General features: G+C 61.3%; 45 protein-coding genes. 17 read left to right on the top strand and 28 right to left on the bottom strand.

Annotation, left to right across the window (positions count from 1 at the left end; all coding sequences use genetic code 11):
• From KTAU_RS08400 to KTAU_RS08385, 4 genes are all read left to right on the top strand, one after another.
• On the top strand, positions 1-1,149 hold a 1,149-nt coding region (locus KTAU_RS08400; protein ID WP_170293156.1), incomplete at its 5' end, for a hypothetical protein.
• Between the two features lie 27 nt (positions 1,150-1,176).
• Positions 1,177-2,064, top strand: coding sequence for a class I SAM-dependent methyltransferase (locus tag KTAU_RS08395; protein WP_151727957.1), 888 nt, complete (start codon positions 1,177-1,179; stop codon positions 2,062-2,064).
• 30 nt (positions 2,065-2,094) lie between these two features.
• On the top strand, positions 2,095-2,982 hold the full coding sequence (locus KTAU_RS08390) for a class I SAM-dependent methyltransferase (protein WP_151727956.1): 888 nt from the start codon (positions 2,095-2,097) through the stop codon (positions 2,980-2,982).
• A gap of 24 nt (positions 2,983-3,006) precedes the next feature.
• Positions 3,007-3,891 (top strand): class I SAM-dependent methyltransferase, encoded by an 885-nt coding sequence (locus KTAU_RS08385; protein ID WP_151727955.1) that lies wholly within the window; start codon positions 3,007-3,009, stop codon positions 3,889-3,891.
• Between the two features lie 135 nt (positions 3,892-4,026).
• Here KTAU_RS08385 and KTAU_RS08380 read toward each other — a convergent pair whose 3' ends face one another.
• Positions 4,027-4,356, bottom strand: a complete 330-nt coding sequence (locus KTAU_RS08380; protein ID WP_151727954.1) for a hypothetical protein — start codon at positions 4,354-4,356, stop codon at positions 4,027-4,029.
• Positions 4,357-4,598: 242 nt separating this feature from the next.
• On the opposite strand from KTAU_RS08380, the gene KTAU_RS08375 reads away from it, so the two are divergent.
• Positions 4,599-5,702: an aminopeptidase gene (locus KTAU_RS08375; RefSeq protein ID WP_151727953.1), complete on the top strand. Its 1,104-nt coding sequence runs from the start codon at positions 4,599-4,601 to the stop codon at positions 5,700-5,702.
• A 123-nt stretch (positions 5,703-5,825) separates the two neighbouring features.
• Here KTAU_RS08375 and KTAU_RS08370 read toward each other — a convergent pair whose 3' ends face one another.
• From KTAU_RS08370 to KTAU_RS08360, 3 genes are all read right to left on the bottom strand, one after another.
• Positions 5,826-6,809 carry an NAD-dependent epimerase/dehydratase family protein gene (locus tag KTAU_RS08370; RefSeq protein WP_151727952.1) on the bottom strand — a complete coding sequence of 328 codons (984 nt, stop codon included), beginning with the start codon at positions 6,807-6,809 and terminating at the stop codon, positions 5,826-5,828.
• A gap of 141 nt (positions 6,810-6,950) precedes the next feature.
• On the bottom strand, positions 6,951-7,973 hold the full coding sequence (locus tag KTAU_RS08365; RefSeq protein WP_151727951.1) for a hypothetical protein: 1,023 nt from the start codon (positions 7,971-7,973) through the stop codon (positions 6,951-6,953).
• Positions 7,974-8,008: 35 nt separating this feature from the next.
• Positions 8,009-8,593 carry a hypothetical protein gene (locus KTAU_RS08360; RefSeq protein ID WP_151727950.1) on the bottom strand — a complete coding sequence of 195 codons (585 nt, stop codon included), beginning with the start codon at positions 8,591-8,593 and terminating at the stop codon, positions 8,009-8,011.
• A 464-nt stretch (positions 8,594-9,057) separates the two neighbouring features.
• Here KTAU_RS08360 and KTAU_RS08355 point away from each other — a divergent pair, with 464 nt between their 5' ends.
• Positions 9,058-10,158: a patatin-like phospholipase family protein gene (locus KTAU_RS08355; RefSeq protein WP_151727949.1), complete on the top strand. Its 1,101-nt coding sequence runs from the start codon at positions 9,058-9,060 to the stop codon at positions 10,156-10,158.
• Positions 10,159-10,176: 18 nt separating this feature from the next.
• On the opposite strand, the gene KTAU_RS08350 is transcribed toward KTAU_RS08355, so the two are convergent.
• The gene (locus KTAU_RS08350; RefSeq protein ID WP_151727948.1) at positions 10,177-10,686 is read right to left on the bottom strand and encodes a 6-pyruvoyl trahydropterin synthase family protein; all 510 of its coding nucleotides are present in this window, start codon (positions 10,684-10,686) and stop codon (positions 10,177-10,179) included.
• A 499-nt stretch (positions 10,687-11,185) separates the two neighbouring features.
• Here KTAU_RS08350 and KTAU_RS08345 point away from each other — a divergent pair, with 499 nt between their 5' ends.
• The gene (locus tag KTAU_RS08345; protein WP_052889857.1) at positions 11,186-11,509 is read left to right on the top strand and encodes an SCP2 sterol-binding domain-containing protein; all 324 of its coding nucleotides are present in this window, start codon (positions 11,186-11,188) and stop codon (positions 11,507-11,509) included.
• 429 nt (positions 11,510-11,938) lie between these two features.
• The gene (locus KTAU_RS08340; protein ID WP_170293155.1) at positions 11,939-12,508 is read left to right on the top strand and encodes a helix-turn-helix domain-containing protein; all 570 of its coding nucleotides are present in this window, start codon (positions 11,939-11,941) and stop codon (positions 12,506-12,508) included.
• A gap of 109 nt (positions 12,509-12,617) precedes the next feature.
• Here KTAU_RS08340 and KTAU_RS08335 read toward each other — a convergent pair whose 3' ends face one another.
• A complete protein-coding gene (locus tag KTAU_RS08335; RefSeq protein WP_151727946.1) occupies positions 12,618-13,799 on the bottom strand; it encodes a DUF1786 domain-containing protein in 1,182 nt (393 codons plus the stop codon).
• A 207-nt stretch (positions 13,800-14,006) separates the two neighbouring features.
• Positions 14,007-14,348 (bottom strand): hypothetical protein, encoded by a 342-nt coding sequence (locus KTAU_RS08330; protein WP_151727945.1) that lies wholly within the window; start codon positions 14,346-14,348, stop codon positions 14,007-14,009.
• A 578-nt stretch (positions 14,349-14,926) separates the two neighbouring features.
• On the opposite strand from KTAU_RS08330, the gene KTAU_RS08325 reads away from it, so the two are divergent.
• From KTAU_RS08325 to KTAU_RS08315, 3 genes are all read left to right on the top strand, one after another.
• Positions 14,927-16,885, top strand: coding sequence for a glycoside hydrolase family 15 protein (locus KTAU_RS08325; protein WP_151727944.1), 1,959 nt, complete (start codon positions 14,927-14,929; stop codon positions 16,883-16,885).
• A gap of 179 nt (positions 16,886-17,064) precedes the next feature.
• Positions 17,065-18,042: a thioredoxin-disulfide reductase gene (gene trxB / locus KTAU_RS08320; RefSeq protein ID WP_151727943.1), complete on the top strand. Its 978-nt coding sequence runs from the start codon at positions 17,065-17,067 to the stop codon at positions 18,040-18,042.
• 118 nt (positions 18,043-18,160) lie between these two features.
• Positions 18,161-18,985 (top strand): endonuclease III domain-containing protein, encoded by an 825-nt coding sequence (locus tag KTAU_RS08315; RefSeq protein ID WP_228026364.1) that lies wholly within the window; start codon positions 18,161-18,163, stop codon positions 18,983-18,985.
• Positions 18,986-19,113: 128 nt separating this feature from the next.
• Here the strand turns inward: KTAU_RS08315 and KTAU_RS08310 are convergent, their stop codons facing one another.
• Positions 19,114-19,893 (bottom strand): hypothetical protein, encoded by a 780-nt coding sequence (locus KTAU_RS08310; protein WP_151727942.1) that lies wholly within the window; start codon positions 19,891-19,893, stop codon positions 19,114-19,116.
• Between the two features lie 424 nt (positions 19,894-20,317).
• Between KTAU_RS08310 and KTAU_RS08305 the strand changes: the two genes are divergently transcribed.
• Positions 20,318-21,382, top strand: coding sequence for an alpha/beta fold hydrolase (locus tag KTAU_RS08305; protein ID WP_151727941.1), 1,065 nt, complete (start codon positions 20,318-20,320; stop codon positions 21,380-21,382).
• 121 nt (positions 21,383-21,503) lie between these two features.
• Here KTAU_RS08305 and pepF read toward each other — a convergent pair whose 3' ends face one another.
• Positions 21,504-23,303 (bottom strand): oligoendopeptidase F, encoded by a 1,800-nt coding sequence (gene pepF, locus KTAU_RS08300; protein WP_151727940.1) that lies wholly within the window; start codon positions 23,301-23,303, stop codon positions 21,504-21,506.
• A gap of 465 nt (positions 23,304-23,768) precedes the next feature.
• Positions 23,769-25,436, bottom strand: a complete 1,668-nt coding sequence (gene ggt / locus KTAU_RS08295; RefSeq protein ID WP_151727939.1) for a gamma-glutamyltransferase — start codon at positions 25,434-25,436, stop codon at positions 23,769-23,771.
• Between the two features lie 231 nt (positions 25,437-25,667).
• On the opposite strand from ggt, the gene KTAU_RS08290 reads away from it, so the two are divergent.
• Positions 25,668-26,147, top strand: a complete 480-nt coding sequence (locus tag KTAU_RS08290) for a hypothetical protein (protein WP_151727938.1) — start codon at positions 25,668-25,670, stop codon at positions 26,145-26,147.
• A gap of 94 nt (positions 26,148-26,241) precedes the next feature.
• Here KTAU_RS08290 and KTAU_RS08285 read toward each other — a convergent pair whose 3' ends face one another.
• The gene (locus KTAU_RS08285; RefSeq protein WP_151727937.1) at positions 26,242-27,516 is read right to left on the bottom strand and encodes a mannose-1-phosphate guanylyltransferase; all 1,275 of its coding nucleotides are present in this window, start codon (positions 27,514-27,516) and stop codon (positions 26,242-26,244) included.
• A 402-nt stretch (positions 27,517-27,918) separates the two neighbouring features.
• On the opposite strand from KTAU_RS08285, the gene murJ reads away from it, so the two are divergent.
• Positions 27,919-30,255, top strand: coding sequence for a murein biosynthesis integral membrane protein MurJ (gene murJ, locus KTAU_RS08280; protein WP_151727936.1), 2,337 nt, complete (start codon positions 27,919-27,921; stop codon positions 30,253-30,255).
• Positions 30,256-30,462: 207 nt separating this feature from the next.
• Positions 30,463-31,551, top strand: coding sequence for a homoserine dehydrogenase (locus tag KTAU_RS08275; protein ID WP_151727935.1), 1,089 nt, complete (start codon positions 30,463-30,465; stop codon positions 31,549-31,551).
• A gap of 87 nt (positions 31,552-31,638) precedes the next feature.
• Here the strand turns inward: KTAU_RS08275 and KTAU_RS08270 are convergent, their stop codons facing one another.
• From KTAU_RS08270 to KTAU_RS21525, 8 genes are all read right to left on the bottom strand, one after another.
• Positions 31,639-33,102, bottom strand: a complete 1,464-nt coding sequence (locus KTAU_RS08270) for a serine/threonine protein kinase (protein ID WP_170293154.1) — start codon at positions 33,100-33,102, stop codon at positions 31,639-31,641.
• Between the two features lie 276 nt (positions 33,103-33,378).
• Positions 33,379-34,647: an LCP family protein gene (locus KTAU_RS08265; RefSeq protein ID WP_151727933.1), complete on the bottom strand. Its 1,269-nt coding sequence runs from the start codon at positions 34,645-34,647 to the stop codon at positions 33,379-33,381.
• A gap of 140 nt (positions 34,648-34,787) precedes the next feature.
• Entirely contained in the window at positions 34,788-35,555 is a 768-nt protein-coding gene (locus KTAU_RS08260) for an XdhC family protein (protein ID WP_151727932.1), read from the bottom strand.
• Between the two features lie 73 nt (positions 35,556-35,628).
• Positions 35,629-35,946, bottom strand: coding sequence for an XdhC family protein (locus KTAU_RS08255; protein ID WP_052889841.1), 318 nt, complete (start codon positions 35,944-35,946; stop codon positions 35,629-35,631).
• A 105-nt stretch (positions 35,947-36,051) separates the two neighbouring features.
• Positions 36,052-37,500 (bottom strand): vWA domain-containing protein, encoded by a 1,449-nt coding sequence (locus tag KTAU_RS08250; protein WP_228026363.1) that lies wholly within the window; start codon positions 37,498-37,500, stop codon positions 36,052-36,054.
• Positions 37,501-37,512: 12 nt separating this feature from the next.
• Positions 37,513-38,376, bottom strand: coding sequence for an AAA family ATPase (locus tag KTAU_RS08245; protein WP_151728215.1), 864 nt, complete (start codon positions 38,374-38,376; stop codon positions 37,513-37,515).
• Positions 38,377-38,960: 584 nt separating this feature from the next.
• The gene (locus KTAU_RS08240) at positions 38,961-39,863 is read right to left on the bottom strand and encodes a hypothetical protein (RefSeq protein ID WP_151727931.1); all 903 of its coding nucleotides are present in this window, start codon (positions 39,861-39,863) and stop codon (positions 38,961-38,963) included.
• 50 nt (positions 39,864-39,913) lie between these two features.
• Positions 39,914-40,075 carry a hypothetical protein gene (locus KTAU_RS21525; RefSeq protein ID WP_170293153.1) on the bottom strand — a complete coding sequence of 54 codons (162 nt, stop codon included), beginning with the start codon at positions 40,073-40,075 and terminating at the stop codon, positions 39,914-39,916.
• 623 nt (positions 40,076-40,698) lie between these two features.
• On the opposite strand from KTAU_RS21525, the gene KTAU_RS08235 reads away from it, so the two are divergent.
• Both KTAU_RS08235 and KTAU_RS08230 read left to right on the top strand, forming a co-directional pair.
• Positions 40,699-41,220: a zinc ribbon domain-containing protein gene (locus KTAU_RS08235; protein WP_170293152.1), complete on the top strand. Its 522-nt coding sequence runs from the start codon at positions 40,699-40,701 to the stop codon at positions 41,218-41,220.
• A 103-nt stretch (positions 41,221-41,323) separates the two neighbouring features.
• Positions 41,324-43,231, top strand: a complete 1,908-nt coding sequence (locus KTAU_RS08230) for an alpha/beta hydrolase (RefSeq protein WP_151727929.1) — start codon at positions 41,324-41,326, stop codon at positions 43,229-43,231.
• Positions 43,232-43,453: 222 nt separating this feature from the next.
• Here KTAU_RS08230 and aroF read toward each other — a convergent pair whose 3' ends face one another.
• The 9 genes from aroF to trpS form a co-directional block, all read right to left on the bottom strand.
• Complete coding sequence (aroF, locus tag KTAU_RS08225) at positions 43,454-44,530, bottom strand: 3-deoxy-7-phosphoheptulonate synthase (RefSeq protein ID WP_151727928.1); 1,077 nt, start codon at positions 44,528-44,530, stop codon at positions 43,454-43,456.
• 569 nt (positions 44,531-45,099) lie between these two features.
• Positions 45,100-45,477 (bottom strand): chorismate mutase, encoded by a 378-nt coding sequence (gene aroH / locus KTAU_RS08220; RefSeq protein WP_151727927.1) that lies wholly within the window; start codon positions 45,475-45,477, stop codon positions 45,100-45,102.
• A gap of 143 nt (positions 45,478-45,620) precedes the next feature.
• Complete coding sequence (gene trpA, locus KTAU_RS08215; protein WP_151727926.1) at positions 45,621-46,499, bottom strand: tryptophan synthase subunit alpha; 879 nt, start codon at positions 46,497-46,499, stop codon at positions 45,621-45,623.
• 23 nt (positions 46,500-46,522) lie between these two features.
• The gene (gene trpB, locus KTAU_RS08210) at positions 46,523-47,785 is read right to left on the bottom strand and encodes a tryptophan synthase subunit beta (protein ID WP_151727925.1); all 1,263 of its coding nucleotides are present in this window, start codon (positions 47,783-47,785) and stop codon (positions 46,523-46,525) included.
• Between the two features lie 69 nt (positions 47,786-47,854).
• Positions 47,855-49,321 (bottom strand): indole-3-glycerol phosphate synthase TrpC, encoded by a 1,467-nt coding sequence (gene trpC, locus KTAU_RS08205; RefSeq protein ID WP_151727924.1) that lies wholly within the window; start codon positions 49,319-49,321, stop codon positions 47,855-47,857.
• 64 nt (positions 49,322-49,385) lie between these two features.
• Positions 49,386-50,441 carry an anthranilate phosphoribosyltransferase gene (gene trpD / locus KTAU_RS08200; RefSeq protein WP_151727923.1) on the bottom strand — a complete coding sequence of 352 codons (1,056 nt, stop codon included), beginning with the start codon at positions 50,439-50,441 and terminating at the stop codon, positions 49,386-49,388.
• A 164-nt stretch (positions 50,442-50,605) separates the two neighbouring features.
• Complete coding sequence (locus KTAU_RS08195; protein ID WP_151727922.1) at positions 50,606-51,169, bottom strand: anthranilate synthase component II; 564 nt, start codon at positions 51,167-51,169, stop codon at positions 50,606-50,608.
• Between the two features lie 86 nt (positions 51,170-51,255).
• A complete protein-coding gene (gene trpE / locus KTAU_RS08190; protein WP_151727921.1) occupies positions 51,256-52,836 on the bottom strand; it encodes an anthranilate synthase component I in 1,581 nt (526 codons plus the stop codon).
• 76 nt (positions 52,837-52,912) lie between these two features.
• On the bottom strand, positions 52,913-53,956 hold the full coding sequence (gene trpS, locus KTAU_RS08185; RefSeq protein WP_151727920.1) for a tryptophan--tRNA ligase: 1,044 nt from the start codon (positions 53,954-53,956) through the stop codon (positions 52,913-52,915).
• Positions 53,957-54,486: the final 530 nt, after the last annotated feature.

Below are 54,486 nucleotides of genomic sequence, written 5' to 3'. Positions count from 1 at the left end.
ACGCTGCTGGCAGCGGAGCATGGGCGCCCGCTGCGACTGGATACGATCCGAATGATCTGCGAGTACTACGGCAAGACGGCGGCAGAGCTGGGGCTGGTCTGCCAGCAGAGAGGGAAGAGGAAGACAGCCCCGAAGGAGGACGAGATGCAGCGGCGAGAAGCGTTGACCCTGCTGGCGGGCGGCAGTGGGCTGGCGCTGCTGGCTGGCATGGGCAGCCTGAGCCTGACCAGGGAGGAAGCGCTCTCTATCGCTCAGACCCTGGTAGGTGCCCTGTGGAGGACGTCATGGTCAGAAGATGTCGAGACGGTGGCGCAAGCTACGGGGTGGGTGCTAGGGGTGCTGGAGAAGGCGCCAGGACTGCTGAAGGAGTCGAAGGAGGGGGCGCAACTGGCGGCGGAAGGGCATCTGATAGCGGCGATAGCGGCGCGGCATCTGGTGCAGCCGGAGGAGCGGCTGCGTCACTTGCAGCAAGCGGAGCAGTATGCTCGTCTGGCTAATGATGTGCTCTTGCAGAGAGCGCTGCCTTATTATCAAGGCTATAGCTACGTCTGGAATCTCGCCCCGGGGATGGGGGGCTATGAACCGCAGCCGGCGAAGGCGCTACTGTGTTTTCAGCGCGGGCTGACCGTCAAAGGCGAGCCTGCCAGCCAGACACAGGATGTAGGTCTGTTCATGGGGTTGGCAGAAACTTACAGCCTTCTAAGAGAGCCAAAGCAAGCAGTAAAAGCTCTGATGCAAGCAGAGAAAAGTTACGCGCGAGTGTCGCCGGGCGAAGATCCTGGCTACGCGCTTGCCGATGTAAATCCTCCTTATAGAGTGCCTCTAGCACGGGCGAGGGTGCTGTTGAACCTGGGGCGAGCGAACGAGGCGCTGTCGGCGTTGGAGGAGAGTCAGCGGCTCTACCAGGTCCACGGCCAAGGAGGGAGAGGGCTGGCCGATTTGCAGCCGAAGCGGATGGCGGTCGCGCTGGCGTTAGGGGATCAAGATCTCTTTGTGGAGGCGCTGCAGGCGAGTGTGGAGGGGGTGCAGAGGAGTGGGAGCCGGTACGGGAGGGCGGAAGTGAAGCAGTTGCTGAGGCAGGGGCAGGCGCGCTGGCCGCAGGTGAAGCAGCTAGAGGAGTGGGCGACGCAGATCGGGGTATCGGCATAGATAGTAAGCTGCTGAAAGAGAGGCGTTATGGCGTCTGAGAAGGAGCACGACGAGAACAGGAGGCCCAACCAGAACACCTATTTGATTGACTCTGAGAATGCCGGTGAGTTAGCGCGCCTGATGCTGCAGGATCGCATCCTCACCGCAGGCATGGGCGGCCTCTTCCCCGAGTTTCCTGAAGGGGCGCCGCTGCCCGCAGGGGGGCGCGTCCTCGACCTGGCCTGCGGCCCGGGAGGCTGGGCGTTGGAAGTGGCCTTTGCCTATCCCAACGTGGAAGTGATCGGCGTGGACATCAGCCAGGCGGTGATCGAATACGCCAACGCGCAAGCCTGGTCGCGCGGGCTGGAGAACGTCCACTTTCAGGTGATGAACATCATGCAGCCGCTGGCCTTCCCCGATGCCTCCTTCGATTTGATCAACGGGCGGCTGCTCTTTGGCTTCATGCTGCCGGGGGCCTGGCCAAGGCTGCTGGCTGAGTGCCGACGCCTGCTCAAGCCGGGTGGGGTGATCAGGCTGACGGAAACTGAGCTGACGCTGACGACCAGTCCGGCCTTAGAGCGCTATCAGGCCTTGCTCTGCGATGCACTCAAGAAAGCCGGCCAGAGCTTCTCAGCAGATGGGCGCCATGTTGGCCTCACGCCGGTGCTGCCGCGGTTAGTGCGTCAGGCGGGCTTTGCCAACGTGCGCCTGCGGGCCAGTGCCGTCGAGTGGTCGATGGGAACCGAGGCCCATTATCCGGTCTTCAAAGACTGGCTGATGGGCTTAGAACTTATGAGGCCCTTTGTGTTGAAGATGGAGAGCCTCGACAAGAGCGATTTAGAGCGCTTAGAGCAGCAGGCAGTGGCCGAGATGCAGCAGGAGGAGTTTTGTGGGCTGTACTCGCTGCTGACCGTCTGGGGATACAAGCCTCAGTAGAGAGAATCAACAAAGGAGGAGAGAGAAGAGATGGACCCTGCCGGGGATAGTCAAGAGAGAGCGCGCAACCAGAATACCTATGTGCTCAATTCCGAGGACGAAGCAGAATTAGCGCGGTTGATGCATCAAGACCAGATGCTCAACCGGCATATGGGGGGTCTCCTCCCCGAGTTTCCCGCAGGGCCACCTCTCCCAGAGGGGGGGCGTGTCCTCGACCTGGCCTGTGGCCCGGGAGGCTGGGCCTTAGAACTCGCCTTTGCCTATCCCAAGGTCCACGTCTTTGGCGTGGACATCAGCCAGAGCATCATCGAATATGCCCGCGCGCAAGCCTGGTCGCGCGGGCTGGAGAACATCCACTTTCAGGTGATGAACGTCATGCAGCCGCTGGCCTTCCCCGATGCCTCCTTTGACCTGGTCAACGGGCGGCTACTCTTGGGCTTCATGCTGCCGGAGGCCTGGCCGAAGCTGCTGGCCGAGTGCCGGCGCCTGCTCAAGCCGGGTGGGGTGATCAGGCTGACGGAGGCAGAGCTACCGTTGACCACCAGCCCGGCCCTGGAGCGTTTGCATGCCCTGTTTGCCGAGGCGCTCAAGAAGGCGGGCCAGAGCTTCTCAGCGGACGGGCGCCATGTTGGGATCACGCCGGTCTTGCCCAGATTGGTGAGGCAGGCAGGCTTTGAGGAGGTGAAGCTGCGGGCCAGCGCGGTCGAGTGGTCGGTGGAAACCGAGGCCCATTATCCAGTCTTCAAGGATTATCTGATGCTACTGGAGCTTATTCAGCCATTTTTGCTAAAGATGGAGTTAGTCGATCAGGATGAGCTGAAGAGGCTTGTACAGCAGGCGGTGGCCGAGATGCAGCAGGAGGAGTTTTGTGGGCTGTACTCGCTGCTGACCGTCTGGGGATACAATCCACAGGAATAGAGTAGAGCAAGGAAGAGAGGTGCAATGGACCCTACTGGAAAAAACAACACGCGGGAAGAGGACCAGAACTCCTACGTGATCGATTCGGAGAACGCGGGTGAACTGGCGCGCCTGATGCATCAGGACCAGATGTTGACCCGAGGCATGGGCGGCCTCTTCCCCGAGTTTCCTGAAGGGGCGCCGCTGCCCGCAGGGGGGCGCGTCCTCGACCTGGCCTGCGGCCCGGGAGGCTGGGCATTGGAAGTGGCCTTTGCCTATCCCAACGTGGAAGTGATCGGCGTCGACATCAGCCAGGCAGTGATCGAATACGCCAACGCGCAAGCCTGGTCGCGCGGGCTGGAGAACATCCACTTTCAGGTGATGAACGTCATGCAGCCGCTGGCCTTCCCCGATGCCTCCTTTGACCTGATCAATGGGCGGCTACTCTTGGGCTTCATGCTGCCGGAGGCCTGGCCGAAGCTGCTGGCCGAGTGCCGACGCCTGCTCAAGCCGGGAGGGATCATCAGACTCACCGAGTCCGAGTCCGGACTGACGACCAGCCCAGCCGCGGAGCGCTTCAACGCTCTCCTGGCGGAGGCGCTCAAGAAGGCGGGCCAGAGCTTCTCAGCGGACGGGCGCCATATTGGGATCACGCCGGTCTTGCCCAGATTGGTGAGGCAGGCGGGCTTTGAGGAGGTGAAGCTGCGGGCCAGCGCCATTGAGTGTTCGATGGGCACCGAAGGCTACTATCCTATGCTCAAAGACTGGCTGATGCTCCAGGAGCTGATCCAACCATTCTTGATCAAGATGGGAGTAGCTACAGGCGAAGAGCTGGGACGCCTGATCCAGCAAGCAACGGCTGAAATGCAGCAAGAGGATTTTTGTGGCCTCTACACACTGCTGACCGTCTGGGGTCGCAAGCCTCAGTAGGGAAAATCCGGATCAGCGCCAGACCCGCCCCTGGAAGCTGGCCACCTTTCTCGCAAAAGTCAGTCACCGCAAAAGCGAGCCGTATGAGCAAGGAGGAAAAGCGCTGCGGGTGCTTCCCTCCTTGCTGGTGCGGACTCAGAAGCTGGTATGACCGCCGGTATGACCGCCGAAATGGCCGCCAGCACCTCCACCGAAGTGGCTGCCGGTATGGCTGCTATGGTGAGAACCCGACGAATGCGACGGCAGCGCTGTCTCTGGCTGCGGCGCATGGCGATGGTGGCTATGCACGCTGCCGCTGACCGGCTGATCACCCCCTGCCTCGATCGCCTCGGCCCCCAGGGCGCTGCCTTGCTCAACACCAGCACGCGCTGCCGGGCCGCACCTCCGTCGCCGCTGCAAGCCGCTGATGACAACCAGCCCCAGGCAAATCATGGCGAGCACAAGAATCACAACTGTAATCTCCATCTGGCTCCTACCGTCCTTTCCGCTCTGAGGGCAACAGTAGCCCTGTTGCCAGACATGACAGAAAACAGCTTCCTCTCTTAAAAAGAGACGAATCACCCTTGTAATCTTCCAGGCGCTTCCAACAGCAGTGCTGAGAGAAGCAAGAGATCGCACTCGGCTGCCCTGGTCGGCCTTCTTGCCTTATGCTATCATCATCAGTCAGAAACAAGACGTGTGCGAGGAAAAGAAGAAAGGAAAGCCACATGCACGACATTCGACTGGCCCGTTGGGCGCGTACCCTGGTCGACTACTGCCTCCAGGTGCAGCCAGGTCAGCTTGTCGCCATCCAATCCACGCCCCTGGCCGCGCCCTTAATCGAGAACGTCTATCGCGAACTCCTGCGTGCCGGAGCCTATCCTCTGCCCCTCCTCAACCTGGACAGCCTGGAAGAACTGCTTCTGAGGGAAGGCAACGACGACCAGCTGCAAAACACCCCGCTCCTGCTTGAAGGCTTCGCCGAACGCATCGCCGCCCGTCTGGGGATCGAAGCCGCGAGCAACACCAGCGCTCTTACCACCCTCGACCCGGGCCGTCTGGCCATGCGGCGCAAAGCCCAGGGAGCCATTAGAAACCGCCTGCAGCAGCGCGAGCAGGAGGGCAGCTATCGCTGGTGCCTGACCCTCTATCCGACCGTCGCCTATGCCCAGGATGCCGGTCTCTCCCTGAGCGAATTCGAAGAATTCGTCTTCGAAGCCTGCTTTCTCAACGACCCCGATCCAGCCGCCCGCTGGCGGGACCTCTCCCAGCAGCAGCAGCGTCTGGTGGCCTGGCTTGAAGGGAAGCAGCGCATTCGCGTCCTCAGCGAAGGCACCGACCTCACCCTCTCCATTGTTGGGCGGCGCTTCATCAACAGCGACGGGCGGCGCAACTTTCCCAGCGGCGAAATCTTCACCAGTCCCGTCGAAGAGAGCCTCGAAGGCACCATCACCTTCGACCTGCCCAGCGCCGTTGACGGGCGCCTCGTCGAAGGCATCCGCCTGGCCTTTGCCGGCGGCAAAGTCGTCGAAGCCAGCGCCCGCCAGGGCCAGGACTATCTGCTGCGCATGCTCGATATCGACAAGGGCGCCCGCATCGCCGGAGAATTTGCCTTTGGCAACAACTGGAACATTCAGCGGAACACACGCAACATCCTCTTCGACGAAAAGATCGGTGGTACCATCCACCTCGCCCTGGGAGCCAGCTATCCCGAAGCTGGGGGACAGAACCGCTCGGCCCTGCACTGGGACCTGATTTGCGACCTGCGCAAGGGCGGCGAAGTCTGGGTAGACGATACCCTCTTCCTCAAAGACGGGCGCATCCTCATCTAAAGCCAGATCCGCCCATTGGGACCCCGAAAACAGCCAGAGGCGCGTCGGCCTGCCTGCCCTTCTCAACAAGAGCAATCAGCCGACGCGCCTCAAGCAGCTCCAGGGACTTTTTCAGCGCTCGACTCAGGCCGAAGGAGCCTGAGCCTTCTGCCAATAGGGAGAAAGCTTCAGCATCTGGCGGCGCACCACCGGGCGCAGCAGCGGCATCAAAGCCCGCACCGGCGCCGGCGGAGCCGCATACTTGGCCACATCCCGGATAATCTCCTCGAAAGAATGGCGCTGGTAGCGCAGCACCCGCTGACTCTCACTCGTATCCAGCCAGTCCGTACAGTACGGCTCGTGGCCGAAAGCCTCCTCTGGCAGCGAGCCGATACCCATCACCTCCAGCATGCGATTCAAATAATCGCGATAGCGCACCTGGCAAGAAGGGCCGCCGCCGATCAGCCAGATCTTCCCCCAGACCTCCGCACTGCTCACCGCATTGGCCACCGCCAGCCCGGCATCGAACGTATGCAACATCTCCAGGCGCGTATCCAGTGGGATACGGAACATAATCGGATGAATCGGGCGCGGTCCCAGGGGAGGGACATCGGCGAAGCGGAAGATACTCCAGGTCAGCCCCGACCGTTGCAGCATTGCCTCCCCCTCCAGCTTATGGCGCGTATAATCGTCGGTTGCCTGTACCGGATCGGTCACCTTGCGCGGCGGCGGCTGATCCTGCGTGTAACCGAACACATCCAGACTCGAACCGAAGAGAAAGCGTGGAGGCTGGGGCTGCTGCCGAGCCACCTCAATCGCATTGCGCGTCCCCCCCACATTCACCTCATAAGCCAGTTCGAGCTTCTCATAGATATCTGGCGGCAGAATGGCGGCCAGATGGACCACCACCTCCTGATCGCGCATCGCCTCGGCCAGCACCTCGCGCTGGCGAATATCGCCCCATTGCACCGTCACCCGTTCACCCGCCTCACGGCTAATCTGCGACGCCTTTTGCTCATTAGGCTTCGTTCGCAGATCGAGACAGCGGACCATATGGCCCTGGCGCAGCAGCTCCTGCACCGTACTAAAGCCGATATTGCCAAAAGCGCCCGTCACGAGGACTCGCATACAAGCAAAAGCTCCTTCCAGATAGCAAGCTCCAAATAGCAGGTTCCAGGAATCGCAACGCGCCGCGGCAGGCCGACAGAGGCCAGGCGCAGGCGCGCAAAATAACGAATGAGCGAAGCAGGGCGAGCCAGCGCCGTCGGCTCACTGCAGAGACGACGTGCGGCTCGTCCTGGAAGCCTTCTCACTCAAGTACTGAATTTCTGGCAAAATAGGATCGAGGGGGGTACCCGTTGGCTGCGTAAAGACCGCTGGCGTCTGCTGCAGGCGGCAGCGCTGCAAGTAGCGCACCAACTGATGAGCCAGCGTATACGTCTGCTCCAGCAAATCCGAATTGCGCTTCCACTGCTGAGCATGGTTCAACAAATTATTGAGCGGCACCGCGATCTGCCAGAGCACCCCCTCCTGTCCAGTAGGCACGCGGGCATCGAGATTGCCATTGGCCACCGCCGCATGGACCTGAGCAATCTGGGCGATGCCCTCCTCAAGCTGGCGCTGCTCCTGAGCGCGCTGGCGCTGATACTCGGCGATCTCCTTTTGCAGCGCGATAATCTCTTCCGCCCGATCGGCGCGGCGAATGGTCGCGATCAGATAGCGCATAATCACATAAGTGATGATTCCCACGATCAATTGCAGGGCAATCGGCAGAGCGATCATAATTGAGCCGTAGCCCAGGCGCAGCCAGCGATCGTACTCGGGCGTATGTTGCTGGAAGAGCGTCAGGCCGACGATGACGGCGCTATTCAAAAAGCTAGTCAGCAGAGCGGCCACCGGGGGAAGCAAAGCGCCGGCCAGCACGACCGGGATCACCAACGCGCTGAAGATCCCCACGTAGACCGGATCGAGGGGGTTTGTAATCAGATTCCCCACCGAGTTGATCATCGAATTCAGCACGAGCAAGGAGGCGGCGACAATAGTGAAGCCCCAGCGGTTCAGCAGAGGGGAGGCCAAAGCGCAGAAGCAGGCCACGCCCTCGATCCAGGGAGCGACTGGATTCAGCGAAGTCAGCGCTCCATAGATAAAAGCCAGCAGGCCGAGCGGCGCGATCACCAGGGCGAAGGTACTGGTCAAGCGTGCGTAGCGAGCGCGTTCACGCTCAGCCGGCGTTGTTTCCGGGAGATGCCTGGGGAGCGTCAGGCGGAACCACCAGGCCAACAGGGATTTCATACCATCCTCCATCGTAGCGAAGCTGCAGCGTTGAGCTAGCTGATCACACCCAGAGTGCGCAAGGTCGTCAGTGCTTCCTCAACCACTGCTGGCGAGAGATTCAACTGAGCCTTGATCTGCTCGACCGAGCGCTCGCCGTTCACCATCGTGAAGACCAGGCGCAGAACGAAGCGCTGGCGCATGCTGAAGCCCGCCAGCAGCTGGGCATCGAGCGGGCGTAGCGGTCGGGGGACCGGCGTCAGCGAGAGGGAAGGAGGCGAGGCGGGAGAGGCAGGAGGAAGCGCGGCCTGAGCCGGCCTCGCCCCCGGTCCTGGCCGCGGCTCAGGCTCGGGCAGAGCGGGACGTACCAGGGAGCGCAGGACCTGCTCGACATCGGGCTGAATACGCACCTGCCACTGATCCCGGCTGCTCAACAGCGCATAGGCTCGGGCCCCGCTCGCCAGTAGCGTGCCGTTTGGTCCCTGGATGAGGCTTTCGAGCACCGTCCCCTCCTTCACAAAGACCAGACCCTGGCAGGTGCCGCGCACAGAAGGTACGCTCACCGTCGTTGAGAGAATCGCCGATTGCCCCTGCAGGTAGTCCAGAAGGGTCTGTAAATCAAGATAATAGACCTTATCCATCGTCGTCTTCGTCGTCGCAAGGGGAGAACGCTCTCGAAGCCCATCCCATAGTCTCACTCTGCTTACAACCAGCAGCTGCGGCGCGACAGCAGCACAGTGAGCATCAGCCTGCGAGAGAGACGCTGGCTTCAGAGCCTGCTCATCGAGGGTGAAACACTCCCCTGGCTGCAGTGGGCGCGATCTCGCGATTCTGCGTTTGCCATTCTATCACGGCCTGGGGGGTCTTGCATAGAAAAAAATCGTTAAGATAGCACTCTGGTAATACTCGGGATGGAAAGGCTAGAGCATCGCTGCACTTGTGCCCGTCCAGAGACTTTTCTTTTCTGTTGAAATCAGTGTATACTTATTATAGAGAGCGTCCATCTGAGGGCGCAACTGCTCTCTGGAGCAAACCGTTCCTCTTTCCCTCCCATCGCGCCCTGGCGCGCGATCAACAACCTCATCCTCTGGAGGTTCTTCACCACATGTCCAGCACTCCAGACCTACCTCTTGCTCCTCACTCCCAACCAGACCCCACCTCCTGGACACGGCAGCCGCCCACGCTGATCGCCGACGCCGTCTTCGAAGGCGGTGGCATGCGAGCTTTGGCCCACATCGGGGCCTTGGCCGTTGCCGAAGAGCGTGGCTATCGCTGGTATCGTCTGGCCGGCACCTCAGCCGGGGCCATGATCGCCGCCCTGGTCGCCGCCGGCTATAGTGCTGCCGAGCTACATGCCATCATGGGAGCCATCGACTACCGTCGCTTTGCCGATGAGGCCGCCGACGACCATCTGCGCCTCCAGCAGGTCAGTCGGCTGCTCTTCAAGCTTGGCCTGCATGCAGGCGCCTACCTGGAGCATTTCGTACGTGAGCTGCTGCTGGCCCGCGGTCTGCGTACCTTCGGCGACCTGCGCCTGCCCCCCGAAGCAGCGGCGGCCAGCGATCCCCCCGCGTATCGCCTGACCGTGATCGCCGCCGACATCAGCCGTCGGCGCCTGCTACGCCTCCCCCAGGACCTGCACAGCGAGCGGGCCGGCTACGGTCTCGACCCTGACCAGCTCGACATTGCCCGCGCCGTACGCATGAGCGCCAGTATCCCCTTCTTCTATGTGCCAGTCACCCTGCAGCGACCCGACGGAGGCCTCAGCTACATCGTCGATGGGGGCCTCGTGAGCGACTTTCCCCTCTTCGCGCTGGCCCCCGCAGACGGCCAACTGGCCCGGCCTCTGCTGGGCTTTCGTCTCTGCGAGAACGATGATGCAGCAGACCAGAACGGGGGCCACGATGAAGATGGCCAGGACCGATCACAGGCACCAGCCCTGCTACCGCCCGGCAACCTCATCGCCTTTAGTCAGGCCCTCCTGGCGACCATGCTCTCGGCCCATGATCGCCTGGTTCTGGAGCAGCGCACTCGGGGGATCGAGGCCATTCGTACCATCAGCATCCCCGTCGGGAGCCTCGGCGCCACACGCTTTGACTTGAGTCGCGGCGAGATCGAGGCCCTCTATCAACAGGGCCGTACCGCTGCAGAGCGCTTCTTTGCCGGACTGGACCCAGGGCAAGCGGGTTCCGCGGCCATGCCCTGATCGAGTGAGCGCCTTGCCTCAGCCTGGCAGGCGTCGCCGCAGATCCAAATGGCAGTAGGCTATCTGCGTCGGCGCCTCCGACACGCCCACCGTCAGCGTATGTATATTCAGCGTATTATAGGGCGTGAGCGCCTCCAGCAGCTCCTGAGCGATATACTCAGCCAGCCGTTCCGCTGTCGAGTTATCGATCGGCAACTCGACCACCTCGGCCCGCGGCAGGACATAGCGCTTCTCGCGAAAGCGGATCTCCCACTCGTCGGCGGAGGCAATCAGCTCGATATGGGGATTCTTCATCGGCAGCAAAAAGCGATGATTCAGCTGCTGGCAGATCTCGCGCGTCAGGCGCTTCAGGATGGTGAAATCGAAGACCAGCTGATCCTCGCTGAGGGTCCCCTCCGCCTCCACGGTGACGCCATAGTTGTGGCCGTGGAGGCGCTCACACTTGCCGCCGTATGTAATGAAGTGAGCGGCGCTGAACTGGAGATAGCCGCCCTCCACCTTGACCTTAAAGCTACTTGCACTAGCCATAGCGGATCTCTTCTCTTGTCCCTCCCTCCCTGCTGGCAGGCCCGCCCAGGCCAGGCCCGCCCAGGCCAGGCCCGCCCAGGCCAGGCCCGCCCGTCACGAGTCTGGTGGCCATAAGCTGGCACCAGACTGCCAGGCCGGCCCTGCACTTGCCGGATTGAGCCAGGGAGACAGGCAGCCGCGCTGACTTACGCGGTCAACCAGGCGCCAGTGCCGCGACGCAACCGGCGCTCGGCTCCGCCCCCTGGATGTTGGCCAGCCAGGGACACGATACCATTAAGCACCGCCCCTGACAAGAGCCTGTCTCTGCTGGCCTGGCCTGCTTGCAGCTCAAGAGGGAGAGGCTCAAGGCTGGGACAGCGGCGCTTGAGTTAGCTGTAAGCCGGGGCAAGTGAGCGTTTTTGTTAGCCAGTTGCCTGGAATTCTTTGCGGGCCATTGCTATACTGTAACCAGTGCCAGTTAGGGTAACTCCCTGCGAAAGAGCCGAAAAGGAGTGTACCGATGACAACTGCTGAGATCTTCGATGCAATGGTTCAGAATGTCAACCCGTCAGCCGCGAGTGGGCTGAACAAGACATTCCAGTGGAACATCACCGGCGATGATCCTGGCGTCTATGCCATCAAAGTGGAGAATGGTCAGGCCGAACTGATCAAAGGCGGCGTGGAGAAGCCCGATATCACCCTCACGGTCAGTGATAAAGACTGGGCCTCCATTGTCGAAGGCAAGCTTGATCCTACTACGGCCTTCATGACCGGTAAGATCAAGATCAGCGGCGATATGATGCTGGCGATGCGCCTGCAGAATCTCTTTAATCGGCCTCGCTAAGCGCAGGCTTCGACTCGACTCCTATTTCCGGCTGAGCCTGAGCGAAGCCGCTTTCGCAGCTGTCATAGCTGCGCACAGCCAAAAAACAGAGCAACGCAACGAGCAGAGGCGCTCACGCGGCGTCTCCCGGCTGAGACACCTTGGTCCCATGAGAGACTTCTCATGGACCCGAGGTGTTCTTCACTTTATTCGCTCCTGCGCTGCCTGCCATCGGCTCCCACCCGCGCCTCGCTTCCTCGCCTGCCCCTTCGGTGGTGCTCCCGAGGCGGCTTTCCTCCCTTATGCCTTGCTAACCCTCCCCAGGTATGGTATACTCACCATGAACAATTGTATCTTGTCTGCTGCTTGCTTGCGCCGACTCCTGGCGTACTGCAACAGGATGAAGACAAGCGAGACAACCAGCATCCCAGGTGGAGAAAGGCGTCCAAGATGGCCCTACGGAGTGATGAACTGCACTATAATCTGCAGCATCTGAATGGCATGTTGACTACCCACGAGGCCGCCAAGCAGCTCGATCTGAGTTACTGGCACTTTATGCATCTCGTAGAGGCCGGACGCATCCCCGGCGTACGAGTCGTCGATCGCTGGCTCTTCTCTCCGGCGGACCTCGATGAGTATAAGCGCCGGCGCTACGGTGAACTGGTCGATCTGGCCCGTACCGCCCTCTCTCACCCCGACGTTGACCTGACCGAGAAACAAGCCACCATCTGTCGCTATCTGGCCAACAGTGAACGCCCCTCCGCTATTGCCCGCAAGCTTCAGCAGTCACGTCAGGCCGTCTACTCCCAGATCACCCTGATCCGCGAGAAGGTGGCCCGCATCCTCGATCAACGCAGCGATGCCCACGCCGACAGCGAGCAGCCCGCTTCCCGTCGCAAGGGTCGTCGCCGGCAGAGCAGCAAAGGGCCGATTCCTTTACCCACTTCGGCCCCTGAGTCGGAGGCTTCCGCTCGCTCTCCCAGCGCCGAGACCCCTGAGAGTGGTGCGACCCCTTCATGAAGCTCCCCGTGTCTACAGCCCCTTCTCCTCTTCTCTCTTGGCCTTTCGCTATCCAGCCTGTTCCTTCGCTCGCCATCCCTCCGCTCTGCGCGCCCCGCTGCGTCGCGCGTTAAGCGGCCTTCGCCTCCCCTAGCAGTGCGGGCCGGATCGCCGGGCCAAGAGCCGGTACGCGCTCAGCCAGGGCGCGCAACAAACCGAAGCAGCCGGCAAGCATCATGTCGCCGTGCGGCACAGCCTCGTAGTGTGGCAGGCTCGAGCCACGCAGCAGCTCACGGCGGGGACCGGTGACCGCCAGAAAGGGTGGCTCCGAGGTAGCAGCCGACGACGCGCGCGCCCGCTCGGGTTCCAACACCAGCGCGCCATGTCCGCTATCGTAAAAGACCTCATCGTTAGTCAACGTGCCGGCGGCCAGCTTCCGCAGCAGCTCCTCCAGTCTTGCCCGACTGATCTCGCCGGTGTGGTGCTCAAAGAGGCCCACAATGCGCCCCTCTACCAGGTGGAAGGCCAGCGTATGGAAATTGCCGATATTGCAAAGCAGGCTGTGTCTCTGCCGGCGCACGCGCGGGTCCTCCAGGGCTCCCAGCGCAGCCGCGGCCCCTGTATCCATCAAGAGCACAGGCAGCTCTGGCGCCGAACCACTGTATTCCACATAGCGGGCGACACTGCTTTTAATAGCCTGCAGGCGAGTCAGCGCTGGTGGAATCTCCTCCGCCAGGTAAGCGAAAGTCGCCGGCGTGGGCGAGCGGCGGATCATACGCTCCAGAAACTCGAAGCGGAAGCGTCGATCGCTATAGCCCGGCGGCGCGGCCCCATGATCAAAAGCGGCGATGGCCAGCGCATCCACCCGCGGATCAAGGTCGAAAGTGCGCAGAGTCTGGACGATCGCCCGCGCGTCCAGATCCTGCAGCTCGATATGGACCACATCCGGGCGCCGGGCCTGTCGGGCGGCCTCCTCCTCACTAATAATCTCAAAACCCATCTGGGCCACGGCGGTCAGGTCATCGTCGAAAGTGCGCGCCGCCTCGGGCGTCACTGCCACTGGATAGCCGGCCAGCGCATGATCGCGCGCTGCCCAGTGCGATGGGCCGCCGCCCATTGTCACCCCGGTCAGCAGCAGAGGCCGGCCCGCCGCCGTCGCCCGGCGAATGCGCTCGGCCACAATCACCGTCGGCGAAGGCATCACCAGCTTGACATTGTTCTCCATCGTCCTGCCGCTTTCGAAGAGCAGGATATCCTGTGTGCCCGTGCCAATATCGATCGCCAGCACGCGCACCGATGCTGCAGTTGCCATACGAAACCTGAGCCCCCTTTCTGCCCTCTTCCTTACAAGGCTGGAATGAACCAGAGCAACCTTCTTCCGTTCCGTCCGTGACCCCTGATCAGCGTCAGGGGGGCGGCAGACTCTGCTCTTGACGCCTCCCGTCCATGCCTCAGTTCAGTATAGCATGTCGGCGTTGGTCCTGGGGGAGTCCTGCTGCTGGCGTCCTTGCCGGACCAGCTAGAAACTGATCAGCGTGAAGCCGGAGCGCGTTGTGATCGGGCGAACCTTCTTCAGCGAGCGCCAGGCCGACTTACTCATGCGGGCCCGTTTGCGCAGAGCTGCCAGCTGCCCATCGGAAAAATGCTCGGACGCCACCAGCACAAACGTCCGCAGTTCCGCGCGCAGCTGATTAAGACGGCGCTCCAGCTCGGCCAGGCGCGCCCGATCGTGTGGCAGCCCCTGGACAGCCAGGCGGGCTAGATCCGCCCACTGGCTCATCAAGGGACGCATGCCCTCAAAGCGCTCTGCGATACAGGTAGCTACCATCTCAAAGTCAGGTACGGACGCCAGATCTGCCATGCTCCTCGTCTCCTTCTTTCCTTGTTTGTTTGCTTGCTGTTGGCCCTCTCTCGCTCGACCAGGCCAAGGCGGTGGCTGCTCAGCTCTACCAGCGTTGGGCAGCGCGCTCCGTCCGTCCAATTGCTTTGTAGTGAGATGAAAAAAGCCGCTCGACCGGCTCAGCTGTTTGTGAGCATATCGTATGCTGCTGGGCTTTGCTGGGCTGCTCTCTCGAATGAAGAAAGCCCTCCCTCTCCCAAAATGGGAACGGGCGCGAGCGTTGCAATCAAAGCATGGTTTCACCTCGCGCCCCGCTTCCCAGCCTTTCGGCTCGGCGCCAGCCTGTCTGCCTGCCTCAGAAACGTACTGGCCAGGGCAGAGCCTGGGCAGATCTCCAGCTCCACCTGTGGTACAATGCATACCAGCAGATAGCAACAGGGGAGCACAACGCACCGACGGCGAGGCAGGCTCCGATCAGCCAGCCAGGCCACAGGAGTACTGGCTCACTGCCTGGCAGCTGGGCGCCGCGCATGTCATAGCTTTCTCTGTATACCATACCCTGTTGCTAGAAAGCAACGATGGCGCGAAAGGACTCTAGCATGGAACAGGCAAAGCCGCACGATGGAGGAGAGACAACGCCGCCCGCTCGGCCAGAAGGCCGCCTTGAGCAGGTAAGAACTGCGGGTGAGCGCCCGGCAACCTATCTGCCAATCGAAGACTATGCGGTCATCGGCGATCTCCATACGGTGGCCCTGGTCGGTAAAAACGGCTCGATCGACTGGTGCTGTATCCCTCGCTTTGATTCTCCCAGCGTCTTTGGCGCCCTGCTTGATGCGCGTAAAGGCGGTTTCTTTCGCATTGCCCCGCCTCCAGACGATCACGTCCCGATGGGGCAGAAGCAGCTCTACATTCCCGAGACCAATATTCTGCTGACGCGCTTCCTCACGGTCGATGGCGTAGGGGAGGTCACCGACTTCATGCCGGTGAAGCTGCCCGGCAGTGCTGAACATCAGCATCATCTTTATCGTGCTGTGACGGTGGTGCGTGGCTCCCTCAAATTCAATCTGGTCTGTCGTCCCGCCTTCAACTATGCGCGCGACGGACATGTCGTCCATCTGTCGCCCGAGGGAGCAGTTTTCCACAGCGATGGGCTGTCCCTGGGGCTGGCGAGCACGGTACCGCTGAGCGAAGATGGAGAGGGCGGTGTGCACGCTGAGTTTACCCTGCATGCCGGCCAATCGGCCTACTTCCTGCTAGAGAGCGCCAGGCGCGGCGACCTTGGCCCTCAGCATGTTTCCTCCCGCCGCTATCACGAAGCCTTTCAGCGCACACTCAGTTTCTGGCGGCGCTGGCTCTCTCAGTGTCAGTACCAGGGACGCTGGCGCGAGATGGTCCAGCGCTCGGCCCTTGTCCTCAAGCTGCTCACCTATGCCCCCACTGGGGCTATTGTGGCCGCCCCAACCACCAGCCTCCCCGAGACGATCGGTGGGGCCCGCAACTGGGACTATCGCTATACCTGGCTGCGCGACGCCGCTTTCACCCTCTATAGCCTGCTGACTCTTGGCTTCACCCAGGAAGCCGAGGCTTTCATGCAGTGGCTTGACGCACGCTGCCACGAGCTGAAAGAGAACGGCTCGCTCCAGCCCATGTACGGCGTCAACGGCGAGCAGGAGCTGATTGAGTACACCCTGGATCACCTGGAGGGCTATCGCCAGAGTCGCCCCGTTCGCATCGGCAACGCCGCCTACAAGCAGCAGCAGCTCGATGTCTATGGCGAGCTGATGGATGCCATCTACATTTTCAATCGCTATAGCACGATCTCGTACGATCTCTGGGAGAATCTCCGCCGCCTGCTGGAATGGCTGCAACATCACTGGGATGACCCTGATGAAGGCATCTGGGAGGTACGCGGTGGCCCCCAGCACTTTGTCCATTCGCGCGTCATGAGCTGGGTCGCCTTTGATCGAGCCTTGCGCCTGGCGCGTCACCGTGGCTGGCCAGCGCCGATGGTCGAGTGGATGGAGACCAGTGCCCGCATTTATGAGCAGATTATGCACAAGGGATGGAGCGAGCGCAGGCAGAGCTTTGTCCAGTATTACGGAAGCGAGGCGGTTGATGCCAGCGCCTTGCTCATGGCCATCGTCAAGTTCACGGGACCGAACGAGCCGCGCATGCTCAAGACCATCGAGCGCATTCAGCGCGAGCTGGCCAGCGACTCTCTCGTGCACCGCTATGATCCTGGACGGGCTGCCGACGATGGCCTGGGGAGTCAGGAAGGCACCTTCAGTCCTTGCAGCTTCTGGCTGGCCGAAGTCCTGGCGCGCTGCGGGCGACTCGACGAGGCGCGCCTGCTCTTGGAGAAGATGCTCACCTACAGCAACCATGTTGGCCTCTATGCCGAAGAAGTCGGGCTGTGTGGCGAAGCCCTGGGGAACTTCCCCCAGGCTTTCACCCATCTCTCGCTCATCACGGCTTGCACCAACATCGACGCTGCCCTCAATCGGGCCCAGGGAAGGCTCAATACTGAGCGGCTGTCGCTGCCGCCCGAGCGTCTCTGAAGTCTGGCCTCAAGCAAGGCGAGGCGGGTTGCTCTGGGGCTTATCTGGCTGGCTGAGCCGGGGCTGGAGAGAAGAGGGGCATAAAAGACCCTCCCTCTCGTGTTTTCACAAGTGAACTTGTCGCGTTCCTTCCTACGGTCAGGGAGATAAGTTTGTCAGAAGCGGAGTACATATCGTCTATGGCGAAGGTCTACGACGCAATTATCATCGGCTCGGGGCCGGCGGGTTACACAGCGGCCATTTACGCGGCTCGCGCCAATCTCTCGGTCCTGGTCTTTCAAGGCTATCAGGTCGGTGGGCAATTAATGCTCACCAGCGAGGTCGAGAACTACCCCGGCTTTGAAGAAGGTATTCTGGGGCCGACCCTGATGGAGAAGATGGAGCAGCAGGCGAGGCGCTTCGGGGCTGAGATGCTGCCTGAAGATGTGACCGCTGTCGACTTCAGTCGCCGCCCCTTTGTGATCACCAGCGACTCGGGCAGCTACCTGGCCCGGGCCGTCATCATCGCCACCGGTGCCAGCGCCAAGTGGCTGGGACTGCCCAGCGAGCAGCGCCTGCAGGGACGCGGTGTCAGCGCCTGTGCCACCTGCGATGGCTTCTTCTTTAGGGGCAAAGAGGTGGCTGTAGTCGGCGGAGGCGACACAGCGATGGAAGAGGCCCTCTTCCTCACGCGCTACGCCAGCCATGTGACCGTTATCCACCGTCGCGATACCCTGCGCGCCAGCAAGATCATGCAGGAGCGCGCCTTTAAAAATCCCAAGATTAGCTTTATCTGGAATAGCGAAGTGATCGAAGTCCTCGGCGAGGACGCGGTGACCGGCCTGCGCCTGCGCAATGTCAAGACGGGCGAAGAGCAGACGCTGACCGTCGAGGGGCTGTTTCTCGCCATCGGCCACCAGCCGAACACGAGCCTCTTCCGCGGCCTGCTGCAGATGGACGAAGCGGGCTACATCATTCCCGTCGAGCACACCATGACCAATATACCGGGCGTCTTTGCCGCCGGCGATGTGACTGATCACCGCTATCGCCAGGCGGTCACCGCTGCCGGTGACGGCTGTCGAGCGGCTATCGATCTGGAGCGCTGGCTGGAGAGCCAGGCCCACGAGGAGGCGCTCCGGCAGGAAGCCCTGACCTCAGGCGAGCATTCAAATCAGTGAGCAGGTTTGTCCGTCTGAAGGAAGAGCTGACGGCTGCTCTCCTGGGCCTGGCACTGCGTCAGTGACTTCTCCGGCTGCAGGTCTGTGGGGGTAAGCGAGCGAGAAAGGACAGATTCCTGTGAAGCAGAAGCAGCGTCGCCGCCAGCAGTCTGCGCTCTACAGCCAGGCACTCTTCGAGACCGCCCGCGACACGGAGGACGGGGAGAGGAGTGCGGTAGAAAAGGCGGCGGACCAGGCTGCCCAGCGCCTGCGGGTTCAGGAGATCACCCAGCGGCTGGTCGAGCACTATGGTGAGCCGGAGTGGTCCAGTAAGGACCCACTCAGCCAGCTCGTTGATGTGCTGCTCTCGCATCGCACGCGCGACGAGCAAACCGCCGCCGCCTATGCGCGTCTGCGCCAACGCTTCGGGAGCTGGGAGGCTGTACGCGATGCCCCGACGGCAGCCGTAGAAGAGGCCATTGCAGTCGTCAACTGGCCAGAAATCAAGGCGCCGCGCCTGCAAACCATACTGCGTCAGATCACGGCTGAGCGCGGCGCCCTCAATCTCGATTTCCTCTGCACCTTGCCTGTTGCCGAAGGTCTGGCCTGGCTCAGTCGCTTCGAAGGCGTCGGCCCCAAGACTGCCGCCTGCGTCCTCCTCTTTAGCTGCCGTCTGCCTGTCCTCCCCGTCGACACCCATGTCCATCGTATCGCCATACGCCTGGGCCTCATCTCGCCGCGGCTCACTCCCGAGCAGGCCCAGCCCGTGCTACAGGCGCTGCTACCGACCGACGCCCGCGCCATCTACAACTTCCACAAAGGTCTCGTCTGGCATGGCCAGCGCTGCTGCTACTTTCAGCGACCGCGCTGTGAGCGCTGTTTTCTCCGCGATCTCTGTGCCTATTATGCAGCAGGGCAACAGAGGCAGGGCACGCCACGCGAGAGCAAAGAAGGCGAAGGTTAAGCGGTAGAAGAATTGTCTGCTCGTAACTGGAGAGGGGAGAGCGTCATTGCCCCAGGCAAAGCCGGGCGACCGCTGCGGTCGCCCGGCGTAGGTTGAGGGTTGCTCATATGAGAGCCGCGAGTGGCCAACTAGCTGCCGCTCCGCGCGGGAGCATGGTTCAAGACGGGGTAGCCCTCGCTCACATACTCGCTGGGATCGGGTTGGATCTCGTCCAGATGGTACGAGTTCTTGGCATCTGTATTGATACCAGGCCAGCGAGCGCCGTAGAGATAGTGACCGGTCTGAGCCGGCGAGAGTGGCAGCCTGCCAAACTGCGGGATACCGCGCACCCGCGGCACATCCGGCTCGGGTGGCTCGATATAGAGATCCTCGGGCACCCGGTTGTAACCCATGCGCTGCAGATCCGCCTCGCTCAAATTGATCTGCACCACCCCATCGTCGCTCAGGGATTTCACCGCCTGACGCGGCACATAGTAGACCTTGGGGAAGAGGTGCCCACGCTCAACCAGCAGATAGGTCGGGAAGCGGGCCTGAATGGTTCCGAGCCAGCTGCCACGGGCATCGACCACGTCCAGGCCCAGCTTGAAAGGCGAGCGATCGCGCGCCTCAGCGGGCGCGGGCACATAGATGGGCGGTAGGGACTTGAAGGGGTCTTCCAGTCCCCAGCCGATCATAAAGGCAATCGCAAAAATGCCTGCCACCAGCGCCAGCCCGAGCGAGAGCAGGGGGGCGCTGTTCAATAAGAGCAGCATGAAGAAGACCGCGGCCACCGCCACAGACAGCAATAGCGGCCAGTAGCTCGGCCCGGGCATATGGATGTGCTCTTCCCCTTCCTCGCCCTCAACGTCGAGCAAGGTCGCGTGAATTTCGTCGGCAATCGAGCCGGCAGTCTGAGGAGACCTGTCCATACAGCTCCTGTTCCTTGCTTCAGATCGTACTCACCGACTGGCGGGAAGCGCGCTGCCCCGTGTTGCCGTCAGTGAGCGAAGCTTGCTTCTTGAATAGCCTGGATAGAAAGAAAGAAAGAAAGAAAGAAGAAACTCCCCTTACCAAATACCATAGCACAGCAGCGCAAGCGCGAAGCCCGTCGCTCGCCCTTAAGTATAGCATATCTGGCCAGGGATGGATAGCGTACCGGACTGGCGGGCGAGCAGATAAGCGGACCGCAGCTTCCGGCACAGAGCAAGCAGCGGATGAGTGCACGTACGCAGCCACACCCGGGCGAAAGGGCCTTGCCCCCAGCCGGCTTGCTTGATTTTGGGGGCTGGCTAAGGTAAGCTTACTGATAGGTGATTCACCTTTCATATTTGGTAATGAAGGAGGCACCAAGACATGCCCACCTCAGTCTTCTTACCTGGCATCAGTCAGAGGCGCTGCAACACAGCGCGTCTGGAGATCGCCTATCTGGAAGCGGGGAACGAAGGGCCGGCGCTCATTCTTGTGCACGGTAACTGCTCCTCATCGCTCTTCTTCCAGGACCTCATGCTGGCCCTGGCGGCCCTGGGCTATCATGTCTACGCGCCCGACATGCGGGGCTATGGTGACAGCCAGGTCTTGCCGATCGACGCCACGCGCGGTGTAAGCGATCTCTCAGACGACCTGGCCAGTTTTGCGGAAGCCCTGGGACTGAGCAGCTTCTATCTGCTTGGCTGGTCGCTCGGCGGCAATGTTGCCATGCAGTATGCCATTGACTATCCTGGCCGGCTGCGCGGCCTCATTCTAGAGGCCACCGGTTCGCCCTTTGGCTTTGGAGGAACGCGCGACGCTAACGGGCGCCCGGTCTGGCCGGACTTCGCTGGCAGCGGAGGGGGAACTGCCAACGCTGAGTTCGTGCAGCGTCTCGCCGCCGGTGATCGCAGCGCCGAGCAAGGCTCGCCGCGGGCCGTCATGAACAACTTCTACTTCAAGCCGCCGTTCCGCGTGGCCCCCGAGCGTGAAGAGATCTACGTCAGCGGCATTCTCTCCACGCGCACCGGGCCTGGCAACTATCCGGGCGACTCTGTTCCTTCACCGAACTGGCCCTATGTCGCCCCGGGCCGCCAGGGAGTCAACAATGCCCTCTCCCCTGCCTATCTCAATCAAGCGGCGCTAGTTGATCTCAGTCCCAAGCCACCCATTCTCTGGATTCATGGCGCCGACGACCAGATCGTCTCAGACACCTCCTTCTTCGACTTAGGCTATCTTGGGCAGCTTGGGATCGTCCCCGGTTGGCCAGGGGTCGAGCAGTATCCGCCCCAGCCCATGAAGACCCAGATCCGGTGGCTCCTGGAGCGCTATCGCCAGCAAGGAGGGGTCTATCACGAACTCCAGCTAGCCAACTGTGGACACTCCCCGCACATCGAGCAGCCGCAGCAGGTCCTGGAGGCCATGCGCGACTTCATCGCGGCCCACGTCTAACCAGGGTCGGCGGGAATGAGGGAGGGAGCAGTACGCCGTCTGGCGGCTCCGTGCTGGGCGGCCTGGCGGTGCCCAGGCGCAGCACAGCGACGCGAGCCGGCCAGATCCCTGGTCCTCCCTCCTAGCCGATCAGCTCCTCCATCTGCGTGAGGTGTGTCTCGAACAGGCGCAGCGCCTGGCGCACCGGCTTCGGCGTTGTCATATCGACCCCGGCCCGTCGCAGCAGCTCGATGCTATAGTCCGAGGAACCGGAGCGCAAGAACTGCAGATAGCGCTCAACCGCCGGTGCCCCCTGTTCCAGAATCTGCTGAGCCAGCGCGCAGGCTGCCGAGATGCCAGTTGCATACTGATACACGTAGAAGTTGTAATAAAAGTGAGGAATACGGGCCCACTCGATATCGATCAAGTCATCGATGACCACCTCGGCCCCATAGTACTTCTCATTGAGGCGGTGGTAGAGCCGGCTCAGCGTATCCGCCGTCAGTGGCTCGCCCTGTTCGGCCAGCTGGTGAATCTGATGCTCGAACTCGGCAAACATCGTCTGGCGGTAGAGCGTCCCGCGGAAGTCCTCCAGCGAATGATTAAGAATCGCCAATCGCTCCTCACGGCTCTCCGTCGTCTTAAGCAAGTACTCGGTGAGCAGCGTCTCATTCAACGTCGAAGCCACCTCGGCCACGAAGATCGTGTAGTCCCCGTAGACGAAGGGCTGGTGGCGGCGCGTGTAGTACGAGTGCAGCGAGTGCCCTAGCTCGTGCGCCAGGGTATACATGCTATCGCGGTTGCCCTGGAAGTTGAGCAGGATGAAGGGGCGTGTCCGATAGGCACCGCCGCTGTAGGCACCGCCGCGCTTGCCGGGCGTCTCGAAGACGTCGATCCAGCGCTCACTGAAGGCTTGCTTGAGCACGCTGACGTACTCTTCTCCCAGAGGAGCGAGGGCGGTAGTGATCGTATCGCGTGCCTGCTCGTAGGAGATCTCCTGCAGCGTCTCCTTGACGATCGGCACGTAGAGATCGTACATATGCAGCTCATCGAGCTGGAGCATGCGCTTGCGCAAGCGCAGATAGCGATGCAGCAGCGGCAGCTCCTCGCTGACCGTCTCGATAAGCATATCGTAGACGCTCTCAGGAATGTTATAGCGAGCCAGGGCCCGCTCGCGGCCCGAGCGATAGCCGCGCTGCCGTGTATAGAACATATCCGTCTTGATATGGCCGGCCAGGGTGGCGGCGATCGTATTGCGCTGCTTGAGGAAGGTCCCGTGCAGTGCCTCGAACGCCTCCTTACGCACGCGCCGATCCGTGCTGCGGATAAAGACCAGGTAGTTCCCCTTGGTCAGTTCCACCTCCTCGCCCTGCTCATTGCGGATAGTCGGCAGGTGCAGATCGGCATTATCGATCATTGTGAAGATGGCGTCGGGCGTCTCGGCCATCTCGCCGGCGGCGGCCAGCACTGCCTCCACCTCGGCGGAACGAATATGCGGGCGCTGGCGATTGAGGTCGTGCAGTTGATGCTCATAGAGCGATAGACCGGGAGTTTCCCGCAAATATCGCTCCAGCTTCTCCTGGGGCACCGCCAGAATCTCCGGCTCGATAAAGGAGATCGCCGTGGACGCGCGCACGTAGAGCTGAAGGGCGCGATCGTACATTCCCTGGTAGTGGCTGTTACTGGTATCCTCATCCTTGCGCATCGAGGCGTAGACCAGCAGCGTCTCCAGCCGTTCGAAGAACTCATCGCGTCGGCGCAGCACGGTCAGCAGAGCCTCGCCACTCTGGGCCAGTGTCCCCTTGAGGGCTTCCAGGCCCGGCAGCAGTCCCTGTAGCTCCTGATACTCGCGCTCCCAGGCCTCATCAGTTGCAAAGATGCTCTCCAAATCCCACGTATACTCTTTTGGAATGTCGCTTCGTTTCTTCCAGGTTTGCAGCATCTCGCCTCCTCAAAAAGCAACCATAAACTCAAGAAAGTGTTCTCATTGTAACAGAAAATTGGCACACGCGCGTAGTGGCGAGCGTGAGGGCAGAACAGAACTGGACCGGGCCAAGGCGCCAGGGTAGCGAAGGCGAGCCAGATCTTGATCTTGATAGGGCATGGGAGATTGAGCCAGGCATCTGGCCGAGAGAAAGAAGATGGCACCCTGGCGCTTCGGGTCGGGACCCAGGGTGCGGACACGAGAGCAGCATAGCAAAGCAGGGGGTGCACTCCTGCCCTGCAGACCCAGGCTTGCCGACTGCAGAAGAAGCCGGCTGTCGACCTGCTCGCGCAAGTCCCAGGAGCACAAGGTTCGCTAGCAGGGCGAGCGCGGCAGAGCCGTTGCCCGCCTCGCTGGCGAACCGAGTGGGACAGAGCGAAGCCGAGCCAGCCAGCATGACAGCGCCAGCCAGGTAAAGAGAAGCTACCAGCCGAGGGCTAAGCCATCGCAGCGTGGATCTGCGGCGCCCTGGAGCAGATGGTTATCGGGTGTGATCAGAATAGCCTGAGCATGGCCCATATCGTCTTCCCACGGTCCCCAGACTGCCACCCGGTGGCCCAGCATCTCCAGCCCCAGCGCTACCGCATTGGGAAAGCGCTGCTCCAGGGCCACCACCTCGCTCGCCTCGCGCTCTCCCAGCGGGTGAGCGCCCAGCTGCCCCTGCAGCAGCTGCCGGCGCCCGCCCTGCTGCCACAGGAGGCCGCTGCGCCAGCGCGGCGCATTGATCGCCTGCTGAATATTCAAGCCGAAGTCGATCACCGCCGTCAGCAGCTGCACGTGGATTTGTGGCTGGGCATCCGCTCCCATCGTGCCCAGCACCAGGAACGGCTCGCCGTCGCGCAGCACCAGCGCTGGCGTCAGCGTATGCATCGTGCGCTTGCCTGGTTGCAGATAATTCACATGGCGCGGGTTGAGAGAGAAATAGGAGCCGCGATTGTGCAGCAGCACGCCACTCTCGCCGGCCACGATCCCGCTGCCCCAGCTATAGAAAAGGCTCTGGATCAGCGAGACGGCATTGCCCTCACTATCAACCACGCACAGATACATCGTATCGCCGTCGCGCTCAGGTTCGCTCTCGACCTCGACATGGAAGGAGGCACGCTCTGGATTGATGCGTGCCCGCAGCTGCTCCGCGTACGCCTTGCTCAGCAGGCGCTCCACCGGAATCTCCACAAAGGCCGGATCAGAGATATAGCGATCGCGATCGGCAAAGGCCAGCTTCTTGGCCTCGATCATCAGGTGCAGCGTCTCAGGACTTTGATAGCCGAGCGCCTTCAGATCATAGCCCTCCAGAATATTGAGCATCTCCAGGACCGTCAGGCCCTGCGAATTGGGAGGAAACTCAAAGACCTCATAGCCGCGGTAGGTTGTTGACAGCGGCGTTACCCAATCCGAATGATGGGCCTGGAGATCCTCCAGGCTCAGCACCCCGCCGCAGCGCTGCACATAGTCAACGAGCGTACGCGCCAGAGGCCCACGATAGAAAGCCTCACGACCCTCGCGTGCGAGCAGACGGTACGTACGGGCCAGGTCAGGCTGGCGCAAGATCTCACCGCAGCCTGGAGGACGGCCCCCAGGTAGAAAGACGCGGGCTGTCGCTTCCCAGCGCTGCAGCACCGTCTCAGCGGCGCGCTCCAGCCAGCCGGCCAGCTTGGGCGAGACCGGGAAGCCCTCCTCGGCGTAAGCAATTGCCGGCGCAAAGACCTCCTCAACCGGCAGTCGGCCAAAGCGCTCCAGGGCCTCGAACCAGCCATCGACTGCCCCCGGAACCGTAATCGAGAGCGGGCCGATCGCCGGAATCTCGCGCAGCGAGTGAGCAGCGAAATACTCGGGCGTCAGAGCACGCGGCGCCCGCCCGCTGCCGTTCAGCGCATGCAGCCGGCGGCTGCGCGCCTCCCAGATCAACATAAAGACATCTCCACCCGCTGAGCAGGTTGGCGGGTAGACGACAGTCATCGCTGCGTTAGCTGCAACTGCAGCATCAACGGCATTCCCTCCGCGCTCCAGCACCTGCAAACCAGCCCGAGTAGCCAGGTAATGAGCGCAGGAGACCATTGCCTGTGAGCCAAAGATGGGTTGGTCGGAGAGCATGACAGGAGATCGCCTTTCGCACCGAACGCCTTCGTCAACCGGCAGAATCTCTGTGCTGGCCAATCAATCAGCCAGCGTAGTTGGCGAGGCGAGCTTACCCTCACTTCAGGAACGAACGTACGCACGAGCGCGAGCGAACAAAGCCCCAGGCGACTGATCCAGGCACCCTGGTCAGCGCCTTGTCCGCCACCCATTATAGCATAGCGCGAGGGAGGAGGAGGCAGGCTCTCGTTGAGAGCGGAGGAAGGCAAAAGAAAGGACTGCGGCTTGACGGAGCGGACCTATCTCGGTATCATGAGCCTGCTGAAGAGCGCCATCTTAATCCAGGAGGCTACCGTGTTATCCGTAGCAGTGCTTGCCGCCCTTGCCGCCCAGCCACTCTTCACCGTCACCCTGGCCCACTTAATTTATTTCGTCATCGCTGTGCTTCTGGGAATTGTAGCTGAAACGATCATCGGCTGGCGTCTCCCCTATGGCATTCTTGGGGCCGTCCTCTGTGCCTTTATTGGCATCCTCCTCGCCGTTCTTCTACCTTTTCACGTCGGCAGCGACGTGACCATTTTCGGCGAGCCGATTGCCCTCACCCAGGCCATCATCGGCGGGGCGGTCCTGCTCACCATCTGGCATCTCGCGACCTACCGTCACTGGCGTCATCGCCATCGCTATTATCGTGGCTATCGCTACCGTGAGTATGGCGAGCGACGCGACTGAAAGGGCGGGGTAGTCCAGGCAGACGTACCTGAAGCCCCGCCCTGAGATAGGAGCGGCTGAGCGAGATGAAGAGACCGCGGGGGAAGCTGCCGGATCAGATAGTCGGTTGGCTCTGTTCGGCGGAGCCACCCGGCTCCGGGTCTCTCCCTGACGCTGGTCCCTCGGGAGTCATGGCTGGGGGATCACCAGCCGCCAGGTTGAAGCTGAGCGCGGAAGCGCTCTGGCCTGCCGAGGATGGCATGGGCGATGGCGCAGAGGCGGGCGTTGGTCCCGACTGGTGACCGTTGCGAGCAGCGGTAGTGCTTGACCGTTGAAGAAGCTGAGCTTCGGCTAGCTCGCGCACACGCTGCACATGATTCTTATGGCAGATCAGAGTCTTATCCTCCAGGGCCACCACGATCACATCCTCCAGGCCGACCGTATAGATTTCCCGCTGCGTCGTATTGTAGACAAAGACATTCTGGCTGCCGAGAGCGAAGTGGTGGCCGATGCCGCGCAGACCATTGCCATCGGCATCGTAGAGCGCTCCGTACTGCTCCCAGTTTCCCACATCGCTCCAGCCAATATCGACCGGGATGACCACCAGCCGATCGGTTTTCTCCAGCACGCCGTAGTCGATAGAAATAGAGATCAACGAAGGCCAGAGTTCCTCTAACAGCGGTCGCTCGGCGGGGGTGCCCATTGCCTCCACGATGCGGGTCAGCTGCTCCGCCAGAGCCGGCAGATGGGTGCGGACCTCTGCCAGGATCGTGGCGGCCTGCCAGATAAACATGCCGCTGTTCCAGACGTAATGTCCATCCTGGAGATAGCGCTGTGCAGTCGCCAGATCAGGCTTTTCGACGAACTGCTCCACGCTGAACGCCTGGTGACCGTAGCCGTCGGCCACTGGGGAAGCGAAGCGGATATAGCCGTAGCCGGTGGCTGGCTCGGTGGGTCGGATGCCCCACGTTACCAGGTAGCCACGTTGAGCAAGCTGATAGCCGAAGCGGATCGCCCGCTGGAATGGCTCCAGCTTCGTGATCACATGATCAGCGGGAAAGACCGCCATCACGGCCCGAGGGGAGCGACGGGCCAGCAGGGAAGCTGCCCAGGTAATAGCGGGAGCCGTATTGCGCCCGACAGGCTCCTCCAGGATCTGCCTGGGAAGCACCTCTGGCAGGTGCTGGCGCACCAGCTCGCTGAAAGCTCGTCCAGTCACCACCCAGATCCGTTCTGGCGGCACCAGGGTCGTCACTCGTGCCAGCGTCTCTTGAATCATGCTGCGGCCTCCCGGGAGAGGCAGGAACTGCTTGGGGAACTCGGGGGTACTCAGCGGCCAGAGTCGTGTCCCGCTGCCGCCCGCCAGGATGACAGCGTGTAAGTCTTCCATCTATCTACCTCGGTTGGTCAGAATGGTGCCCATGCACAATGGTTTTTGCCGATGCAAGCGACAAAAAAGCAAGAGGCGAGAGAGCTAGCTTGCTTGCCACCAAGCCACCTCTAACCGCCACCATCTGCTTGCTCGCTCAGGGAGATGTCCTATCATAGCAACAGAACGAGTACGCTCTCAAGAAAGACACGACTCACCGGGGACAATTCTACCACGAGAGCCTGCGGGGTCGGAGAGAGAAGAAGCTTCCCCCATTTGGGGGAAGTTCCCGCTACTGCTCAGTTCAAGGGCTTGACTTGTCTGCCCAACCTGTTATTCTCTAAAAGAAGCCGCATGAGAACGACGGCAGGACTGTCAGGAAGAAACAGTATGTGATCCACGAAAAAGAGGAATAGCACCTGGATGGCAGAAGAAAGTAACAAGCAAAGTCCTTATTATGGCTGGCAGTATGATCAGGAGCAACTGGGTGCAGGGGCCGCAGGGAAGTCAGGCGCGAATCTGCCACCTGTCTCGCTCCCGCCGCAGCAGCCAGTCTATCCTCCCCAGGTGCCTTCTGGTGGCAGGGTAGGGTCCCAGTCGGGGCGCTTATATCAGGAGCAGCATCTACCAGATATGGGCGGCTCGCTGGGCTATGGGCAGGGGATGGAGTATCTCTATGCCAATGTGCCGCAGCCATCGCAGCCGTTGCCGGCTTTGCGCCAGGCGCGTTTACAGCAGTTGCGTGAGGAGCGTCTGCGTCGGCAGCAGCGTCGTGTGCAGCAGCCGGATCTGAGCGATTTGATTCAGCGTAAGGTTTTCAGGCGCCGCATGGGGGATCTGGCTCCTCTCTCCCCGTCGGCGCTGAGTGGTCAGGCTGGTGAGATCGGTGGTGGTCTGAGTCAGGGACAGGGGCAGGCTCAGACTCAGCTCCAGATGCAGGAGCAGCCGATGCCGGTGGCCAGGCCAGCGGCCTCAGCCTCAGTGGCGTCTGCTGCCGCTGCGCCTTCGACTCCCGCCTTGCAGCCTGCTTCGGAGCCGGCTCAGGATACCGCGATGATCCGGCGAGTGCAGGTGCGCAACGCGGCCTTCATTCTCACTGGTGCCTTCGTGGCCAGTCGTGTCCTGGGGCTGCTGCGCTCCTCGATGTTTGCCGCGGTCTTTGGAACTGATCCGACCTCTGGTGCCTTCTATCAGGCTTTTCTCTTGCCTGATACGATCTTTAATATTGTGGCCGGCGGAGCCCTCAGCTCGGCCTTCATTCCCGTCTTTACGCGCTACATGGTCAGCGATCACGACGAGAAGACGGCCTGGCATGTCGCCAATACGGCGCTGACGCTGGCCACGACCATTATGTTAATCATTGCTCTGATCGGCTTCATTTTTGCCAATCAGATTGTACCGCTGTATAATCCCAATGTCAGCCCGGGCGAGCTGAGCCTGATCATCGCGCTGACGCGTATCATGCTCTTCCAGGCGGTGGTTCTTGGCAGTGGAGTCATTGTCAGCGCCGTGCTGAACGCGCAGCAGCACTTTACACTCTACGCCTTGGGGACTGTGCTCTATAACGTCGGGCTGATCGCGGGCCTGCTGCCAGGAATGTTTCTGGCGCTAATCGGTCAGCGCAATTCGATGGTGGCCGTCTACTGCGCCAGTGCTGGGGTTGTGCTGGGAGCCTTGCTCCAGGTCGGTATCCAGATTCCAGGGCTGCCGCGCGTAGGCATGCACTTCCGCCCCTCCTTTGACTGGCGCCATCCCGGCGTTCGTCAAATCGGGCGCCAGATGATCCCGCGCATTATCAATGCCGCGATGCTCTCAACGACGACCTTTGTCGACCGCGCCCTGATCCTGCTGCTGGGGACACTGGTAGCCGTTGGCTCGCTTGGGCAGCAGACGCTCCTTGGCTTTATCACAGCTTACTACTACGGGTTTTCGCTGATGCTGCTGCCGCTGGGCATCTTCGGCATGGCTATTTCCACGGCGGCCTTCCCGACGATCGCCGAGTATGTGGCGCGCGGGCGCCTGGAGCGAGCGCGCAGCATCGTGATGGAGACCTTGCGCGGCATCCTCTTCTTGTCGATTCCTTCCAGCCTGGGCTTGATTGTGCTGGCGCTGCCCATTATTCAGACGCTCTATCAGCACGGCGCTTTTGGCCTGGAGAGCGCCGAAATTACGGCTATCCCTTTGTCGATGTTCGCCATTGGTCTGGCTGGCCAGGCTGCTGTAGAGATTCTGACGCGCTCGTTCTATGCTCTACGCGATAGTACGACGCCGGTCATTGTCAGTGTCGGTCAGTTTATCTTTAAGATTGCCCTGGGTCTCTTGTTGATCAACGCCTTCGCCCGCTTGTGGGGCGCGGCCTGGGGCATGGGGGCCTTGGCCCTCTCTACCTCAGTAGCCGGTCTGCTGGAGGCCACGGTCCTCCTCTGCCTGATCCATCAGCGCATCGGCGGACTGATTACCCGCGACCTGGGAACGTTCTTGAGTCGGGTGCTGGTGGCGACGGGCGCGATGGGCCTGGCGGTCTTCCTGGTCCGCCTGCTGCTGGATTTCTTGCTGAATACAACTGATCCGACCCGCCCGATGATTACGCATGGAGGCTTGCTTCAGGTCCTGGTGGCTCTGGTGAAACTGCTTATCGAAATGGCGGTCGGCATCGTGGTCTATCTGCGGGCGGCGCGTCTACTAAAAATCGATGGGCAGATCGAACTGCTTGGCCCTGTGCGGCGTTTGTTGGCGCGCTTCAAGCTGTCCTGGATCTAGTTGATCTGCCTGCTTGCTCCCAGTTTACTCCGCTGGCTGCCTGCGCCCAGACTGGCGCTGGTGCGCTCGCTCACCAGTCTCGTTGAGGTGAGGCGCATGACCAGGAGCGGGAGAGGTGTAAGCTGATCAACCCGGCGCAAACGACGATAACGCGCTGAGGAACTCAACTCAGCTCATTTCGATAACGATTGACAGGGTATTACTGCAATGGTAAAGGAATTGCGCCTTGCCCTGATTGGCTTCGGCACAGTTGGCCAGGGGCTGGCCGAGCTGCTGATGGAGAAGCGAGACTGGCTGCGAGCCGCCTATGGTCTGGATGCCCGTCTGGTGGCGGTGGCCACGGCTCGCTCCGGCTTTCTGGCCCGCGCGGAGGGCCTGGATGAGGCGGAGCTGCTGAGGATCGCGGCCAGTGGTCAGCCGCTGACAGCCTATGCGGCGACGGGGGTGAAGCGCTGGCCGACGGTGCGCGAGGGATTGGCGGCCACTGGGGCCGATGTGCTGGTTGAGGTGACGGGGACGAACCTGCGCGATGGGGAACCGGGCTTGAGCCATATCCGCCAGGCGCTGGAGCAGGGCATACATGTGATTACTGCCAATAAGGGACCGGTGGCCCTGGCTGCCCACGAGTTGCTGGCTTTAGCCGCGCGCAAGGGGGTCCAGCTGCGCATGGAGGCCACAGTCATGGCTGGTACACCAGTGCTGAGCACGCTCCTTGAGGGTCTAGCCGGTGCCCGTATTCGCGCCCTCTCGGGCATCCTCAATGGGACAACCAACTATATCTTGACGGCCATGAGCCAGGGACGCGACTACAGTGAGGCGCTGCTGGAGGCGCAGCGCCTCGGCTATGCGGAGGCTGATCCCAGCGCGGACGTGGAAGGCTATGATGCCCTGGCCAAGACTTTGATTCTGGCTGCGCTGGTCTTCGGACTGCCACTACGGGCCGAACAGGTGCAGCGACGCGGTATCGCCGGCGTGACGCAGGAGGAGGTCCGCGCCGCGCAGGCCCAGGGACGCCGCATCAAGCTGGTGGCCTCCTTGCGCCTGCGCGAGGGAGTGGAGGTCAGCGCCACCTCTCCCTCCGGTCAGATGCCAGCGCTGCCTGTCGAGGCACGAGTGGAACCAGTGGCCCTGCCACTGGAGCATCCCCTGGCGCGTGTTGATGGTGTCATGAATGCCCTCACTGTTGAGTGCGACACCCTTGACTCTGTCACAGTGATTGGCCCCGGGGCAGGCCGCCGCCAGACAGCCCAGGGCCTGCTTGCTGATCTGCTGGCCATCGCTCGCGCTCAAACGTAATGACCTGGCGGACCAGGCCACCTGCTCTGAGCGTAGTCTGCTGTGAGAGACCCCGTCTCCGCTCTCTGGCTGCCGGGCTGGTTCGGTTTAGTTAGGTGGGGACTTGGCTTGTGGCTCGGGCCCGGCACCGGCACCGGGCCGCGGCGGGTCGGGCTGACCTGGCACCCGGAAGATGCATTCGAGCGAACCGAAGCGCAGCCGGTCGCCGTGTTGTAGGAGCTCGGCCTTGAGCGGCTTCAGCCGCAGCCCGCCCAGCCAGGTTCCGTTATGGCTCTTCAGATCCTCGATGTAGAAGAAGGTCTCTTCAAAGTGGATACGAGCGTGTTGGCGCGAGACCACCATATTGGGGTCCAGGGGTGTCAGATCGATATCTGGATAGAGGTGGCGGCGCGGATCAGCCCGCCCGACCACAACATTGCGCCCTCTGATCGGCAGGCGCAGCGGACGTTCGCCCCCTTCAAAACAGAGATAGGCCAACACGCTCTCCTCGGCGTGCTCGCTGCCAGGACCGGCCTCGGGCGAGGTTGGGGTACTGGCGGCCTCTCTCTGGGGAGCTTGAATCAAGGTTTGGGCCAGGGTGAGGTCGCTGGTCGTCCCTATCGCCGCGATCTCACGAGTAACCGTCGAAGAGGGCGGCTGCTCAGTCGATGCCAGCAGAGTGACCTCTCCGAAGGCTGGTACACGCTCGGGTGGGGGCGGCATCTGAATGCCGTTGAGCGCATTCAGGAAAGCCTGCACTGAGGCAAAGCGTTGGGCCGGCTGCTTGGCCAGAGCATGCTCTAGGAGTGCCTGCACCACATTTGGCGTATTGTGGTGGTATAGCTCCAGGCTCGGGAGAGGCGTGCTCGTCTGCAGAAAGGCGGTTTCTGCAATAGTGCGTCCTACGAAAGGCGGGCGACCGGTCACCAGCTCGAAGAGCAGCAGGCCGGCGTGGTAGACGTCGCTCCAGGGGCCTGGAGGCAGTCCCTGAATCTCCTCGGGCGCTAGATAGCGCGGATCAAAGAAAGCCATGTCGTCGGGCTGCTGGCTGCCCCCCAGACCGAGAGTGTTGACCAGCAGGCGCAGGCCGAGGTCATCGATCTGCACATAGTCGCGGAACTCAATGACCTGCACCGTAATCAAAGAAGGACGAAGATCCAACCCCACAAAGCCCTGGGCTTCTAGGGCTTCGGCACCCTTCAGGATCTGGCGTACGATCTGCAGCGCGCGTTGCAGATCGATATGCTCGTGGTCCATCAGGTAGCGCAGGCTCACGCCACGCGGCGGGTCGGTCACTAAATAGAGCCACGGCCCGTCGATGCCCCAGGTATGGAGGTGTAGCACTGCCGGTGACTGCACCTGGCGACGCCGCTCTAGCAGTGCAAAGAGATTCTGCAACTGTTGAGGAGCAGAAGCTGCGGTCGGCGGCGGTAGGGCGATCAGATGCAGGCCCACGACATCGTTCGTGTTTCGATTATAGGCTGTGCAGCTGGTGACGGTGGAACCTGCCCGGGTAAAGACTTGCCCAATGCGATAGACGCCGGCGACCAGGCGAGAAAACTGTTGTGTCATCCCCTTATGTCCCTTCTGCTTTGCTCTTCGCCGCAGTAGCTCCCTCCCTCCCCTCATGCTATGCGCGCCGGGCTGACTGACATGGAGCATTGCACTGTCTGGCCTTTTCTGCTCAGTTGCGCCGGTGGAGGCGGAGGAGAGTGGCCATTGAGGAAACGCTCTTATCCACTGCTCTGCCTATTTTTTTGCCTGGCTCGCCTGAACCTGCCTTGGGAGGAGCAGCCACAGAATGCTTCCCCGTAGCTGCTCCTCATGCCTCAGCAAATGGTGCTCTCTCTAGTTATAGAGATTTTTGCGAATGTAGTCAATAATGAGCTGCCAGTTATTGTTTGCCGGCAGCAGAATGTACTGTCCGTCCGCTGACTGTGAGTCGACCAGCACATTCTGGTTGCTCAGACCAATACGATGGGCCTGATTGAGGTCCATCTTCAAGGAGAAGAGGCCGAGGTCGGTCAGGGACATATTCGTATAGATGGTCTGCTTCAGGGCGTCCATCGCGTCGAAGAGGTGAGGCCAGGTTGACCACTGCTTCACCTTGCTGATCACCGCTTTAATGATAATCATCTGGCGGGCAGAGCGAGCGAAATCGGTGCCCTCAGCGGGATTGTCCAGCGACTCGCGGGCACGGGCGTAGCGGATCGCCGTCTCGCCGTCCATATGCTGCATTCCCTTTGAGAAATGCACCTTGATCCAGCTCGCATCGATATTTGGGTCATCGTTCTTGGGATAGAGGGCGGTAAACGAATCGGGGACATAGACATCGATGCCGCCGATAGCGTTGATCAGCTCGCGGAAGCCGTCGAAGTCGATCGTCATCCAGTATTTGACATCGAGGCCAGTGATCAACGAGACCTTCTGGGCTGCGGCGTTGCCACCGGCCACAGGGTCCTTATTGTTGTTCGAGGCCACCTCGTAAACACTATTGATCTTGCCGTAGTGACCGGAGCCGGAAGGCACCTGGACCCAGAGATCGCGCGGGATTGAGATGAGCGTCGTATGTTGAGTCGAGGGAATGAGGCTCATGAGCATCATCGAGTCGGTCAGGTAAGCGCCGGGATGGTCACCGCCGCCGAAACCCAGGACCAGCAGATTGACACGATCTGACGTGCTCATAAAGCCTGTTTGTGTGCTCAGCGGGGCCTGCGTTGAGATGGCCGAGCCAAAGGCCAGCACGCGCTGGAGCACGTAGACAGAGAAGCCGGCGAGCAGGACAACTACCAGCAGCAGAGAGAGGCAGCCGATGGCGCAGCCGCGCCGGCGCAGGAACGAGCGGCGCGAGCGAAGCGCAGGAGTCGCGGTCGCGGGGTAGCTCCTCGGATAAGGCTCGGCTCCTGGTCGACGCGACGGAGTAGAAACTCCCCCGCGATAGGCTTGATAGCCCTGATAGCCCGGTGGTAGCTGACGCCTGCCTTGCGTCTGGTTCCCTGCTGAGTTGTGAAAGTTACCTATGATCAACTTCCCCTGCCCGCCGCTGGCAGGAGGCGGGCCAGATGGAGGTACTGGCTCTGTCAGATCTTCGTGCGGATCATAGGGATAGTCCGGCATATTCTTTCCTTCTCAAGACTAGCGCTTCTGTAGTTACAGCACTGCCACCTTCCTCCTCCCAGCACAGCCTACCTACAGAGAAGCAGGCAAAACCCCCTTTCTCTGATAGAAACGTAGCGACCGCCGGGAAGTTACAAATTCTATTTGCGGGACCAGTCCAGAATGGCTGTACGATCTTTCCCGTAGCGGCTGGCGACGATCTCGGCCATAATCGCCAGGGCCATCTCCTCGGGAGTTTTGGCCCCGATGTTCAGCCCGATCGGAGCATGGATACGGCTCAGCTGCTCGTCGGTCAGCCCTTGCTGCTTGAGGCGCTCATTGCGCTCCTGGCTAGTCTTGCGGCTGCCGATGGCTCCGACGTAGCCGACCTGGCGCGAGAGAACCACCTTAAGGGATGGCTCATCGAACTTGGGGTCGTGGGTCAGAATGGCGACCGCCGTTGACGGATTGAGATCCATCCTGGCCAAAACCTCGTCGGGCCAGGCCACGATCAGCTCGTCGGCATGGGGGAAACGCTCGCGTGTCGCAAAGGCAGCGCGAGCGTCGATCACCACCACGCGGTAACCCAGCGTTCGCGCGAAGGTTGTCAAAGGGATAGCGATATGGCCGGCGCCGACGATAATTAAGCGTGGGGGAGGAGGAAAGCCTTCGATAAAGACCTCGAAGGTCTGTTCATGCAAGGTATAGAGCCGCGTGCCTGGCTCTCCGATCCAGATCGCCTGCTCGGCATCTTCAACAACACGCGCCTCCAGCTCCGGCAGGCCGAAAGAGCCATGAAAGCTCTTATCGGGAAAGACCAGGAGCTTCGCGCCGATTCCCTGGCCAGAAGAGGAGCGTACCAGGGTGGCCAGGGCCACACCACGCTCCTGCGCCAGTTGCTGTTTTAGTTCCTCGTAGAGAGCACTCATCAGAGACCATCTCCTGCGCTGGCGTAGCGGGAGAGGCCTCAGTTCGCCTCAATCCCGCTCGCTAAGCGGTCCACTACCAGTCGAGGCGCTCGACAAAGACATGGATCGTCCCGCCGCAGGCGAGGCCGATCTGTTCGAAATTCTCCTCCTCGCTGATGCCGAACTCCAGCATTTGGGGCTTGCCGTCCTTGATCACCTGCAGCGCTGTTTCGATCACTGCCGGCTCCACGCAGCCACCGCTGACGGAGCCGCTGATCTCCCCTTTCTCGCTGACGGCCAGCTTGGCCCCAGGCCGGCGGGGAGCGGAACCGGCCACCGAGACAACCGTAGCCACGGCCACGCGCTCGCCGCGTGCCCGCCAGCGCTCAACATCCGGCAGAATATCGCGCATAGGGAACACCTCCGCAAAAAGGCTCGACAGCATCCAGTATGGCGCCCGCACTGCTCGCGCCACGTTTTGCCGAGTGAGCGGACCACTGAGGGGAGTATGTCCTGCTCAGGAAGTGAGGCGGTTCCAGGCTTGGACCGCCTCGCGGCGGGCTGTGGGCGTGCGTAGTGGGCGCCGATCATCAATCCGCTCAAGTAGCTTGCCCAGTTTGATCAGGCTATCGAGATTGTGGGCCGGCAGGAAGTCGTCGATGTAGGGTAGGGCCGTCTTCATGCCGATTGTCAGTGGGCGATAGTCGGGCGAGCCGAGCAAAGGATTGAGCCAGATCAGGCGGTGGCAACTATGCTGCAGGCGGTCCATCTCGGCGCGCAGCAAGTTAGCATCGCCGCGATCCCAGCCGTCGCTAATGATCAGCACCACCGCGCCGCGACCCAGAACACGCCTGGCCCACTGCTGGTTAAAAGTATGCAGTGCCTCGCCGATGCGTGTGCCGCCCGACCAGTCCTGAACCGTACGCGAGACCTCGCGTACCGCGTCGTCGACGTCACGCCGTTTCAGCTGACGTGTGATGCGCGTCAGGCGCGTGCCGAAGACGAAGGCCTCGACGTTCAGCAGCCCGTTTGAGATTGTGTGGATGAAGTGCAGCAGCAGGCGTGAGTAGAGGCTCATCGAGCCGCTGATGTCGCAGATAATTACCAGAGGGCGCGGCTTCAGTTTGTTCTCGCGCCAGGTTAGCTCCAGCAGCTCCGCCCCGTACTTCAGATTGCGTCGCACAATGCGGCGCATATCAGGATAATCGCCCTTGCGCACTGGGCGCTTGCGGCGCGTCGGGCGCAGGCCGAGGTTCCAGCGCATCTCGGCCATCAGGCGCTTGGCCTCCTGAACCTCCTCCCAGGTGAACGATTCAAAATCCTTCTTGCGCAGCAGCTCCAGGGCGCTGTAGGCTGTACCCTGGGGAGGAGCCTGCTCATCCTCCTGCTCGCCCGCCTCCTCGTCTGACAGGCGCCTCCGCTCGCTCTCCCGCTCGCCTACACGCAACTCGCGCTGCTGATTGTCGGCGTTCAGGTGCTCGGCCAGCCGCTTCCGCTCCGAGGGCGGCAAGCGGATCTGGCGATCATCGCGCCGGGTCGAACCGGGGTCAGGCGGGCGATTCTGGCGATCGCGAGTCAGCCAGTAGTAATTGAACAGCTGATCGAAGAGCAGCTCCTGCTCGTGCCGATTCAGGAGTGAGCATTTCAGAGTATAATAGAAGTCGCCTGGATTCGTAATATCGATTTCGTTGAGCGTCTCTGCCAGATCGAGCAGCTGCTGAGGGCCGACCTCGATCCCTGACTCCCAGAGGAGGTGGCCAAATTCGGTCAGGCGATAGAGCAAGCGCTCGCCGCGTTCCAGCTCGCGGGGAGAGAGCGGGGTCGTCAGGGCAGCTGCAGCGCTGGAAGCAGCTACGGGCTGGCGGAGGCCGTCTTGTCCGGGTTCGAGCGAGAAGGGAGACGGGCCCATCCTGTCCCAGGCGAAGAGCAAGGGATCGTCAAGGCGCTCGAAGTTGTGGGCATCCATAGACACCTGCGATCACGAGCTGACGCTGCGTGCCTTCTCAATCAGCTTGCCGAGGTTATTGCTCCCGCCCACCTTGAGCACATCGTCCTGATACTTCAGCAGCGCGCCGAGCGTATCACGTACCGTTCCCTCGACCAGTTCCAGCTGATTGAGAGCCAGCAGCGAAGCGATCCAATCCAGTGTTTCAGCGACGCCGGGGGCCTTAAACAGATCGAGCGCGCGTAGTTCGCGCACGAAGGCGCAGACCTGCTTGGCCAGGCGCTCGGGTGCCTCCGGCATACGCGTTAGCACAATCGAATATTCCTTCTCCAGCGTTGGATAGTCGATCCAATAGTAGAGGCACCGCCGCCGCAGCGCATCGTGAATCTCACGCGTGCGGTTCGAAGTAATCACCACAATCGGCGGCTCTTTGGCCGCGATCGTACCGATCTCAGGAATAGTGATCTGGAAATCCGAGAGCAGCTCCAGCAAGTAGGCTTCGAACTCCTCATCGCTGCGGTCCAGCTCGTCGATGAGGAGGACTGGGGCCTTGGCGTTGGCGGGATCGATGGCCTGGAGCAAGGGGCGCTTAATCAAGAAGTCGGGGCCGAAGATCTCCTTCAGCTCCTCCTGGCGCGTGGCCCCACTGGCCTCCATCAGGCGGATATAGAGCATCTGGCGCGTATAGTTCCACTCATAGACCGCTGTGCTGATGTCGATCCCTTCATAGCACTGCAGGCGGATCAGGCGTGTCTCCAGCAGATCGGCCAAGACTTTGGCCACCTCGGTTTTGCCGACGCCCGGCTCGCCTTCAAGCAGCAGCGGTTTGCGGCGCTTGAGGGCCAGGAACACCGCTGTCGCCAAACTGCGATCAGCAACATAGCGTCGGGCAAACATTGCCCGTTGCACATCCTCGATCGATGAAAAGGGAAGAGCCAGTGACTGCTGTTCCTGGTTCAACGAGAGCCTCCCATAAGCAAACGATCAGCCTCTGATGCCGCCTATGGAGCCGTGCAGATAGGCAGGCGCGCGGCGTGACCGACGGGCGGGCAACTGATCAGAGGGCACCGCTGTTCACCGGCCTGGCGTGGTCTGGCGCAGTATGGCGAACAGTACATAGCGAACGGTATGCCAGTGAACAGGCAGGCGCCGGGTCGCTGTTGCGGTACATCTTATTGTACGTTGCGAAGGGAGGCAGCGTCAAGGAAGAGCCTTGGCAGCAAGCTGGCCAGTCGGAGCCAGCTTGCTGGGAACCGTGGGAAGGCCCTTGCTTCGTCGCAAGGGTTAGTCGGGCGATGACAAAGGAGTATAGCTGAAGTCCGCAAACGTGGCGCTGACCTCATGCTTTGAGTCAGGTGTCCCATTGTAGACCAGCACAGCCAGCGAGTCGGTGCGCTGATACATGCTGTCGAAGATCGTTGTGATAAGTGAGCCGTCGACGAAAAGCCGCTGCTCGTCAGGCAGCGCTTCTATACCGACAATCAGGAAGGGGGCGGGATCTGGGGATCTGGTAGCACTCCCCGGGCGAGCAGAGTGAAATGCTCGCAATAGGCATCGCAGTGCCCTTCGAGCCAGTCGCCAGTGGCACAGATATCAAATTCCTGATGCCTTTCATTCTTTTGGACGTGCACCCACAGCGAGGCGCAGACATCGTTAGGATCTTCTCCGAAGGTCACGTTGACCTGCATCTGGTAGTGAGCGGGGAAGAAGTCGCCGGTCAGGCCAACATGGTCATAGTCCCCTGGATCAGAAGAGAGGAAAGTGCCCGCCTCCTGGGAGGTATCGGGCTGGATGATCTCCAGGCCCTCGTCAAGGCACTGAAAGATCGAGGGTGGAGGATCGTTTGACCAGCGACCCGGGCCGCTGGCGCACTGCTCGCCGGGAGCGACAGTATAGTAGCGCTGATGAACCAGGGCGCTGACCTGGGCGCGCAGGGCGGCCTCGTGCTGCTGCTGATAGATGACCAGGCCCAGGATCAGCCCGCCTGTCAGTACAAAAGGAGAAACTAAGATTACCACGAGCACAGTAATATGGAGGCGATGGCGCTTTTGCCAGGCGTGAGCAGCTGCCACTCGCTGAATCTGGCGGGACTCTCTCTGCAGTGCAACTGCCAGTGGCATCACCAGTACACTGTCCGTGTCCAGCTCCGGCTCTGCTTCTGGCTCGCGGGGCGTAGTCGGCAGTTGGCTTGCCTCGCTCTGAGTCAGTATCTCCTCCCGGATCAATTGCACCAGCAGCGGCAGATTGGGGCGCTTGGCGGGAGTCTTGGGCTGCTCCTTTTTGTATGCCTGGGGGCTGAATGCGAACCAGGCTGGTGGGTAGGTGCGCCATTTGCCATCATAGTAGAGGAAGAACCAATCGTCCGCCAGACGAACATCGACCACATCGGCCCAGCGGATACTCTGATAGCCCTGGCAGTGCAGCCTCTCCTGGTCTACCTCGATAGGGCCAAGATAGGGCCAAAGGAGAGGCGCTGACCGGCAGCATAGCGCTCGCGCATCTGTGGCAATAACACCCGACTCACCTGCTCAATCAGGAGCGCGTTGCTCGACTTGCGAGGGCTGAGGGCTAGCGGACTCCAGCTCATATGCCCCATGCCACGCTGCCGGCACCTGATCGAGATCTGGATACAGATGGATCAGTGCGAGGTAGAGAATAACAGATAGTAGGAGCGCTATTGATATGGTAATTGCTATAAAAAGTACTATATAATAGATAAAGCTTACTATTCTATTGTGAATAAAAGCGATAAGCTCGCCGAACTGCTACTCGTAGAGTAGCAGCTGCTTTTGTTGCCTCCCTTTAGCAGGAAGGATTGTTGGCATGTCTGGTTCCTGCCTTCTCTCTGGGAGGGGCTGGAGCGACGTGGGTTCCGAGAGGCCCGCAGATGCTCTCGTCCCTGGACATTCTTCCCGGCAACGCTGGGCTATGCTCACCTGTCTGACAGGGGATATTGATGTAGATGAGTATAGTGGCAGCTGTGAGGATTGTCAATCGGTGAGAGAGTAAAGGACAAATGGGGAGTCACGACTAAGGGTATGGGGGAACCAGGAAGATGAGGAAGAAGTGGGAGGAGCAGTATCGTTCCTCCAGATGTCCTCCAGCGGCTTTTGGTTCCTCCTCTCAGCCACATCTGCTATAATGGGGCTGATCGAAAGCGAAAAATTCGTCGATTCCCGGCGTTTCCCGGGCAAAAGCACCCGCGGAGGAGATGATACGATGTTCTGCTCTCAATGTGGCACAGCTACTGCGGCTGGGAGCCGTTTCTGCACCTGGTGCGGTGCACCGCTGGAACAGGCTAGCGCCGAGGTACTGGAGATAGAGAGGAGGCAGCCAGCTCCAGGCCCTGTGCTAGCTGAACAGCAGGAGAAAGGCCGGAGGCCGCAGCCGCGCCGGGGAAGCCGACGGCAAGATCCCTATCGCGAGCGCATTCAGCAGCTGCGCCTCCAGCTACGCGCACTGAAGCTCGATCTGAGGCAGTTGAATGCCTACCTGTCCAATGTGCGCACACAGTACTATATGAGCGCTGCCTTTGTGCCTCGGGGTCTGCTACGCTGGGGGTATAAGGCTATCGAAGATTTCCGTTTAATGCAACCGCAGCAGCAAAAACAGCTTCTTCAGCAGAAAATCTTTGAACTTGAGCGTGAGCTGCTCCAATTGCAGCAGGAGCAGGCTGCCTGGCGAGCCAGTCAGGCCGGCGGGTGGGAGCGGGAAGAAGAAAGTGGAAGCAGCTTCCGGTGAGCAGCCGCGGGAGGTAGCCGGAAGGCAGAGCCATTCTTTCCATCCTTTTCGGCTCAGGCACGAGCCTGGTAGCCTTACCGGGCTGCGCTAGAAAGGCGTATTGATGACAGAGCAGACCTCACCCTTTGAGAAAGAACCGCGTGAGATAGACGGATTCCAGCCGGGCTATAGTGAGGCCCCCTACTATGAGTACTCACCCCCTGGTCTGCGTTATCAGGAGTGCAATGACATCATCTATCCGCTCTCCTCGGAAAGGCTGACTACTCCTGCGGCGCCCTCTGCCGGACCTGGAGGGGCCAATGGGTTGTACGAACCTCTGATGACTGAGAGCAGGGCACTGCCCAGGCCGCCGTCCTTGAGTCCTGGGCTGGAAGGGTCGCCCGTCATACCGGGTCAAGCGCCGCTTCTTCCGCCGACGGCGCCGCGTACACCTGGTCCCTGGCGCTTCATCATTGTTGTCCTCCTGATCGGCCTTATCCTCTTTGCTGGTGGGATAGCAACCTATCTCGTCCTGGCTGCTCATGGGGGCAGCAGCTCGACTAGCCCACAGCCAACGGTGAAAGCGAGCGTCGTTGTCACCCCAGGAACGCCAGACGCCGCAACCAGCAGCTTCCACCCGGGACCCTGCCCTTTTCAACCGGGCAGAGGCATCGTCCAGGGGCGCGATCTGACCTGTGGAGTCTTGACTGTTCCTGAAGACCGCAGTCAGCCACAGGGCAGCACCATTCACCTGGCGGTGGCGATCTTCAAAGCCGGCACCGCTCAGACGGATGCTACGCCCTTTCTCTATCTCTCTGGTGGACCGGGAGGGGCCACCCTCAGCGAGCTAGGTCCCTACATCAGCCAGGCCAACCTTCAAGCTGTGACGCTAGGGCACACCTTCATCCTCTTTGACCAGCGGGGCACGGGCTACTCCACGCCCTCGCTCTATTGTGGGGAAATCGACCGCTTCACCCAGGCCACCAAGGATGAGAACCTTAGCCGTCAGGCCAGTGATGCTCAGTATCTGCAAGCTATGCGCTCCTGCCACGATCGGCTTACTGCCGAAGGCATCCACCTGAGCGCCTACACTACCATTGCTGATGCCCAGGACGTCCACGATCTCATCCATGCCCTCGGCTATCGGCAGGTCAATCTCTATGGTGTCTCCTATGGCACGCGGCTGGCTCTGACTGTCATGCGCCTCTTCCCACAGGACCTGCGCAGCGTCATCCTTGATTCAACCGTTCCCACTCAGAGTAACCTCTTCACCTCTTTTCCGGCTTCGATGCAGCACGCTTTTGACACCCTCTTCAAAGGCTGTCAGCAAGATGCCCTCTGCAACGAGAGCTATCCCAACCTGGAGGCCACCTTTTATCGTCTGGTGGATCGCCTCAACGCCCACCCGGTGACCTTCAACGATCTCCAATATGGTCCGGTGCTGCTGACGGGCGATGGCCTGGTCCAGTGGGTCTTCACCTCTCTCTATGTGACCAGTTTTATCCCCGACCTGCCACGGGCCATCAGCGAGATCGATCATGGGCAGTATACGCTGATCTCCGAAACCTATGGGGAGCTGCTGCTGGCCAATGACATTAGCTATGGCATGTACTACTCGGTCGAATGCGGCGAGGACATGCGCTACACCTCACTTCAGGATCTGGACAAGACCGTCCTGGTCCTGCGGCCTGAGCTGCGGGCTGGTATGCAGGATAGTCTGGAGGCCGACTATCGCGTCTGCCAGCTCTGGAACGTCCCGCCGGTGCCGCTCGAGCAAAAGCAGCCGGTCAAGAGCGACCTGCCGACCCTGATTCTCTCGGGCGAATACGATCCAATCACTCCAACCAGTAATGCGCTGATGGCCCAAAAAACCCTGAGCCATAGCTACCTCTTTGTCTTTCCGGGCACTGGTCACGGCGTCTTCCTGACCAGCTCCTGCGCCAACCTGATCATAGGGGAATTTCTCGACAACCCTCAGATTCAACCGGCCAGTTCCTGCATCTCCAGCATGGGTGAACCAAACTTTATCTGAAGATCGATAGATAGTGCGAACCCGTCATCTCAGGCCCGAAGGAGGCGCGAGGCGCGCGTCAGCAGCGTTGAAAGAGCAAGCGCGCGCCCCACGTCTCCCCTGCGGGCAACCGAGTGGGCCTTCTTGCTGCTCATGATCCCAGGCGAGGCCGCTTCCAGCTCCGCTCAAGCAGATGGACGGCTGGGGCTGTGCTCACCGGGAGGCGAGGCCTGGGCAGGCATCTCAAGCCGTCACGAACGAGCGTCCGATGGCCTGGGCCACTGCCTCTGCCCGCGGCATCAGTTCGGCAAACTGCTCAGTAGTCAGCGACTGCGCGCCATCCTTGAGTGCGACCTCGGGATTGGGGTGAACTTCGATCAAGAGGCCATCGCAGCCGGCAGCCACCGCTGCCAGCGTCATCGGCGCGACCAGATCGCGCCGGCCTGTTCCCTGGCTTGGATCGGCCACGATCGGTAAATGCGAGAGCTGTTTCACCAGGGGAATGGCGCTCAGATCCATCGTATTGCGCGTACTCTTCTCAAAAGTGCGGATACCGCGCTCGCAGAGAATCACTGCACGGTTGCCCTGAGAAAGAATATATTCAGCTGCCAGGAGCCATTCCTCAATGGTCGCTGCCATGCCCCGCTTCAGGAGCACCGGCTTCTGGGCGCGTCCGACCTCATCGAGAAGCATATAGTTCTGCATATTGCGCGTGCCGATCTGCAGAATATCGGCATACTCGCAGACCAGCGGTACGTCGGCGGGAGTCATCACCTCAGTCACCACGGCCATGCCGAACTCGCGCGAGGCCTTAGCCAGAAGTTTGAGGCCCTCCTCGCCCAGGCCGCGGAACCCATAGGGGGAGGTCGAGGGCTTAAAGGCCCCACCGCGCAAGATTACCGCGCCGGCCTTGCGCACAGCCTCAGCGGTCGTCATCAGCTGCTTCTCGTTCTCCACTGTGCAGGGGCCAGCCATCATCACCACGGCGGGGCCACCGATACGTACCGTGCCACCTGCCACACAGGCGACTGGCACCTCGACCACCGTATCATCAGGATGGAATTCGCGGCTCGCCAGCTTATAAGGCTTTGAGACGCGGAAAACGCCTTCTACCTCGGGGAAGGCCTCCAGGGCCTCGCCCAGAGCCGGTGTGATCATCCCCTTGCCAGGAGGATTCTGCACGTTGACCGAGCCGATCACGCCGATCACTGTGCGTTCCACGCCGCGCGAGAGATGGCCGGTGAACCCCTCCTGCTCTAGAAAGCGCAGGACGTGCTCAATAGCGGCTTCACTACAGTTAGGCTTCATTACAACGATCATGACTCGTGGCTCCTTCATGCTTTCGGCAAACGTATGCAGGCTTCGAAATCTGGTTTGAAGCGCATGCCCGCCCACAGCCGCTTGCGGCCTGGCGGAGCAGCAAAGCGATGCTCTGTTCCTCTCGACCATCTGCTCTGGCTGGGCCTGGGCCGCGCTTTCTCAAGCTCAATCAGCGGTCAACTCAATGTGTTTACTCTGCTCTGTTGAAGCCTGGCCTGTTCCACCGACTAGCTAGCTCGTGAGTTAGTTGCGTTGGTCAGCTGGATTGGCTGGCGGCTAGTCGCTAAGGCGCATGCAGCCTCCCAGCAAGAGGAACTGCCCTGGCCACGCAGCGATCCCCTTCCTCCATCGCGACGCCTTCGTCGTCATGATCGGAACCGGTGAGGAAAGAGCGCAAGGCAGCAATGGGAAGGACGAACGAGCCAGCGCGCTCGCCCGGGCTGACCGGGACGGATAGGGCTGGCAGTCTCTCCTCGCCTGCGGCTGGCGCGACTGGCCTACGGACGTCACGCACCGGAGAGAGCAGCGAAGCCCAGCCCTGGCTGGAGCTGCCTGCTAAAGATGCCTGCTCAGGAGCGCTTGACGCTGAACTCTGGGCGCAGCTGCACCGCACCGCGTAGATAAACATGGCGCAGCTCTGCGGGACTACGCTCGGTGTTGACATGCAGCAGAATGCGAATGCACTTGCGCAGGCTGCCCGGCACCGGAATCTCCCGCACGCACAGGAGCGCCACCTCGGTCCAACCGAGTTCACGTGCGGCCTGGGCCGGGTAGGCGGCATCCAGATCATCGGTCACGCTGAAAATAACGCTGGCGACATCCTCAGTCTGGATCTCATTCAGCTCCACCATTAACTGGAGCAGCTCGGCGGTGGCGGCCAGAATCTCCCGACGATCATTGCGTTCGACCGTCGTCGCGCCCCGGATGCCTCGACAGTACACGCCCATCACCCTTTCGTGGCAAGAATGGCGACGACCTGCTACTACTCTCGCGCTCTGCGCTGAGGGGCGAGCAGGCACGCCTTCTATTGTAAAGGGTAGCCGCAAGCACTGTGAAGCGCTCCGCTGCGGGCGACGGACGCCCTCAGTCGTCAGGGCAGACGAACAGTGCATTCACGCAGACTGCGAATATAGTCCCGGACCGCCGCCCTCTGAGCTTCTCCATCGGCGGCATGGCGCTCCAAAAGATGCACCAGGGCGCTGCCGACGACCGCTCCGTCGGCATAGCGAGCGATTTCCGCCACGTGCTCCGGGCGCGAGACGCCAAAACCGACCGCTAAGGGCAGGCCATAAGGGGCGCTCTGCCTCCGCACACGAGCGATGAAGCTCTGCAGGTGCGGCGGCAATCTATCGCGCGCACCGGTCACCCCGCTGAGAGATACGCAGTAGATGAAACCACGCGGCTCCTGGGCGGCTACGCGCACGATAGAGGCGATGCGCTCGTCCGGCGTCGTTGGCGGCACGAGAAAGATCATGGCCAGCCCCTGCTCATGAGCGGCCTCCAAGAGCGGCCCAGCCTCCTCGGGCGGCAGGTCAGGAATGATTAGCCCGCAGGCCCCCGCGGCAGCGGCCTCACGGCAGAAGCGCTGCACGCCATAGGCCAGCACAGGGTTGTAATAGCCCATGAGGATCAGAGGGACACTGCTGCGAGCTGCCACTTGATGCGCAATAGCCAGGCAGGCGGCGATATTGATACCGTGCTCTAGCGCCTGGTGGCTGGCGTGCTGAATGGTTGCCCCATCAGCCAGAGGATCGCTGAAGGGCAGGCCCAGCTCGATCAGATCAGCGCCGCCCTCGATGGCTGCCAGCATCGCCGCCAGGCTCTGCTCCACGGAAGGGAAGCCGCACATCAGATAAGGGATCAGCACGCAGCGCCCCTCGCGGCTGGCCTGGGCAAAAGCACGCCCAATGCGCTGAGCCGGCACTGTCTCGCGGCGCTCGATGGCCTCGGATTGCTTGTATTGCTGCATTGCTTTGCTCTACACAAGAAGAATTATGAGATCGTGACCTGTAACTCTCGGGCCACCGTCAGCATATCCTTATCGCCACGTCCCGAGAGATTGACAATGACCAGACTACCCGGCGCCAGCTCGCCCCGGGCACCCATTTCCAGCAGGTAGCCGAGGGCATGGGCTGGCTCCAGAGCGGGAATGATGCCTTCGCTCTGACTCAGCGCTTGCAGGCCGCGCAGGGCCAGCCTGTCATCGGCGGCTACATAGCTGGCTCGTCCTGTATCTTTCATATAGCTGTGCTCGGGGCCGACGCCGGGATAGTCGAGGCCAGCGGAGATGCTGTGTGTTCCCAGCACCTGACCATCCTCATTCTGGAGCAGATAGCTAAAGGCGCCGTGGAGCACGCCCGGGCGTCCCGCCACCAGCGTAGCGGCGTGCTGGCCTGAAGCCAGACCCTGACCGCCCGCCTCGACGCCGAGCAGGCGCACCTCGGGTGCATCGGCAAAGGGGTAGAAGATTCCCATTGCATTGCTCCCGCCGCCGACGCAGGCCATTACCAGGTCAGGCAGGCGTCCCTCCAGCTGCAGAATCTGCTCGCGCGCCTCTCGTCCAATGATCGACTGGAAGTCGCGCACCATCAGCGGATAGGGATGCGGTCCCACGACCGAGCCGATCAAATAAAAAGTCGTCTCGACGTTCGTCACCCAGTCGCGGATAGCCTCGTTGATGGCATCCTTGAGGGTGCGGCTGCCACTGTCGACCGAGCGGACCTCGGCGCCGAGCAGGCGCATGCGGAAGACATTGAGCGACTGGCGCTCGATATCCTCGGCCCCCATATAGATGATGCACTCCAGCCCCAGCATGGCGCAGACCGTTGCCGTGGCCACGCCATGCTGACCGGCCCCCGTCTCGGCGATGATACGCCGCTTGCCCATGCGCTTTGCCAGCAAGCTCTGCCCCAGCGCATTATTGATTTTGTGCGCTCCCGTGTGAGCCAGGTCCTCGCGCTTCAGATACACGCGCACGCCTGGGGCCACCAACTGAGAGAAGCGCGGCACATAATAGAGCGGCGTCGGACGTCCCACGAACGAGCGCAGCAGCTCCTGCAGCTCCTCCTCAAAGGCCGGGTCAAGGCGGGCCTGGCGATAAGCTGCCTCCAGCTCGCTCAGAAGGGGCATCAAGCTCTCTGGCACGAACTTGCCCCCGTAGGGACCGAAGCGTCCGCGAGCGTCGGGATAGGCGCCGTGCTCATACGGCCCGGCTGCTGATGACTCGCGCTTCTGCTGTTCTAAATGTTGCTGCATCTCTTTCTGCCTCGCTAGTTGAACCGATAGCACATGGGATTGCTCTGCAGTGAGAGCATGATTTTCCCCTCACTGCCTGATGGCCTGTAGATCCGATAACTGCTGGCTACTCTGGCGCACGGCCTCGATAAAGGCGCGGATCTTACCGGGGTCTTTCTCGCCGTTGCTCTCAACGCCGCTGCTCACATCGACACCCCAGGGCCGAACGGTGGTAATGGCCTCAGCAACGTTGGCGGCGGTCAGACCGCCAGCCAGCAAGACCGGTAGCTCAGCGGCGATCGTCCGCGCCAGCTCCCAGTCATGGGTCTGCCCGCTGCCTCCATAGCTCGCTGTGGGTGTATCAAGCAGCAACCGCCAGGCGACCGTGGCGTAGCGCCGCGCCTCTTCCAGAGCCGCGGGACCGTGCACCGGCAGCGCCTTGATGACCGGGCGCTGCAGGCTGACGCAGAACTCCGGTGATTCTCCCCCATGCAGCTGCACAAAGTGCAGGCCCAACTCCTCAGCCAGCTCATTGATGCGCTGGCTCTCCTCATTCACAAAGACCCCGACCAGATCAGGCACTGCCTGGCCCTGCTCGGCCAGAGCCAGATAGCCGGCCTCGCTCAGCAGGTCCCGAACCTGCGACGGAGGCAGATAGCGCCTGCTCTGAGGATAGAACATCAGGCCCAGCAAATCGGCCCCGCTCTCCAGGGCCGCCCGCAGAGCCTCCGGGCGACGCAGGCCGCAGATCTTCACCTGGATACCGTGATTGGCCCCGTACAGCAGGCGCTTGATCTGCCCGCGTACGTCACCAGCCTTTACCAGCGACTCGCCCACCAGCATAGCCTGCACATCGTAGCGGCGCAGACGGCGCGCATCGGCCTCTGTATGAATGCCGCTCTCGGCTACCACAATGCAATCGGCAGGAAGCAGCCGGCGCAGCTCACGGATCAGGAAGGGATTCATGCTGAAGGTCACCAGATCACGGCTATTGACCCCGATCACGCGTGCTCCCGCTGTCACGGCCATCCGCGCCTCCGCCGGATTGTGGACCTCAACCAAGGCCTCCATTCCCAGCTGGCGCGTGAGCCGCAGCAGCCGCTCTAGCTCGTGCACAGTTAAAGCTGCGCAGATCAGCAGCAGGGCATCGGCTCCCCAGGCGCGCGCCTCATAGACCTGGTACTCGTCAACGATGAAATCCTTACGCAGCACAGGCAGGCGCACGCTCTCCTTGACCGCCAGCAGGTGCTCGGGGGCGCCCAGGAAGAAATGTGGTTCCGTCAAGACCGAGATCGCCGCCGCCCCAGCCGCCTCGTAGGTGCGGGCCAGGGCTACTGGATCGAGGTCGGGCGCCAGCGGCCCCTTCGAGGGCGAGGCGCGCTTAATCTCTGCAATCAGTCGCAGCCCGTGCTCGCCCGGTTTCGGCTGCAGCGCGGCGGCAAAATCGCGAGCTGGCGGCTGAGCTGCTGCCCGCTCTTGGAGCCTCTCCAAAGGCAGCAGGCGTTGACGCTCCTCCAGATCGAGGCGCGTGCGAGCCAGAATCTGCTCAAGAAACATCGCTCATCTCCTCCCTCGTCTCTGCCTTCCCCTTGTCTGGCTGATCCTCGCCACTGAGACTGCCTTACAAGCCACTGGTTGCAGCCAGCGACTGTGAGCAGTCCACGACCTCCTCCAGCTTGCGCCGGGCCCGGCCTTCGCGTACCGTGCTGCGAGCCAGCCTGACCCCCTCTGCCAGCGAAGAGACGCACTCGTTGGCCAGCAGAGCCGCCGCTGTGTTCAAATAGAGCATATCAGCTAGCGGACCATCGATCTCGCCGCTGAGCAGGCGGCGCAGCATTTCCGCGTTCTGTTGAGGGTCGCCCCCCTGGAAGAGGCGGCGATCACTGCAGCGCGTCAGGCCGGCCTCCTCGGGCGTAATCACGTACTCGCGCAGCTCCTCCCCCTCGCGTACCTCACAGACGCGCGTTGGCGCTGCCAGCGAGCACTCATCAACCCCATCCTCGCCGTGGATAATCAGCGCGTGACGGCAGCCGAGCAAGAGCAAGACCTCTCCCATCTTGCGCAGCAGCGAGCCATCGGCCACACCCAGCACCTGGTAACGGGTACCAGCCGGATTCGTCAGTGGACCGAGAATATTGAAGACCGTACGGATACCGATCTCGCGGCGCGTCGGACCGACGTGCTTCATAGCCGGGTGATAGGTTTGCGCGAACATAAAGCCGAAGCCCGTCTCCTGAACGCTGCGCGCCACGGCCTCCGGCCCCAAATCGATGCGCACACCCAGCGCCTCCAGCACATCGGCACTGCCGCAGCGGCTTGTCGCCGAGCGGTTGCCGTGCTTTGCCACGTGGGCCCCGGCGGCAGCGGCCAGGATGCCTGCCGCGGTCGAAAAATTAAAAGTACCGGCCCCGTCGCCACCTGTACCGCAGGTATCCAGCGCGCGGGCGGCCACCTCCTCGCGGAGATGGACGCGCAGCGCCTTCTCACGCATCACACGGGCCAGGCCGGCGATCTCCTGGGGCGCCTCACCGCCGGGACGCATCCGCAGAGCGGTCAGAAAAGCTCCCATCTGGGAGGGGGTTGCCACGCCCGACATAATCTCCTCCATCACCGCCGCCGCTTCCTCCTCGCTGAGCGTAGCGCCGGCAACAACTTGCGCGATGGCTTCGCGAATCATCGGGAGCACCTCTTTTCTGTGCTAACCAGCCTGTCATATCGCTGGTCTTCTACCTGACTGAGCACGTAGCTCAGCAGCACCGCCCAGACGCCCCAGCTTGCCCGCTACTGCTGTCGGAACGCCTGAGCGCCCTTCCTGTCCTGAGATCCTGAGATTGTCTGAGCCTAACGAGTGAGAAAGTTGCGCAGCAGATCCTTTCCCACCGGCGTCATGATCGACTCAGGATGGAACTGCACCCCTTCGACAGGATAGCGACGGTGGCGCAGACCCATAATCAAGCCATCCGCCGTCTCGGCGGTAATCTCCAGCTCAGCCGGGAGAGAGGCACGCTCAACGATGAGGCTATGGTAGCGATTGGCTTCAAAGGGGTTGGGAAGATCACGGAGGCAGCCCTGGCCACGATGATAGATCAGGCTCGTCTTCCCGTGCACCGGCTCTGGCGCGCGGATGACACGGCCACCGTAGACCTGGCCGATAGCCTGATGGCCCAGGCAGACACCCAGAATCGGCAGGCGTGGCCCAAACGTTGCAATGATCTCGCAGGACAAACCGGCCTCATTGGGCGTACAGGGTCCGGGCGAGATCACGATACGCTCCGGCTGCAGCTGCGCGATCTCCTCCAGCGTAATCTGATCATTGCGCCGAACCAGGACCTCAGCCCCCAGCTCGGACAGGTACTGATAAAGATTGTAGGTAAAGCTATCGTAGTTATCGATAAGCAAAAGCATTGCTTGCGTCTCTCTTCCTGTCCTGAAGACCAGTAACAGCGTCGAGCGCAATTTTTTTAGGAAGCGCGCACAGCACCTGCAGCAGATCAGGTATGAGCATAGCGAGGGCGCTGCGCGCGGGCCATCTCCTCAGCCATCTCCACAGCGCGCAGCAGCGCGCGGGCTTTATTCATGCTCTCCTGGTACTCGGCGGCTGGATCGGAATCCGCCACCACGCCGCCACCTGCCTGGATATACGCATGTCCGTTCTTCATAACCATTGTGCGCAAGGCGATGGCCGTGTCCAGATTGCCCGAGTGGCTGAAGTAGCCGACAGCGCCGGCGTAGACTCCGCGGCGCATTCCCTCCAACTCACTGATAATCTCCATGGCTCGAATCTTCGGCGCCCCGGTCACTGTCCCTGCGGGAAAGCCAGCGCGCAGTGCGTCGAACGGTGTCAACTCGGGGCGCAGCCGTCCGACCACATTAGAGACCAGATGCATCACATGAGAATAGCGCTCGATCTCCATAAACTGGCTCACAGAGACGCTGCCTGGCAGGCTGACCCGGCCCACATCATTGCGGCCCAGATCCACCAGCATCACGTGCTCGGCCCGCTCCTTGGGATCGTGGCGCAGCTCCTCCTCCAGCCGGCGATCGCTCTCTGGATCGCTACCGCGGGGGCGCGTCCCGGCGATCGGATGGATGGTCACCTCACCCTCGTCGACGCGCACCAGCAGCTCAGGAGAGGCGCCGAGCACTACAAAATCCTCCAGATCGAGGTAGAACATATAAGGAGACGGATTAATGGTTCGCAGGGCGCGGTAGACCGTGAACGGTGCGGCGTTGACCGGGCGGCGCAGGCGCTGGGAAGGTACCACCTGGAAAATATCACCCGCTGCGATGTACTCCTTGGCGCGGCGCACCATCGCCTCATACTGCTCGCGTGTAAAGCTAGAGGTCACCGTGGGCGTCCCGGTATAGATCGGCTCCGGTTCGGCGGGCAGGCGCAGCTCCTCCTGTAGGCGAGCGACCACGCCCTCGATCGTCTGCAGGCAGCGGGCATACTCCGCCTCCAGGTCGGGAGCGTCCAGATGGAGGTGCGTAATCACGCGCAGACGATGCTTCAAATGATCGAAGGCCAGCACCGTCTCTGTAAAGCTAAAGATAGCCAGGGGCAGGCCCAGCTCATCGGCGGCGGGCACCGGGAGCCGCTCGAAGCGGGAAGCCACCTCATAGGCCAGATAGCCCACGGCGCCGCCATAGAAGCGCGGCAAAGCGTCATTGCCCTCTTGCCTCGGTCTCAGCAGGTGATAGCGTCCCAGGTGCTGCTCAATCAGATGAAGCGGATCATAGGACGGCAGACGGACCAGCGAGCGGCAGCGCTGTGTTCCATCCTCATAGCTCAGATAGCGCAGCGTTGCCTCGTGCTCATCCTGGATCAGGACCAGGTAGGGATCGATACCGATAAACGAATAGCGAGCAATACGCTCGCCGCCCTCCACGCTCTCCAGCAAAAACGTATAGGGGCCACGAGCCGTCTTGCAGTAAGCCGAAACCGGCGTCTCTGTATCGGCCAGCACATCGCGATAGAGGGGGACCAGTGGAATCCTACCACTGGCTGTCTGCCCCTCGGCCTCCAGCTCCTGGCGCAAGGAACGCACTTCATCCAGAGATGGCAAAAACATAGACTGCCTCTTTTTCTCCTTCTTCCTCGGCACGCCTCGGCGGCGCTTCCAGTCTGAGCTTGGAACCTGAGCCGGGCTAGCCGAGGCCGATCACATCCTTCATGCGCTGCAAAGTCGCCTCGGCAATCGGACGTACCGCGTCGGCCCCTGCGCGCAAGATCGCCTCCAGCTCTGCCGGATCGCGCATATACTCCTGGTAGCGGCGTTGAATTGGCTCCAGCGTAGCCACCACAACCTCTGTCAGGCGCGCCTTCAGCTCGCCATAGCCTTTGCCCTCAAACTCGGCCTCGATCTCCTGGCGCGATCGCTCCGTCAGCGCCTCATAGATCGTCAGCAGATTATTGATCCCAGGCCGTTCGGGATCGAAGCGGATCAGGCGCAGCGAATCTGTCGTCGCCCGGGCAATCTTCTGCTTGATAGTCTTCGGATCATCGAGCAGATTAATCCGCGAGTTAGGGTTAGGGTTGGTCTTGCTCATCTTCTGGGTCGGGTCGGTGAGCGACATAATGCGGGCCCCCACCTCACGGATGAGCGGCTCCGGGATCGTAAACACCTCTTGCTGGTAGAGATGGTTGAAACGCTGTGCCAGATCGCGCGTCAGCTCCAGATGCTGGCGCTGGTCTTCGCCGACAGGCACCAGATGCGTCTGATAGAGCAGAATATCGCAGGCCATCAGGACCGGGTACATATAGATACCCGCCCCGACTGTCTCCTGATTCTCGCCGGCCTTAGCCTTGAACTGGGTCATGCGATTCAGCCACCCCATCGGCGTGAAGCAGCCCAGAATCCAGCTGGCCTCGGCGTGCTGGCGCACATGCGACTGCACAAAAAGCTTACAGTAGCGCGTGTCGAGACCACAGGCCAGATAAATGGCGGCCAGCCTGCGGATATTCTGGTGCAGCTCCTGTGGATCGATAGGCAACGTAATCGCATGGAGATCGACAATGCAGTAAATGTTATCGTATTCTGTCTGTGTGCGCACCCAATTGCGGATCGCCCCCAGGTAGTTGCCTAGATGGATATCGCCGCTTGGTTGGATACCAGAGAAGGTGCGCTTCTTCAGCGGCGGTGCGCTACTGCTACTCGTCTGTACCTGTTGATCATGGCCAATCGTCGTCATAGGAAAGACCTCCAGTGGGGCCAACATCCTGGCTAGCACAACTGCCCGCCCCTGTGGTGTCTTACAGAGGCAGGAATGAGGCCCGTGGTCTGGCTCAGAGCGTGCTGAGTGAAACGGGAGCGAATCAATAAAAAAACGCTTCTCGTCACAGGGACGAGAAGCGTGAAGCTTTCGTGGTGCCACCCTTCTTTAGACCCTGGCTTCCGCCATGTATAGACCTCTCTCCAGGAGCCTGGAGAGCGCACAAGCGGTCGCCATTGTCGCCTTGCCGGATGACCTGTAGTCTACAGGAAGGCCGGTGTGCGGCGGACAAGGTCCCTCATTGCCGGGTACGCTCTGATACCCTGTCCTCGATAACGGGGGACGCTCCGGGAGCCAGCTACTACTCTCTTCTGCTTGCTTAGCGTTGGAGAGGTTCGCACTCCAGCTCACAGGCCCATTCTACGACCGCTGCAGCATCGGTTTCCACCGTTCCCGACTCTCTGGCGCGCAGCGCAGTCGTATACTCTTCCTGCTCGTCGCTGATCGTG

This window comes from Thermogemmatispora aurantia (genome assembly GCF_008974285.1).
GTDB classification, from domain to species: Bacteria; Chloroflexota; Ktedonobacteria; order Ktedonobacterales; family Ktedonobacteraceae; genus Thermogemmatispora; species Thermogemmatispora aurantia.
This window is presented reverse-complemented; position numbering and strand designations above follow the sequence as displayed.

Bases quoted from the DNA above. Each gene is read 5' to 3' on its own strand.
- KTAU_RS08305 (WP_151727941.1), top strand. From the start codon at position 20,318: ATGCCCACCTCAGTCTTCTTACCTGGCATCAGTCAGAGGCGCTGCAAC.
- trxB (WP_151727943.1), top strand. From the start codon at position 17,065: ATGGCGAAGGTCTACGACGCAATTATCATCGGCTCGGGGCCGGCGGGT.
- KTAU_RS08265 (WP_151727933.1), bottom strand. From the start codon at position 34,647: ATGCCGGACTATCCCTATGATCCGCACGAAGATCTGACAGAGCCAGTA.
- KTAU_RS08385 (WP_151727955.1), top strand. From the start codon at position 3,007: ATGGACCCTACTGGAAAAAACAACACGCGGGAAGAGGACCAGAACTCC.
- KTAU_RS08195 (WP_151727922.1), bottom strand. From the start codon at position 51,169: ATGCTTTTGCTTATCGATAACTACGATAGCTTTACCTACAATCTTTAT.
- KTAU_RS08235 (WP_170293152.1), top strand. From the start codon at position 40,699: ATGTTCTGCTCTCAATGTGGCACAGCTACTGCGGCTGGGAGCCGTTTC.
- KTAU_RS08380 (WP_151727954.1), bottom strand. From the start codon at position 4,356: ATGGAGATTACAGTTGTGATTCTTGTGCTCGCCATGATTTGCCTGGGG.
- KTAU_RS08275 (WP_151727935.1), top strand. From the start codon at position 30,463: ATGGTAAAGGAATTGCGCCTTGCCCTGATTGGCTTCGGCACAGTTGGC.
- KTAU_RS08260 (WP_151727932.1), bottom strand. From the start codon at position 35,555: ATGAGTGCTCTCTACGAGGAACTAAAACAGCAACTGGCGCAGGAGCGT.
- trpB (WP_151727925.1), bottom strand. From the start codon at position 47,785: ATGCAGCAACATTTAGAACAGCAGAAGCGCGAGTCATCAGCAGCCGGG.
- KTAU_RS08395 (WP_151727957.1), top strand. From the start codon at position 1,177: ATGGCGTCTGAGAAGGAGCACGACGAGAACAGGAGGCCCAACCAGAAC.
- trpD (WP_151727923.1), bottom strand. From the start codon at position 50,441: ATGATTCGCGAAGCCATCGCGCAAGTTGTTGCCGGCGCTACGCTCAGC.
- KTAU_RS08310 (WP_151727942.1), bottom strand. From the start codon at position 19,893: ATGGACAGGTCTCCTCAGACTGCCGGCTCGATTGCCGACGAAATTCAC.
- KTAU_RS08250 (WP_228026363.1), bottom strand. From the start codon at position 37,500: ATGGATGCCCACAACTTCGAGCGCCTTGACGATCCCTTGCTCTTCGCC.
- KTAU_RS08355 (WP_151727949.1), top strand. From the start codon at position 9,058: ATGTCCAGCACTCCAGACCTACCTCTTGCTCCTCACTCCCAACCAGAC.
- pepF (WP_151727940.1), bottom strand. From the start codon at position 23,303: ATGCTGCAAACCTGGAAGAAACGAAGCGACATTCCAAAAGAGTATACG.
- KTAU_RS08370 (WP_151727952.1), bottom strand. From the start codon at position 6,809: ATGCGAGTCCTCGTGACGGGCGCTTTTGGCAATATCGGCTTTAGTACG.
- trpE (WP_151727921.1), bottom strand. From the start codon at position 52,836: ATGTTTTTGCCATCTCTGGATGAAGTGCGTTCCTTGCGCCAGGAGCTG.
- KTAU_RS08230 (WP_151727929.1), top strand. From the start codon at position 41,324: ATGACAGAGCAGACCTCACCCTTTGAGAAAGAACCGCGTGAGATAGAC.
- KTAU_RS08375 (WP_151727953.1), top strand. From the start codon at position 4,599: ATGCACGACATTCGACTGGCCCGTTGGGCGCGTACCCTGGTCGACTAC.
- KTAU_RS21525 (WP_170293153.1), bottom strand. From the start codon at position 40,075: ATGGGGCATATGAGCTGGAGTCCGCTAGCCCTCAGCCCTCGCAAGTCG.
- KTAU_RS08360 (WP_151727950.1), bottom strand. From the start codon at position 8,593: ATGGATAAGGTCTATTATCTTGATTTACAGACCCTTCTGGACTACCTG.
- KTAU_RS08325 (WP_151727944.1), top strand. From the start codon at position 14,927: ATGGAACAGGCAAAGCCGCACGATGGAGGAGAGACAACGCCGCCCGCT.
- KTAU_RS08390 (WP_151727956.1), top strand. From the start codon at position 2,095: ATGGACCCTGCCGGGGATAGTCAAGAGAGAGCGCGCAACCAGAATACC.
- KTAU_RS08340 (WP_170293155.1), top strand. From the start codon at position 11,939: ATGGCCCTACGGAGTGATGAACTGCACTATAATCTGCAGCATCTGAAT.
- KTAU_RS08270 (WP_170293154.1), bottom strand. From the start codon at position 33,102: ATGACACAACAGTTTTCTCGCCTGGTCGCCGGCGTCTATCGCATTGGG.
- KTAU_RS08255 (WP_052889841.1), bottom strand. From the start codon at position 35,946: ATGCGCGATATTCTGCCGGATGTTGAGCGCTGGCGGGCACGCGGCGAG.
- murJ (WP_151727936.1), top strand. From the start codon at position 27,919: ATGGCAGAAGAAAGTAACAAGCAAAGTCCTTATTATGGCTGGCAGTAT.
- KTAU_RS08365 (WP_151727951.1), bottom strand. From the start codon at position 7,973: ATGAAATCCCTGTTGGCCTGGTGGTTCCGCCTGACGCTCCCCAGGCAT.
- ggt (WP_151727939.1), bottom strand. From the start codon at position 25,436: ATGCTCTCCGACCAACCCATCTTTGGCTCACAGGCAATGGTCTCCTGC.
- KTAU_RS08335 (WP_151727946.1), bottom strand. From the start codon at position 13,799: ATGGCAACTGCAGCATCGGTGCGCGTGCTGGCGATCGATATTGGCACG.
- trpC (WP_151727924.1), bottom strand. From the start codon at position 49,321: ATGTTTCTTGAGCAGATTCTGGCTCGCACGCGCCTCGATCTGGAGGAG.
- KTAU_RS08330 (WP_151727945.1), bottom strand. From the start codon at position 14,348: ATGGCAGATCTGGCGTCCGTACCTGACTTTGAGATGGTAGCTACCTGT.
- trpA (WP_151727926.1), bottom strand. From the start codon at position 46,499: ATGCAGCAATACAAGCAATCCGAGGCCATCGAGCGCCGCGAGACAGTG.
- KTAU_RS08350 (WP_151727948.1), bottom strand. From the start codon at position 10,686: ATGGCTAGTGCAAGTAGCTTTAAGGTCAAGGTGGAGGGCGGCTATCTC.
- aroF (WP_151727928.1), bottom strand. From the start codon at position 44,530: ATGATCGTTGTAATGAAGCCTAACTGTAGTGAAGCCGCTATTGAGCAC.
- trpS (WP_151727920.1), bottom strand. From the start codon at position 53,956: ATGACGACGATTGGCCATGATCAACAGGTACAGACGAGTAGCAGTAGC.
- KTAU_RS08245 (WP_151728215.1), bottom strand. From the start codon at position 38,376: ATGTTTGCCCGACGCTATGTTGCTGATCGCAGTTTGGCGACAGCGGTG.
- KTAU_RS08345 (WP_052889857.1), top strand. From the start codon at position 11,186: ATGACAACTGCTGAGATCTTCGATGCAATGGTTCAGAATGTCAACCCG.
- KTAU_RS08285 (WP_151727937.1), bottom strand. From the start codon at position 27,516: ATGGAAGACTTACACGCTGTCATCCTGGCGGGCGGCAGCGGGACACGA.
- aroH (WP_151727927.1), bottom strand. From the start codon at position 45,477: ATGGGCGTGTACTGTCGAGGCATCCGGGGCGCGACGACGGTCGAACGC.